The 57,671-nt window shown below is 38.7% G+C and carries 49 protein-coding genes (2 of these 49 cut by a window edge); 33 read left to right on the top strand and 16 right to left on the bottom strand.

From position 1 onward, the window contains the following. Nucleotides 1–459, bottom strand: partial view of an exo-beta-N-acetylmuramidase NamZ family protein gene (locus tag AB6811_RS12060; RefSeq protein ID WP_369490723.1) — the 5' end (the start) only. Its footprint begins 717 nt before the window's first position; 459 of the gene's 1,176 nt are visible here — the first part of the coding sequence; its start codon is at nucleotides 457–459; its stop codon lies off the left edge, out of view. Nucleotides 460–1,058: 599 nt separating this feature from the next. On the opposite strand from AB6811_RS12060, the gene AB6811_RS12055 reads away from it, so the two are divergent. The 3 genes from AB6811_RS12055 to AB6811_RS12045 all read left to right on the top strand — a co-directional run bounded on the left by AB6811_RS12055 (nucleotide 1,059) and on the right by AB6811_RS12045 (nucleotide 5,104). After that, nucleotides 1,059–1,325, top strand: coding sequence for a hypothetical protein (locus tag AB6811_RS12055; RefSeq protein ID WP_369490722.1), 267 nt, complete (start codon nucleotides 1,059–1,061; stop codon nucleotides 1,323–1,325). A gap of 421 nt (nucleotides 1,326–1,746) precedes the next feature. Continuing rightward, complete coding sequence (gene sppA / locus AB6811_RS12050) at nucleotides 1,747–3,516, top strand: signal peptide peptidase SppA (RefSeq protein ID WP_369490721.1); 1,770 nt, start codon at nucleotides 1,747–1,749, stop codon at nucleotides 3,514–3,516. Between the two features lie 250 nt (nucleotides 3,517–3,766). Continuing rightward, nucleotides 3,767–5,104: a cyclic 2,3-diphosphoglycerate synthase gene (locus tag AB6811_RS12045; RefSeq protein ID WP_369490720.1), complete on the top strand. Its 1,338-nt coding sequence runs from the start codon at nucleotides 3,767–3,769 to the stop codon at nucleotides 5,102–5,104. 290 nt (nucleotides 5,105–5,394) lie between these two features. Here AB6811_RS12045 and rlmN read toward each other — a convergent pair whose 3' ends face one another. From rlmN to AB6811_RS12020, 5 genes are read right to left on the bottom strand one after another with little or no spacing between them, the layout of a single operon-like run. Continuing rightward, nucleotides 5,395–6,417: a dual-specificity RNA methyltransferase RlmN gene (gene rlmN / locus AB6811_RS12040; RefSeq protein ID WP_369490719.1), complete on the bottom strand. Its 1,023-nt coding sequence runs from the start codon at nucleotides 6,415–6,417 to the stop codon at nucleotides 5,395–5,397. A 3-nt stretch (nucleotides 6,418–6,420) separates the two neighbouring features. Then, the gene (locus AB6811_RS12035; RefSeq protein ID WP_369490718.1) at nucleotides 6,421–7,086 is read right to left on the bottom strand and encodes a ferredoxin--NADP reductase; all 666 of its coding nucleotides are present in this window, start codon (nucleotides 7,084–7,086) and stop codon (nucleotides 6,421–6,423) included. Nucleotides 7,087–7,144: 58 nt separating this feature from the next. Further along, nucleotides 7,145–7,801, bottom strand: coding sequence for a porin family protein (locus tag AB6811_RS12030; protein ID WP_369490717.1), 657 nt, complete (start codon nucleotides 7,799–7,801; stop codon nucleotides 7,145–7,147). Between the two features lie 13 nt (nucleotides 7,802–7,814). Continuing rightward, nucleotides 7,815–8,117, bottom strand: coding sequence for a thiamine-binding protein (locus AB6811_RS12025; RefSeq protein WP_369490716.1), 303 nt, complete (start codon nucleotides 8,115–8,117; stop codon nucleotides 7,815–7,817). 3 nt (nucleotides 8,118–8,120) lie between these two features. Further along, the gene (locus AB6811_RS12020; RefSeq protein WP_369490715.1) at nucleotides 8,121–9,833 is read right to left on the bottom strand and encodes an Ig-like domain-containing protein; all 1,713 of its coding nucleotides are present in this window, start codon (nucleotides 9,831–9,833) and stop codon (nucleotides 8,121–8,123) included. Nucleotides 9,834–9,964: 131 nt separating this feature from the next. On the opposite strand from AB6811_RS12020, the gene AB6811_RS12015 reads away from it, so the two are divergent. Both AB6811_RS12015 and AB6811_RS12010 read left to right on the top strand, forming a co-directional pair. Then, nucleotides 9,965–10,918, top strand: a complete 954-nt coding sequence (locus AB6811_RS12015) for a calcium/sodium antiporter (protein WP_369490714.1) — start codon at nucleotides 9,965–9,967, stop codon at nucleotides 10,916–10,918. A gap of 6 nt (nucleotides 10,919–10,924) precedes the next feature. Further along, entirely contained in the window at nucleotides 10,925–11,344 is a 420-nt protein-coding gene (locus AB6811_RS12010; RefSeq protein ID WP_369490713.1) for a hypothetical protein, read from the top strand. On the opposite strand, the gene AB6811_RS12005 is transcribed toward AB6811_RS12010, so the two are convergent. Continuing rightward, entirely contained in the window at nucleotides 11,341–12,999 is a 1,659-nt protein-coding gene (locus tag AB6811_RS12005) for an AMP-binding protein (protein ID WP_369490712.1), read from the bottom strand. The two genes, AB6811_RS12010 and AB6811_RS12005, sit on opposite strands and share 4 nt — an antisense overlap. A 464-nt stretch (nucleotides 13,000–13,463) precedes the next feature. On the opposite strand from AB6811_RS12005, the gene AB6811_RS12000 reads away from it, so the two are divergent. The 8 genes from AB6811_RS12000 to AB6811_RS11965 all read left to right on the top strand — a co-directional run bounded on the left by AB6811_RS12000 (nucleotide 13,464) and on the right by AB6811_RS11965 (nucleotide 24,303). Beyond that, the gene (locus AB6811_RS12000; protein WP_369490711.1) at nucleotides 13,464–14,147 is read left to right on the top strand and encodes a 2-C-methyl-D-erythritol 4-phosphate cytidylyltransferase; all 684 of its coding nucleotides are present in this window, start codon (nucleotides 13,464–13,466) and stop codon (nucleotides 14,145–14,147) included. A 5-nt stretch (nucleotides 14,148–14,152) separates the two neighbouring features. Further along, complete coding sequence (locus AB6811_RS11995; protein ID WP_369490710.1) at nucleotides 14,153–15,328, top strand: hypothetical protein; 1,176 nt, start codon at nucleotides 14,153–14,155, stop codon at nucleotides 15,326–15,328. 68 nt (nucleotides 15,329–15,396) lie between these two features. After that, complete coding sequence (locus AB6811_RS11990) at nucleotides 15,397–15,825, top strand: DUF1896 family protein (RefSeq protein WP_369490709.1); 429 nt, start codon at nucleotides 15,397–15,399, stop codon at nucleotides 15,823–15,825. 3 nt (nucleotides 15,826–15,828) lie between these two features. Further along, nucleotides 15,829–15,981 (top strand): hypothetical protein, encoded by a 153-nt coding sequence (locus tag AB6811_RS11985; RefSeq protein WP_369490708.1) that lies wholly within the window; start codon nucleotides 15,829–15,831, stop codon nucleotides 15,979–15,981. 176 nt (nucleotides 15,982–16,157) lie between these two features. Further along, entirely contained in the window at nucleotides 16,158–18,440 is a 2,283-nt protein-coding gene (locus tag AB6811_RS11980) for a hypothetical protein (protein ID WP_369490707.1), read from the top strand. Between the two features lie 1,531 nt (nucleotides 18,441–19,971). Then, nucleotides 19,972–21,153 (top strand): hypothetical protein, encoded by a 1,182-nt coding sequence (locus AB6811_RS11975; protein ID WP_369490706.1) that lies wholly within the window; start codon nucleotides 19,972–19,974, stop codon nucleotides 21,151–21,153. A gap of 6 nt (nucleotides 21,154–21,159) precedes the next feature. Next, nucleotides 21,160–23,028, top strand: a complete 1,869-nt coding sequence (locus AB6811_RS11970) for an ATP-binding protein (protein WP_369490705.1) — start codon at nucleotides 21,160–21,162, stop codon at nucleotides 23,026–23,028. Nucleotides 23,029–23,031: 3 nt separating this feature from the next. Next, nucleotides 23,032–24,303: a DNA methyltransferase family protein gene (locus AB6811_RS11965; protein ID WP_369490704.1), complete on the top strand. Its 1,272-nt coding sequence runs from the start codon at nucleotides 23,032–23,034 to the stop codon at nucleotides 24,301–24,303. 401 nt (nucleotides 24,304–24,704) lie between these two features. Here AB6811_RS11965 and AB6811_RS11960 read toward each other — a convergent pair whose 3' ends face one another. After that, the gene (locus AB6811_RS11960; RefSeq protein ID WP_369490703.1) at nucleotides 24,705–25,922 is read right to left on the bottom strand and encodes a serpin family protein; all 1,218 of its coding nucleotides are present in this window, start codon (nucleotides 25,920–25,922) and stop codon (nucleotides 24,705–24,707) included. Between the two features lie 227 nt (nucleotides 25,923–26,149). Between AB6811_RS11960 and gldA the strand changes: the two genes are divergently transcribed. Both gldA and AB6811_RS11950 read left to right on the top strand, forming a co-directional pair. Continuing rightward, entirely contained in the window at nucleotides 26,150–27,079 is a 930-nt protein-coding gene (gene gldA, locus AB6811_RS11955; RefSeq protein WP_369490702.1) for a gliding motility-associated ABC transporter ATP-binding subunit GldA, read from the top strand. Between the two features lie 30 nt (nucleotides 27,080–27,109). Then, nucleotides 27,110–27,994, top strand: coding sequence for a DUF8429 coiled-coil domain-containing protein (locus AB6811_RS11950; protein ID WP_369490701.1), 885 nt, complete (start codon nucleotides 27,110–27,112; stop codon nucleotides 27,992–27,994). A 62-nt stretch (nucleotides 27,995–28,056) separates the two neighbouring features. Here AB6811_RS11950 and AB6811_RS11945 read toward each other — a convergent pair whose 3' ends face one another. Together AB6811_RS11945 and AB6811_RS11940 are read right to left on the bottom strand one after the other, a co-directional pair. Next, nucleotides 28,057–28,455, bottom strand: a complete 399-nt coding sequence (locus AB6811_RS11945) for a VanZ family protein (protein WP_369490700.1) — start codon at nucleotides 28,453–28,455, stop codon at nucleotides 28,057–28,059. Nucleotides 28,456–28,461: 6 nt separating this feature from the next. After that, nucleotides 28,462–29,190, bottom strand: coding sequence for a sulfotransferase family 2 domain-containing protein (locus AB6811_RS11940; RefSeq protein ID WP_369490699.1), 729 nt, complete (start codon nucleotides 29,188–29,190; stop codon nucleotides 28,462–28,464). A gap of 193 nt (nucleotides 29,191–29,383) precedes the next feature. Here AB6811_RS11940 and AB6811_RS11935 point away from each other — a divergent pair, with 193 nt between their 5' ends. Next, on the top strand, nucleotides 29,384–30,772 hold the full coding sequence (locus tag AB6811_RS11935; RefSeq protein ID WP_369490698.1) for an aminopeptidase P family protein: 1,389 nt from the start codon (nucleotides 29,384–29,386) through the stop codon (nucleotides 30,770–30,772). 54 nt (nucleotides 30,773–30,826) lie between these two features. On the opposite strand, the gene AB6811_RS11930 is transcribed toward AB6811_RS11935, so the two are convergent. Next, a complete protein-coding gene (locus AB6811_RS11930) occupies nucleotides 30,827–31,924 on the bottom strand; it encodes a BamA/TamA family outer membrane protein (protein ID WP_369490697.1) in 1,098 nt (365 codons plus the stop codon). Nucleotides 31,925–32,368: 444 nt separating this feature from the next. Between AB6811_RS11930 and nadA the strand changes: the two genes are divergently transcribed. Further along, on the top strand, nucleotides 32,369–33,352 hold the full coding sequence (nadA, locus tag AB6811_RS11925; protein WP_369490696.1) for a quinolinate synthase NadA: 984 nt from the start codon (nucleotides 32,369–32,371) through the stop codon (nucleotides 33,350–33,352). Then, nucleotides 33,352–34,350 carry a Holliday junction branch migration DNA helicase RuvB gene (gene ruvB / locus AB6811_RS11920; RefSeq protein ID WP_369490695.1) on the top strand — a complete coding sequence of 333 codons (999 nt, stop codon included), beginning with the start codon at nucleotides 33,352–33,354 and terminating at the stop codon, nucleotides 34,348–34,350. The genes nadA and ruvB overlap by 1 nt, the downstream gene beginning before the upstream one ends. Here the strand turns inward: ruvB and AB6811_RS11915 are convergent. From AB6811_RS11915 to AB6811_RS11905, 3 genes are read right to left on the bottom strand one after another with little or no spacing between them, the layout of a single operon-like run. Then, the gene (locus AB6811_RS11915; RefSeq protein ID WP_369490694.1) at nucleotides 34,347–35,045 is read right to left on the bottom strand and encodes a Crp/Fnr family transcriptional regulator; all 699 of its coding nucleotides are present in this window, start codon (nucleotides 35,043–35,045) and stop codon (nucleotides 34,347–34,349) included. The genes ruvB and AB6811_RS11915 overlap by 4 nt on opposite strands. Nucleotides 35,046–35,047: 2 nt before the next feature. Beyond that, complete coding sequence (pheS, locus tag AB6811_RS11910) at nucleotides 35,048–36,067, bottom strand: phenylalanine--tRNA ligase subunit alpha (protein ID WP_369490693.1); 1,020 nt, start codon at nucleotides 36,065–36,067, stop codon at nucleotides 35,048–35,050. Between the two features lie 8 nt (nucleotides 36,068–36,075). Next, complete coding sequence (locus tag AB6811_RS11905; RefSeq protein ID WP_369490692.1) at nucleotides 36,076–36,873, bottom strand: peptidylprolyl isomerase; 798 nt, start codon at nucleotides 36,871–36,873, stop codon at nucleotides 36,076–36,078. A gap of 56 nt (nucleotides 36,874–36,929) precedes the next feature. On the opposite strand from AB6811_RS11905, the gene AB6811_RS11900 reads away from it, so the two are divergent. The 11 genes from AB6811_RS11900 (at nucleotide 36,930) to yidD (ending at nucleotide 48,656) form a co-directional block, all read left to right on the top strand. Continuing rightward, the gene (locus tag AB6811_RS11900; protein ID WP_369490691.1) at nucleotides 36,930–38,402 is read left to right on the top strand and encodes a lipopolysaccharide biosynthesis protein; all 1,473 of its coding nucleotides are present in this window, start codon (nucleotides 36,930–36,932) and stop codon (nucleotides 38,400–38,402) included. After that, nucleotides 38,393–38,830, top strand: a complete 438-nt coding sequence (gene dut / locus AB6811_RS11895) for a dUTP diphosphatase (RefSeq protein ID WP_369490690.1) — start codon at nucleotides 38,393–38,395, stop codon at nucleotides 38,828–38,830. Before AB6811_RS11900 ends, dut begins: the two co-directional genes overlap by 10 nt. After that, the gene (locus AB6811_RS11890) at nucleotides 38,830–40,014 is read left to right on the top strand and encodes a murein hydrolase activator EnvC family protein (protein WP_369490689.1); all 1,185 of its coding nucleotides are present in this window, start codon (nucleotides 38,830–38,832) and stop codon (nucleotides 40,012–40,014) included. The genes dut and AB6811_RS11890 overlap by 1 nt, the downstream gene beginning before the upstream one ends. A gap of 75 nt (nucleotides 40,015–40,089) precedes the next feature. Next, nucleotides 40,090–40,485 (top strand): ATP-binding protein, encoded by a 396-nt coding sequence (locus AB6811_RS11885; RefSeq protein WP_369490688.1) that lies wholly within the window; start codon nucleotides 40,090–40,092, stop codon nucleotides 40,483–40,485. Next, on the top strand, nucleotides 40,485–40,922 hold the full coding sequence (gene ybeY, locus AB6811_RS11880) for an rRNA maturation RNase YbeY (protein ID WP_369490687.1): 438 nt from the start codon (nucleotides 40,485–40,487) through the stop codon (nucleotides 40,920–40,922). The genes AB6811_RS11885 and ybeY overlap by 1 nt, the downstream gene beginning before the upstream one ends. Next, on the top strand, nucleotides 40,913–42,769 hold the full coding sequence (gene mnmG / locus AB6811_RS11875; RefSeq protein ID WP_369490686.1) for a tRNA uridine-5-carboxymethylaminomethyl(34) synthesis enzyme MnmG: 1,857 nt from the start codon (nucleotides 40,913–40,915) through the stop codon (nucleotides 42,767–42,769). Before ybeY ends, mnmG begins: the two co-directional genes overlap by 10 nt. A 147-nt stretch (nucleotides 42,770–42,916) precedes the next feature. Then, a complete protein-coding gene (gene ade, locus AB6811_RS11870; RefSeq protein WP_369490685.1) occupies nucleotides 42,917–44,530 on the top strand; it encodes an adenine deaminase in 1,614 nt (537 codons plus the stop codon). Nucleotides 44,531–44,535: 5 nt separating this feature from the next. Next, a complete protein-coding gene (gene uvrC, locus AB6811_RS11865) occupies nucleotides 44,536–46,332 on the top strand; it encodes an excinuclease ABC subunit UvrC (protein ID WP_369490684.1) in 1,797 nt (598 codons plus the stop codon). An 895-nt stretch (nucleotides 46,333–47,227) separates the two neighbouring features. Continuing rightward, nucleotides 47,228–47,977: a uroporphyrinogen-III synthase gene (locus AB6811_RS11855; RefSeq protein WP_369490682.1), complete on the top strand. Its 750-nt coding sequence runs from the start codon at nucleotides 47,228–47,230 to the stop codon at nucleotides 47,975–47,977. Nucleotides 47,978–48,013: 36 nt separating this feature from the next. After that, nucleotides 48,014–48,394, top strand: coding sequence for a ribonuclease P protein component (locus AB6811_RS11850; RefSeq protein ID WP_369490681.1), 381 nt, complete (start codon nucleotides 48,014–48,016; stop codon nucleotides 48,392–48,394). Nucleotide 48,395: 1 nt separating this feature from the next. Beyond that, on the top strand, nucleotides 48,396–48,656 hold the full coding sequence (gene yidD, locus AB6811_RS11845) for a membrane protein insertion efficiency factor YidD (protein WP_369490680.1): 261 nt from the start codon (nucleotides 48,396–48,398) through the stop codon (nucleotides 48,654–48,656). Here the strand turns inward: yidD and AB6811_RS11840 are convergent. Then, a complete protein-coding gene (locus tag AB6811_RS11840; RefSeq protein WP_369490679.1) occupies nucleotides 48,653–49,801 on the bottom strand; it encodes a sensor histidine kinase in 1,149 nt (382 codons plus the stop codon). The two genes, yidD and AB6811_RS11840, sit on opposite strands and share 4 nt — an antisense overlap. A gap of 4 nt (nucleotides 49,802–49,805) precedes the next feature. After that, on the bottom strand, nucleotides 49,806–52,196 hold the full coding sequence (locus AB6811_RS11835; RefSeq protein WP_369490678.1) for an AsmA-like C-terminal region-containing protein: 2,391 nt from the start codon (nucleotides 52,194–52,196) through the stop codon (nucleotides 49,806–49,808). A gap of 158 nt (nucleotides 52,197–52,354) precedes the next feature. Here AB6811_RS11835 and AB6811_RS11830 point away from each other — a divergent pair, with 158 nt between their 5' ends. The 4 genes in view from AB6811_RS11830 to AB6811_RS11815 are tightly spaced (at most 5 nt apart) and all read left to right on the top strand, a layout consistent with a single transcriptional unit that may run on beyond the window. Continuing rightward, nucleotides 52,355–54,493: a tetratricopeptide repeat protein gene (locus tag AB6811_RS11830; protein ID WP_369490677.1), complete on the top strand. Its 2,139-nt coding sequence runs from the start codon at nucleotides 52,355–52,357 to the stop codon at nucleotides 54,491–54,493. Nucleotides 54,494–54,498: 5 nt separating this feature from the next. After that, on the top strand, nucleotides 54,499–56,136 hold the full coding sequence (locus tag AB6811_RS11825; protein WP_369490676.1) for an ankyrin repeat domain-containing protein: 1,638 nt from the start codon (nucleotides 54,499–54,501) through the stop codon (nucleotides 56,134–56,136). After that, a complete protein-coding gene (locus AB6811_RS11820) occupies nucleotides 56,133–57,152 on the top strand; it encodes a hypothetical protein (protein WP_369490675.1) in 1,020 nt (339 codons plus the stop codon). The genes AB6811_RS11825 and AB6811_RS11820 overlap by 4 nt, the downstream gene beginning before the upstream one ends. Then, a protein-coding gene (locus AB6811_RS11815) for a rhomboid family intramembrane serine protease (RefSeq protein ID WP_369490674.1) crosses the window boundary here: on the top strand, nucleotides 57,145–57,671 show its 5' portion. The gene runs 154 nt beyond the window's last position; the window shows 527 of its 681 coding nt (coding positions 1–527); the start codon lies at nucleotides 57,145–57,147; its stop codon lies off the right edge, out of view. Before AB6811_RS11820 ends, AB6811_RS11815 begins: the two co-directional genes overlap by 8 nt.

Raw genomic sequence — 57,671 nt, 5'->3', positions numbered from 1 at the left:
CGGCTTGTTATTTTCCGCGCAGGCCTCCATTACGTAATGCATGGTTGAGATGTAGGTGTAAAACCTGACTCCAACATCCTGCAAATCAAAAATTACAACATCAACATCGCTCAGGTCAGTTGGTTTGGGTTTTTTACTTCCGCCATACAGCGAAATTACAGGTAAACCCGTAACCTTATCGGTATAGTTTCCAATAAGCTCGCCAGCCTCAATATCGCCCCGAAAGCCATGCTCCGGGCTAAATATTTTTTTTATGGTTACACCAGCTGAAAGCAGAGTATCGACCAGGTGCTTTGAACCAACCAAAGTGGTATGGTTGGCTACAACAGCCACCCGTTTACCCTGAATTAACGGAAGGTAGTTGCTCATCAATCGAGCACCGGGCAAAATTTCCTGTGCCCTTGCGGTTATCAGAAATACAGAAACCGAAAAGGTTAATACTATTTTACCAAACCTCATACCTTCCTTTTGCAAAATATGCGCCAATTATGGTTTTGCTAAGGTAGAAAATAATTTATACAGCAAAAAATAAAGGGGGAGAAGCATGCTCTGCATGAACGACTTTACGAGAGGCTGAGTTTAGTTGAAAAATTAAGAACCGGTAAAGCGGAATTAAGGATAAAGGTTAAAGGATAAAATGGTGAAATATCTCAAAGTGAATTTTTTAGATTTCAATGATTTTTACTCTCGTTTTAATAATGATGAATTATCTATCAATGTTGTTTAGTTAACAAAAATATACATGCCTGTCATCCTGAGCGCAGCGAAGGATCTCTAATCGACCCCATGAGACGTTTCGCTCGCGCTCAACATGACAATAGTTTCACGAACAACGATTCACGAACAACGAACACCGCTTCCAGCCCCATTGTGGCGTAATATTTTTAACACAATGAGTATTCCCACATGTATAGCGATGCAAGCAATACATTTTCTAAAGAGCATAGGTGAAGCTTTGTATAGCAACAGAAAAGTATGGTAAATGGCAGCTTACATGTTCTTTCTTGTCTTGATACAAGAAAGAACCAAAGAAAATCAAGGCTGAAAAGCCCGACCCGATGGGTACCCCGCGGGTGGAACTGCCACGCGATACTATTCGCCACGCCTGCAGCGTGGCTCATATGGTATCGCTTTCTAGACCCACCGCCACGTTCCACCCCCGACCCATTGCCGGGTCAGGCTTTTATGCCACTGCCTGCTTCTTCCGCTCCATTCCCCCAGGGAAAAGTGCTGGGGTTAGGTCATATCCCACGAACAACGAACAACGCTTCCAGCCCCGTAGGGGCGTAATATTTGTAACACCATGGTTATTCCTACATGTATAGCGATGTACGCAATGCATATGCCAAAGAGCAAGTGTGAAACGTTGCATCGCAACAGAAAAGCACCGCAAAGAGCGGTTTCCAAAAAAAACAATAAGAATTAAAGGGTTGAAGGTAAAGCGATGCTTCGGCTAGCTCAGCATGACAAGGAAGCAGAAAGGAAGATAGGGTTTTGTCATCCCGAGCAAAGTCGAGGGATCTCATCAAAGGATTGAAGAAAAAAGAGCAAAGAGATGCTTCGGCGAAGCCTATCCCTATAAATCGGGACTCAGCACAATAGCGTGATGTTTCGCTTGCGCGCAACATGACAAATTCCCTTAACTAAACAACATTAAATTATAATTTAAAAATTCACCCTTTTTTCTGTAACTTTATCAACTTAAAATAGTCTTATTTAATAATGAATCACTAAATCTCAATCACTATGAAACAATTTTTCAAGTATGTACTTGCCACAATAGTGGGCATAGTAATCTCATCAATAGTAATCTTTTTGATGTTCCTTGGGATTGTTGGAGCAATTGTTTCCTCGGCCGATAAAAAAGAGGTTAAGGTAGAGCCCAATTCAATCCTTTACGTCGATCTAAAACAGGAAATAGTTGACCGCGGTAGCGAAGACCCCTTCAAGGGCTTCGATTTTACTTCGTTTCAACCCAATAGCCCAATAGGGTTGAACCAAATCCTAAAAGCAATTGCCAATGCCAAGGAGGATTCCAACATCAAGGGTATTCTGCTTGAACTCGACGCCGTTAATGCAGGCGCAGCCACCACCGAGGAAATCCGTAACGCGCTCATCGATTTTAAATCGTCGGGCAAGTTCATCTATGCATACAGCGATACTTACAGCCAAAAAGCATACTACCTGGCATCGGTAGCTGATAGTGTTTTCCTTAACCCTGAGGGTATGATTGAGTGGCTTGGCTTGCGAAGCGAGGTAATGTTCTTTAAGAAAACCTTGGAAAAGCTGGGTGTTGAGCCACAAATACTCCGCCATGGTAAATTTAAAAGCGCCGTTGAGCCATTTATGCTCGATAAGATGAGCCCCGAAAACCGCGAGCAAACGCTAACCTACGTTTCATCCATTTGGAACCAATGGGTTAAGGGAATTTCCGAAACCCGAGGCATATCTGCCGATAAGCTTAACAGCTTGGCCAACAACATGGAGATATTCAATGCCAAAAAGGCGCTGGTAAATAAGCTGGTCGATGGTCTAATCTATAAGGATGAGCTTATTGCAACCCTAAAAACCAAGCTTGGCATTGAGGAAAAGAAGGATATCAGCAGCATTGAGCTGAAAAAATACTTTAAAGCCCCCGAGGTTGCCAAACGCAAATTCTCAAAGAATAAAATTGCCGTTATTTATGCAAGCGGCGAGATTGGAATGGGTGAAGGTGACGATGATAATATCGGTTCCGAGGGTCTTTCACGAACCATTCGCAAGGCACGGCGCGATAGCTCGATTAAAGCCATAGTTTTCCGTATCAACTCTCCCGGCGGAAGTGCGTTAGCCTCAGAGGTTATATGGCGTGAGGTTGATTTAGCCGCAAAGGTTAAGCCTGTTATTGTTTCCATGGGCGATGTGGCTGCATCGGGTGGATACTACATTGCAGCCCCTGCTACAACCATTATGGCCAACCCAACCACTATCACGGGTTCAATTGGCGTATTCGGCTTGTTCTTCAACCTGCAAAAAGCGCTCGACAATAAATTGGGCATTACCGTTGATGTTGTTAAAACCAACGACCATGCCGATTTCTTTAGTGTGTTCCGCCCAATGACCGCTGAAGAAAAGGCCGTAGGCCAGATGTTCATTGAGCAAACCTATCAAACCTTTATTGGTCATGTATCCGCAGGCCGTGGTATTCCTGTTGAACAGGTCGATGCCATTGGACAAGGCAGGGTGTGGAGCGGCGTTAACGCCAAGGACATAAAGCTTGTTGATGAGTTTGGTGGCCTAACCGATGCCATTAAGCTTGCCGCCGAAAAGGCTGGGTTAGAAAACTACCGCCTTGTTGAGCTACCAAAGCAGAAAAAGCTGTTTGAGCAGCTTATGGAAGATATGTCGGCCGAAGCAAAGGCTTGGATGCTAAAGGACGAACTCGGTTTGTCGTTCAAAGCATACAATCGCATTAAGAGTATGCTTAACAATCAGGGCGTTCAGGCTCGTATTCCTTACGATATCGAGGTTTACTAATTCATTCCCATTACAACATTTTGCCCCGATTCTAAAAAATCGGGGCATTTTTTTCCCTTAATACCAAAAATATGTTTCTTAACATATTTTACAAAATATTTGCCTAACAATCTAATAGTCTGTCTTTTATATAAATCAATTCAAGATCGAGAGAAACGTAAAATTTTTGAGGGGAACATTTTGAATTTTAAAAAATTATTTTTGAGAATTGTAAAACCTAAATCTAAACAAAATATCAAAGGAGGTCCTTATGAGACGTAATGTAGTTATTATCGGAGCAGCCGGAAGAGATTTTCACAACTTCAACACTTTCTTCCGTGATAAAGAGGAGTACAACGTTGTTGCCTTTACCGCTGCTCAAATTCCCGATATCGATGGTCGTAAATACCCTGCTGAGCTGGCCGGGAAACTTTACCCCAATGGAATTCCCATTGAGGCTGAAGAAAATCTTGCTAAGATTATCAAGGAAAAAAACGTTCACGACTGCGTATTCTCCTACAGCGATGTGAACTATCAGCATGTAATGCGCCTTAGCTCAATAGTTAACGCTGCCGGCGCTAACTTCATGTTACTTGGCCCCAATGAAACCATGCTAAAGAGCACCAAGCCGGTTATTGCCGTTGTGGCTACCCGTACTGGTTGCGGCAAGTCGCAAACCTCGCGCAAGGTTATTGAGTACCTTATGGGGCTTGGTCTTAAGGTGGTTGCAGTTCGTCACCCTATGCCTTACGGCGATTTGGTTGCCCAAAAGGTACAGCGCTTTGCTACCGTTGACGACCTAAAGAAACACAAATGTACAGTTGAGGAAATGGAGGAGTATGAACCACACGTAGTGCGCGGTAACGTTATCTACGCTGGTGTTGATTACGAGGCCATTCTCCGCGAAGCTGAAAAAGACCCCAGCGGTTGCGATGTTATCCTTTGGGATGGCGGTAACAACGACTTTGCTTTCTTCAAACCCGACCTTACCATCACCGTGGTTGACCCACACCGTGCCGGTAATGAGGTTAGCTACTATCCCGGTGAGGTTAACCTTCGCCTGGCCGATGTTGTTGTTATCAACAAGATGGATTCAGCTTCGCCCGAGGGTATTCAGATTGTTCGTGAGAACATTCGCAAAACCAACCCCAAAGCCATTGTGGTTGACGGCGCTTCGCCCATCAAGGTTGACAAGCCCGAACTTATCGATGGTAAGCGTTGCCTAATTGTTGAGGACGGCCCAACCTTAACCCACGGTGAAATGAAGATTGGTGCTGGTACCATTGCTGCCCGCAAGTTTGGTGCAAGCGAAGAGGTTGATGCTCGTCCTTACCTTGTTGGTAAGCTACAGGAAACCTACCGTATTTACCCCAACATTGGCCGTGTTCTTCCTGCCATGGGCTACGGTGAGCAACAGCTCAAGGACCTTGAAGCCACCATCAACAACACCGATTGCGATACCGTTATTATTGGTACCCCAATTGACCTCAGCCGTATTATCAACATCAAGAAACCTACCACCCGTGTATTCTACGATTTGGCTGAGATAGGCTTACCCGACCTTAAGGGTGTTCTTGAGAAATTTGTTAAAACCCACAACCTGAAATAATTCAGGATAACAAGATAGAAAGGGCGCCTTGCGGTGCCCTTTTTTTTGAGTTGAAAGTTGTTCGTGAGGGTATTGTCATGTTGAGCGTTAGCGAAACATCTCCTTTACCATAAAGGGGAGATCCTTCGACAGGCTCAGGATGACAGGCGTTGTAGTTGCTGTTCTACTTCGCTTAACAGCTCACGCTTTAAATCGTAATAAAGATTCCTCTGCATAGTCTATCCCGATATATCGGGACTCGGAATGACAAATTAGATTCCGTTTAACGGTTCACGGCTCACGGTTAACGGTTAACGTTTTTCCTGTAGCGCCTTGGTTGATAACAATCCACATGCAGCCTGAATGTCCTGCCCACGCGAGGCACGGATTGTGGTAAATATGCCCTTGGCGGTTAGCGAATCGCGAAACTGTATAATGCGCTCGTCGGGTGAGGTACGGAGCGGTGAATCGGGGATAGGATGGAATCGGATTAGATTTATCCGGCAGTTTATCCCATTAAGCAGCTTCACCAGTTCCTTTACGTGGCGCGGGGTATCGTTTAGCCCATCAAACATTATATACTCAAACGACACCCTGTGGTGGTCGCTAAATCGGTACTTTTTGAGCTCATCAACCACATCGGCTATTGGGTAAACATTCTGGATAGGCATAAGCATCCGGCGCTCATCATCAAACGGAGTGTGAAGGCTAATGGCTAAGTGGCAGTTTGACTTTTCAAGGAACTGGTTCATGGCAGGGATAAGACCAATGGTTGAAACCGTAATGCGCTTGGTGCTCCAGCCCATTCCCCACTTTGAGGTAAGAATTTCAAGGCTTTTAAGAACATTCTCGAGGTTATCGAATGGTTCGCCCATCCCCATGTACACAATGTTTGTCACATTTTTAAACTCAGGGACGCTGCGCAGCTGGTTCAGTATTTCACCAGCCGAAAGATTTCCCTGAAATCCCTGCTTTGCAGTCATGCAAAACAGGCAACCCATCTTACAGCCCGATTGCGAAGAAACGCAAAGGGTTGCCCGGTCATCATCAGGAATATAGGCAGCCTCAACGAAACGGTTATTGGCTACAGGAAACAGATACTTTTTGGTACCATCGGCCGATTCCGAAACCCTTTCGGGTTTGGATAACCCTACGGTATACTTTGCTGAAAGCATCTCCCTGGCCTTTTTCGATAGATTGGTCATCTCATCGATACTTTCGGCATGGTGATGGTAAAGCCAATCGGCTATTTGGGATGCCGTAAACGACGGAAGCCCTTCGGCTGTTACTATCGATTTAAGCTCATCGAGCGTTTTTCCGTAAAGTGGAACCATCAGCTAAAAGTATATCTCCGAATTTATATTGCTCACAGGAACGCCTCTCGATATCAGTATATCGCGGGTTTCCACAACCATCTCGGCACTACCGCAAAGGTAGTATGGCCTATTGACATCCAGGTCGTTCCACTGTTTCACAAAGTCAGTTACGCGCCCCACAAACAGGCATCCGGGCTGGCAACGTGAGCAGCATCGGATGTAGTTTTCGCCAAGCCTACCTATTAGAGTATCGGAGTAGTAAAAGTATTCGGGGTAGGGCGCACCATGTATGAGGGTAACTCCGCTTGCCTTACCCGTAAGCAACATCGACATGAATGGGGCAATTCCTGTTCCTGCAGCAATGAATACGGGCGAAGGCTTGATATGAGTAAAGGTTCCAAATGGTTTGGAAACCATTATGTTTTCGCCTAGATTTAAGAGCGACAGCATGGGTGTTAGTTTCCCTTCAACCCTTTCAGTATAAAGTATCGATATCAGCTCGTCGTTTTCGGCCGAGGCAATGCTATAATACCGTGGTTCTATTTCCTTGGAAACACCCAAGGCAAGCACTTGGCCTGCAATAAAGGGGTTATTTTTTTTAAACTTCAGAATATATGCGCCGGGGGCTACTGCGGTATTCGAAATTACACGCTGTATATCGTAAGGTATTTCGTTCCAGCTTTTCATCAAAATAACTTTTGAACCTAAACATGCTGAGGGCAAAAAAGGTTCGCCTGTTTTATCCTTATTTTAAGTTATTTCCAAAATGATACAGGTAGCCTACGTTTACGCTTTGAAATACAGCTTTTGACTGCTTTGGCATTCCTGTGTAGGTATGCTTTTGCATATCGCCATAACCATATCCAACTCGCCCCTCTGCAAAAAAAGTTCCCCACTTAAAATCGCGGCTTAAGCCAATACCACCAAGTACACCAAAATCTATACGATTATCGCGAAGTATGTTAATGGAGATATTGCTCATCTGGTATTCACCCGATGAGTTATCGCCTTCGCGCGCCTGAACCAGGTATGCAATATAGGGTCCGGCATTGAAATGAATCATGAAAAGCTTAAGGTTAAACCTAACCTGCATGAAGATGGGGAGTTCAATGTATGTGTTTACGCGTTTGTAAAGTGTATCGCCCAGCTCAGCCAAATCAATAGGCTTACGGTAACCCCTGTTTACCATGTAAAGCTCAGCCTGGAAACCAAAGTATTTCAGGTTAAAGTACTTAAAAACCAGTCCGTAATCGAATCCATCGGCAAAAAGCATACGGGTATTCTGAACGGGCGAGAAAGCAATATCGCTCATGGTGTATCCCCCCTTTACCCCAACATAGGTTTGACTATATGCCGATAGGGCAAAAATGGTAAGTAATACTGTCAGACTTTTTTTTATCATGCTATGCTACTGGTTACTTTTTTAATTTTTCTGTTACCGATTTAACTTTCCCATCAATCCGGCCTAAATCACTTTTTCTGATATCGAGGTTGATGCTCACATAAACCCTTTCACAATCGGGCTCAAGTAGCTTATAAGCTTTATCAACCACATCGAGGGCCTGCTGAAGGGTGGGGGTTTCAACTATGGTTCCCATGGCCGTTAGCCTGAATTCATAACCCAACCCGCCTATCAGCTCAATAATTTTAGCCACGTAGGGGCTAACACTTGCCCCTTTATCGGTTGGGAACATGGCAAAATTCATTAGTACCGACATTGCTTATTCCTGTTTTAATGAGAACTGTAACTCGCTATCCCAGTTTGCCCTGATATTTATAACTCCCTTTGTTTTTTCATCGGTAAAGTAAATGACCCTTTCGGGCTGAATTCGCTTCATGTAGCAACCCGAATCCCATTTCCCGTTACTGTTAGAGTCATCAATAAACCGTAACCTATATTTTCCCGGCTTAACAAAGCTGAATTCTACAATTCCATTCCCCTGAATGGTTCTTGCATCAACAGGTATGCCTTTTTCGCTCAGCAATTCAACCACAACTGACTTACTAACGCCAGTTAGGTTGATTCTTAGGATACCATACTTTTCAGGGTCGGCACCAATCATTTCCAACATTAGGGTATCGTTGGTTTGACCTGTATAGTCTTCAAAAGCTCCAGGTAAAATGGTGAGCTTGTACGAAGTATTGGGTTTCCAGTCCTTTTCAAATCTGAAAATCCTTGGGTTCAGGCTATCTACCTTCAATTTAATCTGCTCATCAGCTATACTGTCGGTGGTGTTGAAAATCGATATCTTGGTGTTGTCTGCCTTCCGAATGGGCATGGGAAGCGTGAATTCAAATGGTACATTCGGTATTACCATCCTATCGGAGGGCAAAGAGGTGCTAACCGTAAAACCTTTCTTAACCTGGGCGGTTTCATCTTTCTTACCTTTACGCTTTGACTGTTGAACCTCTTCCTTGTAGTAAAGGAATCGTAATGTATCGGTTTGTGGTTTTAGCCTGTATAACGAGTCTGTTTTTTGGTATTCAAGTATAGCCATAAGGGTATCACGATTGGCTATCTCATCATTTACTATCCAAAGTTTAAGCGTATCGCCATTGTTATCGGGTTCAACCACATACCAGTTCGTTAATTTAAGCCTATCAATAGGTTTCAGGCTAAACCCACCAACAGGTTTTCGAGAAAAGCTCAAGGATAGTATGTTGCGTTCAGGACGATCGTACCCTGTAACTATTTGGTTGGGGAGTTCCTCCCTGAACAGTCTTATACTGATACTTTTGGGGGTTTTATCGGATGGGTTTACCTCATTAGAAATAAAACCAATACTCTCCGAACCCTGGTTATATAGGTAATTGCCGTTTTTATCGTCAACAACTACAAGCTTGTACTTTATGGGCTTTAGGTTTACCAGTGTGAATTTCCCGTCCTTATCGGTTTTTGTAATATGATTGGGCAGAGTAATGTAGGGTAGGGTATCGGTAAATGAATCGTAAAGCATTACAAGGGCGTTTTCAACGGGCTCATTAGTAATTGCGTTCAACACACGTCCTGAAAGGGTAAGGGTATCGATTGTTTGCCCGGTTGAGAATGAGAATATGAAATTTTTAATCGGGTTGCCTTCATTGTTGTCCCTTACTGCATCGGAAAAGTAAAAGGTATATGTGGTATTGGGTTTTAGGGTGTCGGTAAGCTCAAGCTCTAGTTTCTTACCTTTCTGCTTGGGTTGGGGTTTACTTTTTAGAGGTGGCGATACCAACAGTTTTTGGTGTAGCTCCTTGAGCTGAATAAACTCATCAAATTCCAGAACAATTTTTTGTCCGCTAAATCCGGTTGCGTTTGGTTTTGGATTACTATTGACTAAAACCGGGGGAATAGTATCCTTTGGCCCTCCGGTTGGCGAAACCACCTTGGCACACCGTGGAAACATAAGTAAAACCAAAACCGAAGCGCCAACTGTAATTAATATCCTTTTCAAGGCTATACTATTATAGGTTAAACTTCGAGCAAAGTTAACCTAATCTATTGTATCTTTGCGCTGATTAACCTTATTTTTATATTGTTATTGGGTTTAAATCAACCTGTCTGTTTACTTCAAACTCAAAACTGATGAATCTTTTATTTATTATTCTTGGGGTAGTAATCCTTGTATTAGGTGCAACATGGCTTGTTGAGGGCGCATCGAGTATAGCAAAGCGTTTAGGTATATCAGCATTAACCATTGGCCTAACAGTGGTTGCTTTCGGTACCTCGGCTCCGGAATTGTCAGTTAACCTTATTTCGGCTATAGGGGGTAGTTCCGATATTGCCCTTGGCAATGTTTTGGGAAGTAACATTTTCAATACTTTTATGATTCTGGGTTTAGCAGCCCTGGTTAAACCGGTTGGTGTACAGCATAGTACTGTGAAGGTTGAAATTCCTTTCTTTTTACTCTCGGCTTTAGTGTTATGGGTGCTCTCAAATGAGGTTTTCCTCGATTCAGCAGAGCTAAATGTAATATCGCGGTCGGCAGGCTTGGTTTTACTTTTACTTTTTTGTGTTTTCATGTACTACAATTTCCTGGTTGGAAAGGAGGATCCAGCCTCAGCCTCGCCCGAAATTGAAACCCGAAAGCTTTGGATGTCGGTGCTGATGGTTATTGGGGGGTTAGCATTTCTGGTAGGAGGCGGTAAGCTTATTGTGCTTGGGGCTGTTAATATGGCCACAAAACTTGGGGTAAGCCAGTCAATTATAGGTTTAACCATTGTAGCCGCGGGAACATCGCTACCTGAGCTGGCCACCTCGGTTGTGGCTGCATACCGCAACAAACCCGATATTGCCATTGGCAATGTGGTAGGTTCAAACATTTTCAATATATTGCTAATATTGGGCCTTACTGCCGGACTAAAACCCATTAAGCTATACAGTGGTGCAAACCTCGATTTAGCCCTAAACATAGCTGCTGGAATTCTAATGTTAGTCTTTGCCGTTAGTGGCCCAGGTCGTAAGTTCGACCGACGCGAAGGGATGATTCTAGTAATGGTTTATATGGCGTATCTTGCTTATCAAATTATCAATGCCTAACTCATTATGAATCAGCAAGCCAAAGAACATATACTGCATTTCTGGACCCGCAACCTGGTGGAAAAGCCTGGTGCGTTTTCGTTCAATCTTTTTCTCTTTTTATCTTTTGGTATTCTATACTCATTCAGGGTTTTACAATCGCCTTTTATTCTTTTGGTTTTCGGAATTATTACCCCTGTTATTCTTACCATTTGTCTCTACCACATGTCCGGGGTTAGCCTACAGCACTTGCTGCCAAAAGTTGTTCATAAAAAAACAAGCAGGGTTTTCCTGGCCCTGCTCGATTGTTCTATTATTACCCTTCTAGGTATTCTTATTTACCGCGATATACTCAACTTTTTTTTCTTTAGGTTTTTACAAACCGTTATGCTTCCAATACTTTACCTAATAATGCTCCGGGTTTTACTACTATCGGAAAACCACTAGTTATCGGAGTACTGGTATTTGAACCGTTTAATGCTCTTTTTGGGAGTTTTCTCAAACTCCTGGTTGTAAACCACAAGCTTGGCTATTTGGCTATACTGGGGTAGATGCTTGTTTACCTCAAGGCGATGGTGTTCAAGAACCGGCTCCAACTTATCGGGGTCAATACCTTGCTGCTGAACCGACTCGTAATCGGGGTAAATCAACCCAATAAGTTTACCCTTTTGCTCTATCACAAGCGATTCCTGAACAAAAGGAATATTATTAAGCCGTGCCTCAATCTCCTCGGGGTAAATGTTTTGACCACTTGGACCAAGTATCATGCTTTTACTTCGGCCTTTTATGTATATAAATCCTTTACTATCGTATACCCCAAAATCGCCAGTGTGTAACCAGCCATTGTCCAATGCCTTTTGGGTGGCTTCGGGGTTTTTGTAGTAGCCCATCATTACGTTCTCACCCCTTACCAGTATTTCGCCAACCTCGCTGTATGGGTCCGATGAATCTATTTTCATCTCAAGGTAGTTTATCACCTTGCCGCACGAGCCCATGGGATTGGTACGCCACCCCGAATACGAAATAAGCGGGCCGCATTCTGTCATCCCATACCCAACGGTATACTTGAATTTAATACGACGTAGGAAGCGTTCTACATCGGGGTTTAGCGCTGCACCACCTATTACTATCTCATGAAAATTGCCACCAAATGCATTTGATAGTTTCTCGTTAATCTTCTTAAATATTACCTTATTTAGCAACGGAATGTTGAGTAAAACCTTCATGGCGGGCGTTTCAATCTTAGGCTGTACCTGTTTCTTGAAAATCTTTTCTATTACCAGGGGCACAGTCAGCACTAAGCGTGGGCGAACCTTGGCAAATGCCTCAAGAATTATAGGGGGCGACGGGATTTTGGTTAAAAAAGTAATATGACATCCCATGGCAAATGGGAATAGAAATTCAAAAGCACATCCAAATGCGTGTGCCAGCGGTAAAAACGATACAATTTGATCGCCCTTTACCAGGTGCATGTTATTTCGGGCATAATCGGTATTGGCGGCAAGACTGTTGAGTGGCAGCATTACTCCCTTTGAGAACCCTGTTGTGCCCGATGTGTAACTGATAACCCCAAGCTCGCTGTTTGGTACTTCGGGATAGTTAACCTTGTCGGGGGTGAGACTTTTCATCTCATCGGTAATAGCGGATTTTGCCGCCTCAAATAGCCTTCGGCTTTCCTCATCATTTGAAACAAGGAGGTTAAACCCTGAAATGCTGAATATTGCTTTTAGATTGGGCATTTCGGCTTGGTTCAGGCCACCCCAAACCATATCGCCTGCAAAAAGAAGCACGGAATCGGAATGGTTTACAATGTTGTGTATCTCGGTTGGCGAAAAATCCGGTAGTATTGGCACAATAACAGCCCCATACGATATTACGGAAAGATACACTATGCCCCACTCAGCATTATTCCTTCCCACAAGGGCAACCTTATCGCCAGTTTTTACACCCCACATTTGATATAGTTTATGGAGATAGTGTATTTTTCGGGCCACATCGGCATAGGTAAAGGTTTCCCCTTTAAAATCCGATAGCGAGTTGAGTTCCCAGTGTGTCCTAATGGGTTTCTCAACAAACTCCTTTACATAGTTGTACTTAACCATATATGTTGTTTTTACCATGCATCCCCGCAAATATCAGCATTCAATTGTTGAAAATCAACATTTTGCCATTGTTTTACGGTTTAATGAACCCGCAAACGTTTTCGGAAAGATAGTTTTTTTATTATCTCTACATTTACTTCCCTCACATTCTACCATTCCAACTCATTCCGACTTTTATTCACGCTTTTACTTTTAACGGTTCACTTTTAACGGTTACGTTTAACGATTCATGATTCGTCTTCCTCAAACTTCCTCTAACTTCTTCTAACTCCATCATATTCCAACTTTTATTCATGCATTTTACGATTCACGGTTTACGATTAGCGGTTCACGATTAACGGTTCACGTTTTACTGACTAAAACTCCCTCATATTCCTTCCACTCCTACACATCCCGAATTAACCCCTTAAGTCATTGCACTTGGGATAATTTTTGATAACTTTCGGAGCCGATAATCTTACTTTATGAGCACTAATCGTTTTGCGGTTATTGTTGCCGGTGGCTCGGGTCAACGAATGGGTTCCGAAGCCCCCAAGCAGTTCCTGATCCTGAACGGTAAACCCATTCTAATGCATACCATTGAGCTTTTTTTGTCCCTTTCCCAAAAACCCGGTATTGTGCTTGTTCTCCCAAAAAACCAGATGGAGCGATGGAAAAACCTTTGCGTTGAGTATAGTTTTACCGCAAATTTAACCCTTACTGCCGGGGGTGAAACTCGCTTTCAGTCGGTTAAAAATGGTCTTTCCCTAATCCCTTTAAACAACTCCCTTGTCGCCATTCACGATGGCGTTCGGCCACTTGTTTCAAAACAGGTTATTGAGGAGTGCTATGCAACTGCAGCCCAAAAAGGTATTGCAATTCCCGTAATCAAACCTGTTGAATCGGTGCGCCTGGTTGAGGGCAGTACCTCTAAAGCATTTGACCGCAACAGTGTTTTACTTGTGCAAACCCCTCAGGTTTTTAAATCGGAACTGATTAAGGAATGCTATAACGTTCCTGAGCAACCCTACTTTACCGACGATGCCTCAGTAGTAGAATCGCAGGGATACACCATACATACCGTTGAGGGTAACCGGGAAAACATTAAAATTACAACTCCTTTCGATTTACAGATTGCTGAAATGCTGATACGTAGTAAACAAATTTAACTGTCATGGCTAATTTCAAACTTGTAGAGGTAAATAGTAAACACACCCGTAACGATTTTCTTGAACTACCGCTCTCGCTTTACAGCGATTATCCAAACTGGATTCGCCCGCTTGACGTGGATATTGAGAATGTTTTCAACCCCGAGGTTAACAAGCATTTCCGCCATGGCAAGGCTATCCGCTGGGTTTTATACGATAACGGCAAACCAGTTGGCCGAATTGCTGCTTTCTACGATAAAGAGATTGCCAAAAACTCTGAGCAGCCAACGGGTGGCATTGGATTTTTTGAGTGCATCAATAGCCAGGAGGCGGCTAACCTGATGTTCGATACTGCCCGGGAGTGGCTCAAATCAAAGGGCATGGAGGCCATGGATGGCCCCATCAACTTTGGCGACCGCGATCGCTGGTGGGGCCTGCTGGTTGATGGCGATTTCCCGCCCAACTACTGCATGGATTACCACTTGCCATACTACCGCAACCTCTTCGAAAACTATGGATTTAAGGTTTACTTCCACCAGTACACCTACCACCGGTTGGTTAACTCTGAAAATGTTGACCCCGTTGTTTGGGAAAAGGCTGAGCGTATTGCTCGTAACCCTTCGTACACCATTACAACAATATCGAAAAAGAATTTAAAGAAGTTTGCCGAGGATTTCCGCACCATTTATAACAACGCTTGGGGCCGATACACCGGAGTTAAGAAAATTAGTGAGGCTCACGCCATGGCTCTAATGAAAACCATGAAGCCTATTATTGACCCCGAGCTCATGTACTTTGCTTATTACGAGGGCGAACCCATTGGATTTTTTATCATGGTACCCGACCTTAATCAGGTTGTAAGGCACCTGAACGGTAAGTTCGATATCCTTTCCAAGTTGTACTTTTTGTACTTGCTTAAAGTTAAAAAGGTTTGCACCAAGGCCATTGGCCTGATTTTTGGTATTGTTCCAAAGCACCAGGGAAAGGGAGTTGAGGGTGCGCTGGTAAATGAATTCGCTAAGCGGGCTTTAGCCCCTGGGTTCCGCTACACCGAGCTGGAGCTGAACTGGATTGGCGATTTTAACCCCACCATGCGACGCGTAGCCGAACAAATTGGTGCTCGTGTGCGTAAAACACACATAACCTACCGCTACATGTTCGACCCCTCCAAGGAGGTTGTCCCTCCCCGTAGGGTCAGCTAGGTAGGTTTGGTTGATGGTTGTTAGTAGATAGTAAAAGTTTAAATTTGTTCAACAAGAAAGTAGAAAAAATGGAAACGAAAGAAAATTTTAGGAAATACCTTGATGGGTACATGGATGATTTTTTCCCAGAAATAAAGGAAAATATGGGAATAGAGTATGAAGACTTTTTGAGGGCCAAAACGGAAATGGCATTTAGATTATATAATGATATGATTGAAAGGGGAGAAATGCCATTAATGGCAGAACTCGGAGCAATAGAGGTTTTAAAAGAGGGATATACTAATTCAAAATACTCATACATTGAGGAAAGGATAAGAGAAATGGATGAAGATTATTATGAAAGATTGGAAAGTGAAGGAACGTTAAAGAAAAAAATAATTGAAATAGTGAAAGCAGGAGAGGGAATATTTGAGAAGTACGGGTTTGAAAAGATTGATTTTGCATATACCGATGAGTTTGAAGATGAAATGATGGAAGTAATTAAATTAAAATTATAGTGTATGAGTTACAATAAAAGACAAGTGTTTGAGGATAACCTTGAAGCAATAAGAACTTACTATGATATTACAAGTAAGGAAAGAGAAATAACGAAAGAAGATATTGAAAAAATTAGTAAATACAAAGGATTTGGAGGTTTAAAGGTTGTGCTATGAATCCAAATGAAATTACATGTTGGTACTTTGAGTATCTTCAACTAAAACCAAAAGTGGAAGAACTAAATGAGTTAGTAAAAAATATAGAGAGAAAGAATTGATTTTGTGAATATATCTTTTAACCCTTTATCCTTTATCCTTATAACCTTTATCCTTTTCAATTTGGAATCTTAAGTATGAACACCAAATCTATCGCTCTAATCGGTTTGCTTTGGCTATCGGCATTACTTGCCTTTGGCCAGCGCGATATTGAACCAAGGCTGCTTTTCTCCGATACGGCAAGCTTCAACTTCACAGGCGAGTGGCAGTACCTCACAACTGATATCTTTCTGCTAAACGGCGATAAGTTCAGTACGCTCATCAATGAGCTCGATTTTGCAAGGGTTGAACCCAAGAAAAAAAGGCGGAAAAAGTTGGGCGTGGAGGAGGAGCAACTTGAGTACCTCTTTATTACCGCAAGCCTTAAGAACGTAAAGTTTTTTGGCGATAATGATATAAGCTACCCCCTCTATAACTTCCAGATTTCACGCGATAAGGATAGCAAGTACCAAACCTTTGTAAGCGATAATATTGATTATGTCCGCATTATCGATAACCTGCCATTATACTCGGCCCGCGATTACATCGATGCGGAAATACGTGTTCGCGCCATCACCAATAACGACCGCGACCAGATGCTTGCGCTTGTTGCCTCGCAGCTGAAAAACCTTTCAAAGATTACCACTCCAACCGATGCCGTTATGAGCATTATAGGCGAGTTTGGCAATTTTATTGAGGCTAACACTAAGAAAAAGGAGTACCGGTTTAGCTCTACCATTAGGTTGTTTGAGCAAAAGAATTTCGATACCCGTCTACACTCCATAAGGCTTTACTTGCTTACAACCGCCAACACGCCTGCAGTTGAGTTTTCTGGTGTACCACTTCGTCAATTCCTCGATACCGTTACAAATGGGCGGGTTAACCGTAACCAGCTGCGGGAACTGATTGGCATCCGGAGCTACCCTGTAATTGTAGTGGCAAACTACAAATCGTTATACCGCACCGAACAAATTTCGGGCGATGAGGTAACCTTTGCCAATATCGAAAAGCGTAAGCTTAAGGTTGAAAACGACTTCCGACAGGGACTTATCAATGCCGAAACTTACCGCCAGGAAAAGGATTTACTCAATTTCCTCAACATCTTTGCCCAGCTTAAAAATCACCTCGACATTTACAGCCTCAACTACCGAACCGGGAATAACGATGCCATTTCGGTCAGCCTTTTCCGGGTTATGCAGTACTACCGTCAGCTACAAAAAGCCTACGAGGAGATGAAGTATAAGTATCGGGGCAATAATACATTTTCAACCGTTTTCAACCGGGAGTATGAATCAATCCTGGGCTTTGCCTCGCTTTATATGGATAACGACCACAACCTAAAATCGACCAAGAACCTTGTTAACACCCTTGTTCGCCTCGAGGCCGATCCCAAAGTCCTCAATGCCGACCTGGAAAAATACATTGCCGACCTAAGGTTCTCCGATATCTTTAAGCCGGAGCTGATGAGCCAAAACCTCGAGGGTCAAATCATCGCGAACCACCTCTCAAGGCTGGAGGAGCAACTTTTCAAGGGAACCTTTGAGGCCGAAATTGAAAGGGTTCGGAAAGCCGAGGCAAATCCCAAAAACAAAACCATTACCGATAACCTACTCCGGCTTGCCAAGTCAACCTCTTGCTCGCTTTGCCGCGAGCGCTCCCTTGGCGCAGTAACGGAGTTTACCCAAAGGCTCGATGCATACTACCTTAAAGTTGAACTCCAACGCTACGACAGCATTGCTACGGCTCTTCAACCATGGGTTTTTAATCGCATTGAGCTCATTCAGCTCATGCAGCAAAACTTTAAGCATTTGTACCCCGATAACGCAAACCTTGAAAGCGCACGTTTCCTGAACGGGAAAATTAGCGAGATTGAACGCGACGTGTTCAACATACGTGATTTTCTAAAAATCGATTTAAGCGGTAAAGACCTGTCCATGGTGAAGAACTTCAACGAGAAGCTACTTGCCATTCAGCGCCAGGCCGATGCAAACATCGATTTGATTTGCAAACTGCGTCCGGAGCTCTGCTCCAGGCAGCAAGTAGCCGCTCAAGGCATGAAATACACTGAGCTATCGAATCTTTTTACCCGCTCCGATTCCGTAGCGCGCCAAACCGAGGTTTTTTACTCCATATTCCTGTTCCAGCTCAATAGGTTAGCGCGGGTACCTGAAACATCAAAAAACGACGAGCTCCGGATTGAAACCGAAAGGCTGGCCCACCAGCTCGATGAGCTTAAGGTAGCCATCAGCCTGCTCGATGGCAAAAACATAACCCAGGAAACCTACTCCAAGCTTGTAAAGCAGGTAAACCAACAGGTTAAGGATATTAGCGACAAGCTCGTAGCTCTTAACGAGAAGGTAAGCCTTAGCAGTAACCCCTAGCCTGGGCGCAATAAATTAGCCTCAAGAACCAAGTTGCCCCAGAACTGTTTTTAGTGTTTGGTTTTTAGTGTTTAGTATTTTTACTATCAACTAACAACTGTCAACTGCCAACTCCGCTTGTCATCCTGAGCGCAACGAAGGGTCTTTGACCACCCAAATGAGATGTTTCGCTAACGCTCAACATGACATTACCCTCACTAACAACCATCAACTGTCAACTACATTTGTCATCCCGAGCGTAGTTGAGGGATCTATTGAATAGTGTGCAGTGTACAGTGTGCAGTGTACAGGGAAGATGGAAAGAAGTGTTTGGTTTTTAGTGTTTAGTATTTTCACTATCAACTAACAACTTTCAACTGTCAACTACTCTTGTCATCCCGAGCGCAGCGAAGGATCACTGATCGCCCAAATGAGATGTTTCGCTAACGCTCAACATGACATTACCCTCACTAACAAACACCAACCGTCAACCATCAACTAAATAAGCCTCACAGGGTTTCACAGTGTAACACGGTGTTACACAGAATAGCATTTACGAACAACGAACACCGTTTCCAGCCCCGTAGGGGCGAAACATTTGTAACTAAAGAGCTACCCCCACTAGTCTTGCGATGCACGCAATGCATAAGCAAAAAGCTACACTGAAACTTTGCATCGCAACAGAAGAGCATGTCAAAGAACGATAAAAGGTATTAAGGGAATAAAGGTACAATGTGATGCTTCGGCTAGCTCAGCATGACAAAGTGAGTGAGGGAGCCAATTGTGATGTCATTCCGAGGTAGTCGAGGAATCCCATTAAAGGGGATGAAAGGGAAAAGCGATGCTTCTACAGCTCTCAGCATAGCAATCACAACATAAACCAAGCAACAGCAAGTATCACAGCTTTTCACAATGTAACACGCTGTTAAACAAAGATATTCACGAACAACGATTCACGAACAACGAACAACGCTTCTAGCCCCGTAGGGGCGAAACATTTGTAACACCAAGCCTACTCCCACCAGTATGGCGATGCACGCAATACTTTTTCCAAAGAGCGACACTGAAACGTTGCATCGCAACATAAAGTATTGCAAAGAGCTATTCACACTTTCTTTCTTGTCTTAATACAAGAAAGAGCCAAAGAAAATAAAGGCATAAAAGCCCGACCCATTGTCGGGTCAGGCTTTTATGCCACTGCCTGCTTCTTCTGCTCCATTCCCTCTCAGAGGAAAGGGCTGGGTTAAGGACGTTACCCATATTCAACTTAGATGACCCCTCAAAATCTCCCCTGAGAGGGGAGACTTTAGCCCTGCAGAAAACTTCAAATTGCTACCCCCTCTCCTTTCAGGAGAGAGGTGGGGTGAGGTCGCTTTTACCATCAACAAACAACCTAAACTGTTAGTCATAATAACTTGCAAAAGCCAAATTTCCGTTTGATGATTTGTAATAATTTTTATTTTTGTTGTAGAAATGCTAAACAGATACTAGTACGAAATATTGTACGATTTTATCCCTCGTATACAATTGTTTTAGGTGATTTGGAATAATAATGTCATACGATAAACAATTTACCGGCAAGTTTAAAGAAAGAGAAAGACAAAATATGAATCAACATATAGAGTACACAAGACCTACAATAAGACAGGTTCTTCATGATTCACCATGGACTAATTTCGAAGAACATCTAAACGACCTTAAAGAACGGGTTGACAACTCGGTTAAGAAAACCAATGAACTCAGAATTAGATACAGGGAGGAATTGATAAAAACTAACCCCGATCTAGTAAATAAAATATCTAGACCATCATCATACAAATTAGAAGAAGCCAAAAATCTTTTGTTGACAGGTACTGTGGCAGCATCTGATGGAACTATATCTCATGTCCCGTTACTTGGTGGTTCAAAAATCCAAGTTGGTGTGGTAATTGTATTTAACAAAGGGGAGGTTGTTGATTACATAACAAAAATTTTTGAAGCAGAAATTACACAGGATACAGGTAATGCCATAGATTATTTTCAGAAATTAAGAGGAACTAGAAAAATTTCAAATCTTTTGGCTCGTGCTATAATGCTTTATGGCGAGAGAAGATTATTACTTGACCACCGGGCTGATTGGAGAATGATGCATGGTGAAATTTTACCCCATGAATTAAGAACAGGAGCAGGTCGACCACAAGATAATCTTCAACCCGCTTTTGATTTAGTTTACGAACTTTTGGAAAAGAAAAACTTTATTGCAGCAAGCGAGGCATCTGATGATATTGATATATTAAATGCGGCCATTCTTCTGGAGCCCGGAGAGTTTATTGTAATTAAAGACCTCACTAATGTTCTTACTCTGTTTTTAGATGGTGATGAAATACAAGCTGGAGCCAATTTTAATCAACAGGATAAGCAACGTTTCAGAGAATTTATTCAAAGAGTAGGTCCGCAAATATCAATTGTATTAGTAAAAGCCGGAAATAAACCATTCATATTAGAATGCCATAAAGAACAAGTTGAAGAAGCGGTTTCACTTTTCCTTGCTGATTCACTTTGGACAAGAGGTTTTGAAATCGAGGGTTCGCCTTTTACTGTTAGAGGCTTCCCGTACCATATAGATTTGGCGGACCAGATTGCCAGAACCTTAATAAAAGGATCTGAATTTCAAACTTTTGTTGAAAGTCGTTTATTTGACATTGGTATTGAAAGCGGATTTTTTGACATTGACCCAAGACTAACAAGAATATAATTAATTATGAATAAAGAAAACATTCAAAATCAAGAAGGCGAACAAATGGAAAACCAACAGCCAACTAACATGCCTGAAAATATTCAAGAGCCTATAATTGATTCGTCTCGCGAGGAGCAAATTATAAATAGTACGCTCTTAGATGGTGTAATTGGTTTTATAAACTTTGACAATGGAAGTGTCGACAATACTACCTCTGGTGCAATGGTTACAGCAGAGAGAAGGAGACTTTTTAGGCGAGACGTATATGTTGGAATAAAGGATAATGAACAAAATTTAGAATTTCTTGGACGAATTGTAGAAGGTCCTTTTCATAGTCCTCATGAAATCGGTGCTGACTCAGCAATAACTCGAACTACTGTATTACACCCTGAACGGACTAAATTTAGACCTTCTTATTTTGTTTACGGTACAATTGAAGTTCTTGGGCAATTGGTAAATGGGGAAAGACTTATCCCAACGCCAACAAGACCAAGACCTTATAGTGAAATTTTCATTTTCCCACCTGACAGACTAAAAAGTTTATTGGAAATCGATGGCGACATTCTTATTGGTCATCTAATGGGCTACGAAGAAAAAAAAATAGAAGTAAAATCTAATTCTAATAATAAAAATTTTCTTCCGAGAAATGTAGGAATTTTTGGTACAGTTGGTTCAGGAAAGTCAAACACAACACAAGTTTTAATTGAAGAAGCAATTCAGGCAGGATGGGCGGTTGTCGTTATTGACGTAGAGGGTGAATATGTAAGAATGAATGAGCCCAACGATAGAGTTGATATGATTTCAATTCTAAGGTCAAATTTTAACCTTAATCCCATTGGAATAACAGATTTCCAAACATTCGTGCCAAGCTCAGGTGATTCAGAAGCGGAGAATCCAATTAGATTTAAAGTACCAATTTCTGGATTAAATAATGACGTGATTTTTGATATTCAAGAATTCTCGGAACCACAACAGAGAATGTACGAAAGAGTTGTATCGTTTGCTATTCAAAGAAGAAGGCAGACTCGACAAAATTCAAATCTTGGTGCACTTGCTCCAAATACTAACAAGCCTTTCATATCAGCACTAAATCAAGTCAAGCAAAATTTTCCACAGGAAGTTGAGTTACATGAAGATTTGGATAACATTATTGCTAAGCATAGTTCAAATACCACACAAACGTACACACTACAAGAATTGATTGATATTTTAGGTCATGAGGATTTCTTGCGAACAATTCAAGCATTCGAAAGAAATACAGCCTCTGCTTTGCGAAGCAAACTATTTAGCATCGCAAGCTCAGGAATGTTGGATTGGAACCAAAATGCTAGAATTTCTTATTTACCAGTTGATTCTTTTTTAGTAGGCGGCAGGCTTTCAGTAGTCGATGTATCAGAAACAGATGATAGAAGTCGAAACATCGCAATTGCATATATTCTACAATGTTTGTTTGATAAAGTAATAGAAACACCTTTTGGCGAAAATATTCCAGGTACTTCTACCCCGAGACCAAAAGTATTAGTAGTCATAGAAGAAGTTCACACATTTGTTTCGAGACAATCCGTAAGCAAAATGAGAGCTGTCCTTGACAATTTACAAACAATAAGCAGAAGAGGTAGAAAAAGATGGATGTCTTTAGCTTTGGTTTCGCAACAACCCGGACATGTTCCTGATGAGCTTTTTGAACTTGCGAACACACGTTTCATACATCAACTCAAGTCTGCTACGAATCTTGCTCCAGTCAAACAGACAACTGGTGGAGTTCATGAAGCACTTTGGACTAATGTGCCAGCACTTGGGCCAGGACAATGTTTGTTGACAGGTTCAGTATTTAAAAATCCCATTTTTGTTAATGTACGACCAGCAAGATCTAAAAGACTTCTTACAAGTTGATTTATGCTGAGAATAAAAAGCTTATCACAATTCAACGGTAATATTGAAGTCAACGATTCTTGGAATTTTCCAGAATCGAAAGAATTACTTATGCATAAGATTCATACATATCCTGCAAAATTTCCTGCATTTTTAACTCCTAAAATTGTTTCATACTTAAAAGACAATGGTGCCCAAATTAAATCAATTGGGGATATTTTTTGTGGTTGTGGGACCTCTGCTCTTGAATCAAGGTTACTAGGAATTGACTACTTAGGATATGATATAAATCCAGTTGCAACAATGATTGCCAAAGCCAAAAGCAACCTATACTTAACGGAAAAGATTATTGAATTATTTGAAGATATTATTAAAGAATACAATAACGGGAAATTCTTAACCCCAAATAAATTTCTTTTTCATGAAAGAATAAGATATTGGTTTGATGAAGACAATATCATTAAGTTATATCGTTTACAGAAAAGCATTTATAATGTTTGTCCAGATGGAAAGTATAGAATACTTTTTTTAACTGCCTTTTCAAACATATTAAAATCTTGTTCCAAATGGCTTACCAAGTCTATCAAGCCCCAAATAGACCCAAACAAGATACCATCTGACCCATATGTTGCTTTTAAGAAACAGATTAGTTTCATAATTGCAGCAAATGAAGAAATAAAAAATATAAGCCCAAGGAACTCAAGAATTGAAATCAAAACGCAAAATATTCTAAATATCAAACCAAGAGAAAATAAAGTAGATTTAATAATCACAAGCCCACCTTATGTTACTTCTTATGAATATGCTGATTTGCATCAACTTTCAACTTTATGGCTTGGATTTGTTAACGACTATAAGGAATTAAGAAAAGGAACGATTGGTAGCGAATATGCAAGAACTGAACAGGAATCTTTTCATATTAAGAATAAAACAGGCCAGTCTATTGTGAAAGAATTATTCAAAGTTGACAAAGGGAAAAGTAAATCTGTTGCAAAGTATTTTTATGACCTTGACAAATCAGTTGATAAAACTTACTCTCTCCTTAATGATAATGGTCATATAGCATTCGTTATCGGGAACACATGTTATAAAGGTGTTTACATTGATAATGCAAAAGTTCTAATTGAATCATTAATAAATAAAGGTTTCAAGAATATTGAAGTAACGAAGAGAAAAATAAGTTCAAAAATTCTGACTCCATACCGGAATCAAGATGGAAAATTTTCATCCAATAAAAATGGAAAAAAGGTTTATAGTCACGAGTTTATAATAATGGCCAAAAAGCCCAGCCGTTAATAGCGTGTATGTGGCATTAGTAGAGGAATTGGTAAAGCAAAGGTCATTGCTTCTAAGAAACTTTTCACTAAATGGACAGGAAAGTGATTCTAATTCGTTACTGCACATACACGCAATTCATTAATATCTCAAAAGTATTATTATTTTTTTTTTGCATTCTAAAAACAAAACCCATAAAAAACTTAGCATTACCAAACGCGACATCGCATTCTTCATTATCGGCGTAATTGTGACGCTTTTTCTTAATGTGTTGATAAATTGGGAAAAGAGCAAAACAAGCATGTTAAAGGGCTATAACGATGGGGTTAATGCCGCAGCAACTACTGAGGTAAACCGCTAAAAACATTTCGCACTTGTCTTATTTTTGACAAGTGCGAACTTCTCAAAATATTCAGCTAGCACTATGGTTTTGCCACCCTTCCAATAAACAGAATGGTATTGGTAGGTTTATGCCTTAAAATAAACATGAATGGCCTGTTGGCATCAAAAACGTTGAAGTTGGGCATCGATTTCATGGCCACCACTACGGCAGTAGCCGCTGCTGCGGTTGTTCCTTCTTCCGATACCTCTATAAAGGCTTTATGGTAAGCATCGCTTATCTTTAAATCCTTATTCCCCGATATTCCGGAAAAATCGGCCTCGTCGCTAAAGGGTATGGTTAAACCCATCTCGCCAAGTACTTTCTTCATTGTGAAGCCGCTCTCAACGGTGAACCGCGGTATAAACACCAGGGTTTTTTGGGGTTCTATTGCCTTTACTATCTCGTTATACTTTTCAACGGTAAATGCTTTCTCAAATTCACTCAGCGATTTTCCCTCGTTGGGTAGTATAACCAGCATCGATAGCTCCTCGCCCTTATAGTCCATTTCCAGGGCAGCAAAGTCGGTTCCTTTGAGGTAACCAAAGGTTTTGTCGGCGCTCATAAACTGATGCTTGGTTTTTGAGCCATCGGCCAGGGTAAAGTCGCGCTCCTTGGTCTTTTCAGGTTCAAAGGGTTCCTTCCACTTACCCTTAAAGTAAACCGCATTGGTAAGCACAAGTCGGGTTAAATTGCTAATGCTACCTTGTGGTAGCAAATCCTTGATATGCTGCTTGGTATCGTACTCCACGGCCAGGTTGATAGTTTTACGGGCAGCCTCGGGGTCATTAATAAAATCAACATTGTACAAGCTTGTTTTATAGTTGCCCTTCAGGTTGCACCTATACCTTTTAAGTATCTTGTAATCGGTTTGCAACCATGCCTTATTGGCAACATTTATGGTAATGTCAGCCGACGACGACTTAATTACACTTTGCTGAAGCTTACCAACCGCCTGATGAAACTTTGGGCTATTGCCAAAATGAAAGGTAGCGTTCAGCTGGTTAAGTGTTTCACCCCTGGCTCCAAGGGTAACCATTCCAAATGCGGGTGTAATGCTGAACGGTGAGTAAACCAGATTTTCGTTTCCTCCAACCTTTAGGCCCCTGTACAGGTCAAACGCAAAAGTATTTATTGATTCTGATGCACTTTGTGCATGGGTTACAGTGCCTGCTAGCACTGCGAGTATGAACGACGAAAACTTTTTCATATCGATAGTTTTAGGGTTAACCATGGCTAAAGCGTAAGGTTCAAATATCATGCTAAGTTCATAATTTTAAACTTTTTTTACAATTTTCTTTTCCTGCAATTTTACTATGTTTGTATTCAATAAGGTAAGATGGCTTGGTTAACAGCACTCTTTTAACCTAATTGCGTCGTGAGTAATGCGAAGGATATTGTTTTTATTACCATGAACATGATATTCGCTGCGCTCAACATGGCCAAAAACCTTATGGAAACAACATTGAGTAAAAATCATCATTGCTGATGTCAATTACAGTAAACAGTATCACCAAGCAGTTTGGCAAGCAGGTGGCTTTAAACAGCGTTACCTTTCAGGTTCCACAGGGGCAGGTTGTTGGCCTTTTGGGGCCAAATGGTGCTGGCAAATCAACCTTAATGAAAATTATCACCGGCTACCTTACACCCGATAGCGGCTCTGCACTTGTTAACGGTGTTGACATCAACTCGCCTGCCTACGATTTCCGCCGCGATATTGGTTACCTTCCGGAACACAACCCGCTCTATACCGATATGTACGTTAAGGAATACCTTTTGTGGGTTGCTGGAATTTACCGTTTGGGTAAAAATGCCCGAAAACGTGTTTTGGAGATTATTGATATTACCGGTATAGGACACGAGCAAAATAAAAAGATTGGCAGCCTTTCAAAGGGTTACCGTCAGAGGGTCGGCCTGGCCCAGGCCCTTATTCACAACCCATCGGTTTTAATCCTCGATGAACCCACCAGCGGCCTTGACCCCAACCAGATTGTTGAAATTCGAAATCTGATTGCAGCGGTGGGTCAAAATAAAACCGTAATCCTTTCAACCCATATCATGCAGGAGGTGGAGGCTATATGCGGGCGAATAATCATTATCAACAAGGGTAGCATTGTTGCCGATGGACCCGCTACGGAGATTAAAGCGCTTACCTCATCGTCGGTTCAAAACGTTGTTGTGGAATTCCTGGAAACACCCTCCGTTGAACTTCTTCAGAGTATCGAGAATGTTTCAAACGTAAATCAACTCACTGCAACCACTTTTCTGGTATCATCGTCATCAAATACAGATATTAGGCCAACAATATTTAACTTTGCCAAGAACAACAATCTTACCCTGTTAACACTTCAGCAAAAAGTGCTTAACTTGGAGGATGTTTTTCAAAGCCTTACACTAACCGAGCCTAATAACCGTTAACAATAGTAACCCAAACGTAAAAAACAAGATATGGAAAGCACAAAATCATCAAAAGCAGTATCGTTCCTATCGGTACTTATTGTCATTCTGCTAGTTGTAATTGCCGGCCTTTCGTACGTTTACTACCAGCAAAAAAAGGAGGCAAAGGAAACCGAAACCATGTTGCTTGCCGAAAAGGATTCGCTCAGCAACAACCTGCTTAACCTGATGAACGACTACAAGGATTTGGAAACCGACAACGATTCATTGAACCGCAAGCTTCAAATGGAGCAGGAGAGGGCCCAAAAGCTTTACTCGGAACTTCAAAACCTCAAGCGCGTGAGCTACGCTAAAATCAAGGAGTACCAAAAGGAGCTCGGAACGCTTAGGGCTATCATGAAGAACATGGTTCGCGAAATAGACTCATTGAATACCCTTAACCAGCAACTTATTGCTGAGAACATTAAGGTGAAGGAAGAGGCAGCCACGGCTAAAAAAACCGTTAAGGAGCTTGAGCAGCGCACCGAGGAACTAAATACCCAAGTGGCAAAGGGTTCTGTAGTTAAAGCACGCAATGTTACAGCAGTTGCTCTCAATAGAAGGGGAAGCGAAACTTCCCGCGCTAGCCGTACGGCAAAGATTAAAACCTGCTTTACTCTTAATGAGAATGCTATTGCCAAACCAGGCTCACGCTATGTTTACATGCGCGTTGTAGGCCCCGACGATTTTGTCCTTGCAAAATCGGAAACCGACCTTTTCGATTTTGAGGGTGAAAAAATTGTGTTCTCGGCTAACCGTGAGGTTGATTACCAGAATAAGGATGTTGATATGTGTATTTTCTTCGACAGTAGCGGCGAGCTGGTTAAGGGCACCTACAAAATCACCCTTTACATGGATGGCTACATGATTGGTTATACTGAATTGCTTCTAAAGTAATGGCATAGCGTCCAATAGATACTAAAAGCGCCCTAAAGGGCGCTTTTTTCGTTTACCTATTTCTAAATATATCCCTTTAGGGTCTTATTGATATAAGGATAAACCAGAACCGCAACTGCAGCACCAAGTATATCGGCAAAAAAATCGGCCCACTCCGCACCGCGCGACGTAAAAAGGTATAGCTGTGTCAACTCTATCAAACCACCGTAAATCGAGGCTACAATAAAACCCACCCATTTATGCCGATTTTTAACCGTGAGCTGAAACCTCTGGTAGTTCATCTCTGAGATAAGCAAAAGCGCAAATACGGCAAATAATCCAAAATGAACCATTTTATCAATGCCGGGTATTTTAATGGTGGGCAAACCGCTTGGTGGCATTCCGCATAGGATAAGAATTACCAGCGCCCACATCAATGAATTCTTATACTTTACTATGAGCCGATAGGTTTTTGCTAACATTTTGCTCTAATGGTTTACTTGCTCAAAGGTATAACCAAAAACTTCAATTTCGTGTTTAAAGAGTTTTTCAACTCTTTCCTTTTGTTGTTGGTTAAAGTACTGGCTATAGTGTTTTTTGCCTTTTCGGGGCTTACTCTTTAGGCGTGGCAGGTCTCCCAGCTGTATCCCTAGCATTTTTTCGAGGTCATTTATGCCTTTGTTAAGATTTTCGAACCTAAGGTAAACATCGCAAATTGGCTTCCCTTCCTCATCAAAGTAAAACCTTGAGTTGGCCCAGGTTTTATCAAAATATCGTATGAAATTGCTAAACGATGATAGCACAAAAATCAATTTTATCCTGTGTAGTAACCTTTTATACCTTACTATGACAAAGGGTTCTCTTAAAATGTTAGCAACATTTTTCCCGATACTGGGCCATAGTCGAGCCTTTTCCCAGTAATAACGCGAAACAACCATATCCCAAGGATTTCGGACAATGGTAATCTTAAGGTATTGGTTCCAAACCTCTTCGCCAACCTTTTTTTTAATTGCAATTGCCGACATATGGTTCTGAAATCCCTCGCAATTCCTGGGTTGGTATTCATAGTAATCGGCGTCGAATCGCTCATCAAATGGGGCCAGGGGCGTTAAAACATCATCGGGGCCACATATTTTGCTTAGCATTAGCTCAACGCTTGTACTGGCAGTTTTGGCCGATTTAATGAAAATAAACCTATGCCTATGCGAAACTATCATTTATCTTACTCTTCTTATCAGCAGGCAGTTATGATTGTTGGTTAAACTACAATTTCCGAATATACTGTTTTTTGCTTTTACTTTATGTAGATTTGCAATATACGCCAAACCCTTTAACACTATATTGATTTTTTCTCTTGTTAAATAGGGTTTTGGTGCTTACATTTACAGCAACCATAAAAAATCAACAGCTATGTTTGAAAAGCAAGTTTACGTAGAACGCAGATTAAAGCTACGGAAAAAGATTAAATCGGGTCTGGTGATTATTCTTGGGAACACCGAAAGCCCAATGAATTATAAGTCAAACACCTACCGTTTCCGTCAGGATAGTAATTTTCTCTATTTCTTTGGCCTCGACATTCCGGGTTTAGTGGGTGTTATTGATATTGAAGACGGAAAAGATTGTTTATACGGCAACGATTTTGACATCGATGATATTATTTGGATGGGCCCCCAGCCAACCCTGAAGGAGCTGGGTGAAAAGGTTGGTATCCTTTCAACTCACCCTTTCAAGGAGCTTTACTCTACTTTAAGCCGCGCCATTAAACACGGACGCCGAATCCATTTCCTTCCCCCTTACCGCGCCGATAATGTTTTACTGCTTGAACAGTTGCTAGGAATCAACCAATCGGTAATTAAAAACTATTCATCCGTTGAACTGATTAAAGCCATTGTAAGCCTTCGTTCAGTTAAGGAAGATGTTGAAATTGCCGAGATTGAAAAAGCATGCGAGGTGGGTTACCAGATGCACGTAACCGCCATGCGTATGGCCAAGCCCGGAATCAGCGAACAGGCAATTACTGGGGCTATTGAGGGTGTTGCAATTGGTCAAGGATACATGCCTTCGTTCCCAATTATCCTGTCACAGAATGGCGAAACCCTTCATAACCACGACCATTCTCAAATGCTTACTTCGGGTCGCCTGTTATTAATCGATAGCGGAGCGGAAATTAGCAGCCACTACGCTTCCGATTTTACCAGAACCATACCGGTTGATGGTAAATTCACCGAAAAACAGAAAGAGATATACAACATCGTTCTTGGTGCAAATAACAAGGCCATCGAAATTTCAAAGCCCGGAATCCCCTATATGGATGTTCATAAGGCTGCAGCGCGTGTAATTGCCGAAGGGCTTACTAGACTCGGCTTAATGAAAGGTAATCCCGATGATGCAGTTGCCAACGGTGCTCACGCCCTCTTCTTTCCTCATGGCCTTGGGCACATGATGGGCCTCGATGTTCACGATATGGAGGATCTTGGCGAAAACTTCGTTGGCTACGACGATGAAATCACCCGTGCCGACCAGTTTGGTATAGCCTACCTCAGGTTGGGCCGTCGCTTGCAAAAAGGATTTGTTTTAACGGTTGAGCCCGGTATCTACTTTATTCCTGCCCTAATCCAAAAATGGAAGTCGGAAAAAATTAATGAATCATTTATAAACTATGCCAAGGTTGAGGAATATATTGGTTTTGGTGGCATAAGAATAGAGGACGATATTCTTATTACCGATAGTGGCTCCCGGATTCTTGGAAAACGCATTCCGGTTACAGTTGAAGAAATTGAAGCATTGATGAAGCATTGATTCTGACCTTTGTAACCACTAGCCCATCGAACCAAACCCGATGGGTTTTTTTCACTAAAATGCCTCAGTTACCGTAAAGTAGAAGGCCATTTCTTTCCTATCGCTATAGGCTGCATCAAACCTGAGGTTTACCTTAATAGGGTTTACCCTAACTCTTATTCCAGCTCCGTAAGCTAACTTGCTTTTGCTTATATCTAACTTGTCAAAGTAAGGCGCAACATCGCCTATGCCACCAAAAATAGTCCCTTTAAGCCATTTATATATCGGAAATCTGTATTCACCCTGTAGGCAAGCCATTGAGTTGTCGCGGTATCGGCCCTGGTAGTAACCTCGCATTACATCAGCCCCCCCAATCATTGGCATTAGCTGAAAAGGAACTTTCCCCCAGGCCATATCGGCTAGGAATTGAAGGGCAAATACATGGTCGTCGTAAATATTGTAGTAATTTCTTAAATCGATGGTTAGCTTTGTAAAGTTCAACTCGCTGCCAAATATCTTACTGTAAACCATTAGCGAAGCTTTATAGAACTCACCAAACGATGGGTAGTAAAGATTCTCCCTGTTTTCCCAGGTCAAAAGGACACCCAAACCCGTTGTTAACCTTTCGTTTACTCCAGCTATGCCGGTTGCCAGCAAGCGGTCGCTGGGGTAGTCTCCGGTCCTGTAGTAATTAAGTTGACCTTGAACACCAGCCATTATTACACCAAAAAGTATTCTTTGATGTTGGATAAGAACCGAGTAATCATCGGAAACATACTTTTCTTCCAGGGTGTCGGGTGTGTTCCTTCCAACTCCCCAAAATTTGTTTGGGAAATGGTTTGCCTTTATATGTCCCGAATAGTAGTGTTCTCTATCAGTGGTATATATTTTAGGCGATATCCATAAACTTGCCTGATTCTTAAGGGTATAAACAGTTGTCCCCTGAACGCTCGATACCTTATTATCCTTACATCTAAAGTAGTATCCACCCGATAGCCCTCCGCCCCAGTTTGTCTCTTCTCCATAAAATGCAACGGGTACTACTACAAAGTAATTACTATCGTTACTTTTCTTGTCTACGCATAGCGTATCCGTGTTGCTACCCCAACCAGAATGTCCGCAAATAAGGCCAATAGCCATAAATACAAACATGCCCAGGCGAATTGATTTCATTACAAACCTTTTTGATTCCACTTCAAATATAAACAAAACCAACCATGCATATTTAGCTTGATGTGAGTATTTGGTTCAATACCTGTTAATATTTTTTTAAACTTAACCCTTGACTTGTTTCACTAAACCTACATATAATATTTTTTTCCAACCAACCATAGGTTACTATGAATTTGTTTAACCAAATTATTAAAGCATTTTCAACCTCAGCTAACAGATTCCCTTCCCCTAATTTTATTAACATATAACCTTGATAACACCTGTTAATAAGTATAAATTTATCCTGTATTACAATGACTTATAAATTTTATGATGTTAATAGTTTGTTTTAATCCATTTAATAACCAATTTTGCAACACCCTTTTCAATAAAATTATGAACCGAGCTAACAGCTTAATATCATCATCTTTTTTTTTAATCTTTTAAATTTTTAAAAAAGAATTAATGATAAATAAAGAATCTGTTGATAAGTTGGGATATATCGATGAACCCATCGATTCGGGTATCAATCTTGTAAATGAAATCAACCGTTTAAAGGTAGAGAAAAATGCAGTGATTCTTGCTCATTACTACCAAAGCCCCGAAATTCAGGATATTGCTGATTTTGTTGGCGACAGTCTTGCTTTAGCTGTAAAGGCCACTACCTTGAAGTCAAAACTAATAATTTTTGCTGGTGTCAAATTTATGGGTGAAACCACCAAAATTTTGTTACCTGATGCAAAAATTGTTTTACCCGATATGAATGCAGGCTGCAGCCTTGCAGATTCTTGTAATTATCATGATTTCAAGGCATTCAAAGAAAAATATCCTGATCACATAGTTATAACCTATGTTAATACGAATGCCGATATTAAAACACTTTCCGATATATGTTGTACTTCTTCAAATGCCGAGAAAGTTATTGAATCTATTCCGATGGATAAACCTATAATATTCGCACCCGACAGAAATCTAGGTAACTACTTAAAAAATAAGTTGAAGCGTGAAAATATGCTTATTTGGGATGGTTTTTGCCATGTTCACCAGAGGTTTTCATTGGAGAGACTAATTGAACTAAAGAAAAAGTATACCACTGCAAAGATAATTGCACATCCGGAATGTCAGAAAACTATTCTAATAATGGCCGATTATATTGGTTCAACTTCACAACTTATTGATTTTACTATTAATGATCCTTCAACTTCATATCTAGTCGCAACTGAGTATGGTGTAATACACCAAATGAAAAAGTTTTCCCCCGAAAAAGATTTTATTCCTGTACCTCCTGACGATTCTACATGTGCATGTAACGATTGTATTTATATGAAGATGATAACCTTAAAAAAGCTATATTTAAGTCTTAAATATGAGTATCCGGTTGTTGAGTTAAGTCCTGATATTATTGAAAAAGCAAAGTTACCAATTGAAAGAATGATTGCTATAAGGTAATGGACAGTAAAATTATTATTGATAAGGAATTTGAAAAGCAAATACGGCCTGTTGAGTTTAATCAATTCAACGGACAGAATGATATTGTAAAAAACCTTAAAATCTTTGTAAAAGCTGCTAAATTAAGAAATGAAGCACTAGATCATGTTCTATTGCATGGTCCTCCCGGATTAGGAAAAACTACTTTAGCAAACATAATTGCCAATGAGTTAGGTGTTTCAATTAAAACTACTTCAGGACCAGTACTCGAAAAACCTGGCGATTTAGCTGGCTTACTTACTAACCTTGAGCCACACGATATTCTCTTTATTGATGAAATACATAGGTTAAGTCCTGTTGTTGAAGAATACCTATATTCAGCAATGGAAGATTACAAGATTGATATTATAATTGATAAGGGTCCAAGCGCACGGTCAATTCAAATAGAATTAAATCCATTCACTTTAATAGGAGCAACAACCCGTAGTGGATTGCTAACAAGTCCATTAAGGGCTCGTTTTGGAATAAAATTTCTTCTTGAGTACTATACAGTAGATATTTTAGCAGGAATAGTAAAGAGATCATCATCTATTCTAAAAATTGATATCAGAGATGACGCAGCCATTGAAATAGCAATGCGGAGTAGGGGAACACCAAGAATTGCAAATGCACTATTGCGCAGAGTACGTGATTTTGCTCAGGTGGTAGGCGATGGTTACATAGATATTCAAATAGCTAAGGAAGCATTAAATGCATTAAAAATCGATTCCAGAGGGCTCGATGAGATGGACAATAAAATATTACTAACAATTATTGAAAAATTTAAGGGAGGTCCGGTTGGATTAAATACCATTGCAACTGCAGTTGGTGAAGATGCTGGAACCATTGAAGAGGTTTATGAACCATTCCTGATACAGGAAGGATTTTTAAAAAGAACACCACGTGGACGCGAAGTTACCGATTTAGCTTATAAACATTTAAATAAATTAAGATTCCCAGAACAAGGTAAGCTCTTCTAAAAAATAGAATCCGATATCAGATTCATCTTTTTCTTATCATTTATCTTAATTTTTTTCCCTTTAATTGCTATCAAACCTTCATTCTTAAATTCGCCTAAGATACGAATTACCGATTCGGTTGCTGTACCTACAATACTCGATAAATCTTCTCTAGTTAGATTTACTGCTATATAGCCCTCTTCATCTAATTTGAAAGTATTTTCCAGCATCAGTAAAATTTCGGCAAGACGCTGTTTAACAGTTTTTTGTGCTATATCTTTTATAAATATATTTGCCTGATCTAATTCCCTACACGTAAGCTGTATTAAAGAGAGAGCAAAATCGCTATTTGTTTTAATTAGGCTAAAGATAATATCCGATGGTATAAAACAAATTTCTGCTTCTTCAATAATTTCTGCTGTTGTACAAGCCATTTCGTTGCTCAAAACCGATCTGTAACCTGTAATATCACCCTTTATTGCAAATGCAACAATTTGTGGCTTAGAATCAATTCCTGTTTTGTAAATTTTTAAAATACCCTTTTTAACGCAGTATATACCAGTAATCCAGCTACCTTCTCTGTAAATTATTTCACCTTTACGGTAGGTGTTACATTTTAAATTTGCATTCAATAGTTCAAGTTCATCGCTATTAAGCGATTTAAAAATTGAAAAACTTGAACTGATACAAGTATTTGAATTTTCGTCTTTTAGCATTCTCAGTAATTCTTGAACTGTTTTAAGAAACGAACATCATTCTCAAAGTAAAGACGCAAATCGCGAACCTGATATTTAAGCATAGCAATACGTTCAAGCCCCATTCCAAATGCGAAACCTGAATAAATTTTACTATCTATACCGTTAAGTTCTAGTACATTTGGGTCAACCATTCCACATCCTAAAACCTCTAACCAGCCAGTATATTTACAAACCGAACAACCTTTTCCACCACAAAGTTTACAGCTAACATCCATTTCAGCCGAGGGTTCTGTAAAAGGAAAGTATGAAGGTCTAAGCCTGATTTTTGTTTCCGAACCAAACATCTCTTTTGCAAAATAAAGAAGTGTTTGCTTCAAATCAGCAAATGAAACATCTTTATCAATGTAAAGCCCTTCAATTTGATGAAAAATACAGTGAGCTCTTGCTGAAATTGCTTCATTTCTGAATACTCTGCCTGGACAAATTACCCTGATTGGTAACTTTTCCTTTTCCATGCTTCTAACCTGAACCGATGATGTATGTGTTCGAAGAAGGATATCTGGCTTTTTTTCAATAAAGAAAGTATCCTGCATGTCCCTGGCAGGATGTTCCTCGGGAAAGTTTAAGGCCGAAAATACGTGCCAATCATCCTCAATTTCAGGACCCTCGTAAACAGTAAAACCCAAATATTTAAAAATTTCAACTAGTTCATTCTTAACTAGTGAAATTGGATGTCGGGTTCCAAATTCAAATGGATACTCCTCAAGCGAAAGATCTAAATTAGTTCCTTTTGGTTTTGTTGATTCGGAAAATACATTTTTCCAGGTTTCAATCTTATCGGTTATTTCAGATTTGAGTTGGTTTAGTATTTTGCCAACTTCCTTCTTCTTTTCGTTTGGAATATTTTTAAAGTCATCAAATAGTTTTGTCAGATAACCATTTCTACCAAGATACTCAACTCTAATTTTTTCAACACTTTGTAGGTCTTTAGGATCTAATGTCGAAAATGTTTCCCTTATCTGTTTAATTCTTTCCTCCATTTTACCAACTATTTTACAATGCGAACTTTGAACTTAATATCTTTTAAAGGTCTATCGTTGGAATCGGTTTGAACCTGCGAAATTTTATCAACCACATCATACCCTTCCACAATTTCACCAAAAACTGTATAGTTTCCATCTAAGTGTGGTATGCCTCCTACAGTAGTATAAATTTTACGCTGATTTTCATTAAACTTGATGTGTTTAACATTCATAATTGAGTCAGCTAAGATAGAAACCTTTTGTGTTACTTGATTAAGAAATTTTGGGTTTAAGTTGCTTTGGCTACCTAACAGACTATCGTAAAGCTTCTTTTCTGTTTTCTCCCTCAATTTTTTGTTTAGCTTGTCTTCAAGCTTATTAAGTTCTTCGTCTGTAAATACCTTTCCTACAACAAGGTAGAACTGTGATGATGAAGATTTTTTTTCTGGGTTTACATCATCGCCTTCCCTTGCCATTGCAATTACACCACGCTTATGGTAAATTGTATCAACAATTTCTGCATCAATTAAATAACCGGCATCCATTTCGCCATATAGTTTTCCGGGCTCTGCATTCTTAGTTTCAGGATCACCGCCCTGAACCACAAAGTCTTTTATTAATCTGTGGAAAATAAGACCATCGAAAAAATTCTCTTCGGTCAATTTGATAAAATTTTCTGTATGCTTAGGCGTTTCATTATATAGTTTAACAACTATATCACCTTCATCAGTTGAAATTTTAACATATCTATTGTTATCGTTGTACTTCGTAGTGCACGATAGCATTGATACTAGACCGAGTAAAACTAAAGTTCTAATTTTCATTGCTTTAACTTTTATCTTTCATAGTTACTTGTGCAAAAATACCAAAAATTATACTTTTGACATTCATACTTGGAAAAATGTCATCCGTAAAACAACTTTATTCACAGTCAATTATCTATGGATTAAGTACCATTGTTCCTCGTTTACTAAACTACCTGCTTGTTCCAATACACACTAACGTTTTAACAGACCCTAGGCAGTATGGAGTAATTACTGAGTTTTACGCTTACCTTAGTTTTTTACTAATATTCTTGACCTTTGGTTTGGAAACTGGCTATTTCCGGTTTGTCAATAAGTATGAGAATGATGAGCGGGTTTATTCTAATTCATATACTTTTGTTCTAACACTTTCATCCGTTTTTTTCATTGCTGCTTACCTTTTTTCAGGTTCAATTTCAAGTTTATTAGGCTCTGGGTATTTACCAATTTACATTATAACTACTGCAGCAATCGTATCACTCGATTCCATTACCGCTTTGCCTTTTGCCAAACTTCGAAACCAGAATAGACCACTTGTATTTTCGTTTATTAAAATTACCGGTGTTGCCATAAATGTATTGTTAAATATTATTTTTTACCTAGTACTTAAACCCTCATACTTAAAAAATTTATTCCCTGATATCGATCCTTTGTTTTATGTGTTCCTATCTAACTTTATTCAAAACATTGTTGTTTTTGTATTGGTTACCTATTTTACTGGTTTCCCAAAAATTAGAATCGATAAAAGTTTGATGAAAGAACTTATTTGGTATTCTTTCCCTATTTTATTAGCAGGTTTATCCGGTACTACCAACGAGGCTTTCGATAGACTTTTTATCAAGTACTTATTACCTAAAAGTGTCGACTCGCTTTACCAATTAGGAATATATGGTGCCTGTGTTAAACTGGCTGTACTTTTAGTACTTTTCATACAAATGTATCGTTTTGCTGCTGAACCTTTTTTCTTTAAATCTTCCGGAAGTCAAGACCACAATAAGCTTTTTGCAAAGTCATTTAAGTATTTTCTAATCTTTTCAATTGTTATATCCCTCCTAATAACCTTCAATTTACCAATACTAAAGTTTTTTATTGGCAAAAATTATCGAGAGTCGCTGTATATAGTACCAATATTACTTTTAGCAAATATTTTTTATGGTTTATTCTTCAACCTCTCCTTTTGGTATAAGCTATCTGATAAAACCATTTATGGTTTAAAGTACACTGTTATTGGTTCAGTTATAACTATAATTTCTAATATCATTCTTATTCCAATAATTGGCATTTATGGAGCAGCTCTTAGCCGTTTAATCACATATGTAACTATGACTCTTATGAGTTATAGTGATGGTAGAACATCTGGATTTGTTTCGTTCGAAACTAAAAACATAAAATTTTATTTTATTTTTATATTATTCATTTCTTTATCTGGAACTTTATTATTAGTATTCTTAAAACCCTATTATTCACTAATAGCTACAAATATTTTAATTGGATTATTTATTTACGAATTCATTAAGAAAGAAAACATAAATATTACTTTATGGAGATAGTTAAAATTCTTAACAAATCAACGTTCGATAACCCTACATATGCTACTGAGCATTCCAGCGGTGTCGATTTAAAGGCATTTATCGATGAGCCAATAAATTTAAAGCCATTAGAAAGAAAATTGATACCTACAGGGCTTTTTATTGAATTACCCATTGGTATTGAAGCGCAGATTCGGCCTAGGAGTGGTATGGCTTTAAAAAAAGGTTTATCTATACTAAACACTCCTGGCACTATCGATTCAGATTACCGTGGCGAAATTGGGGTAATTGTTGTAAATTTAAGCAATGATATTGTAACCATTGAACCAGGTGAAAGGATTTGTCAGATGGTTTTTACAAGGTATGAAAAAGTATCTTTTGAAAACGTAAATAAAATTTCTGAAACCGACAGAGGTGCAGGAGGTTTTGGATCAACTGGTCATAAATAATGAAAATTATAATAAATATAGCATTGGTTTTTCTTTTTTCTGTGAATTTTATCTTTTCACAGAATAAAATTGATATTTTGAATAATCAAAAAAAGGAAATACTAAAAGAAATTGACGATAACAATAAACAAATAGATATAATTAATAAATCAAAAAAAGCTACAATTAATAAATTAACTTTAAAATTAAAATCTATTGAGTTACAAAACAGGTTACTTATAAATATTAAAAATCAAATAACAGAAATTTCAAAAAACCTAACTGAGACTACCTCACAAGTTGACAGTTTATCTTCTCTTATTGATAGTCGAAGAACTGAATTAATTAGAATTTATAAATCATACTTTAAAAAGTTAAAGCGTAAAAATGATTTATTAATACTTCTACTTTCATCGAATAGTATCAATCAAGCCTATACACGACTTAAAATGTATAAAAATCTTATTAATTATTTCAATCAACAAATTTCATTACTTAACGAAAATAAAGTTGAATTAGAACAAAAGAGGTCAAACTATGTGCTCTTTTTAAAAGAGTTAAAACTAAAAGAGAATGAATACCAAAAAACGATAACTACTCTTAATAAAGAGAAAAATGAGTTAGAGGCAACAAAGAGGGATTTAGAAAAAAAGAAAATAGAATTAACAAAAGAAATTTCAAATAAGAAAAAATCATTAGCATTAATTGATAATGAAATCAAAAGAATAATTGAAGAGAATGCAAAAACTCTAAAATCTATGAATAAAGAAAATACTAAGAGATATAATGAGTTAAGTAATATTTTCAAAGAAAACAAAGGTAAATTACCACCACCTGCTATAAACAGTAATGTTTTAAACTACTTTGGTGAAAGCAATCACCCCATCCTTAAAAATGTAAAAGTAAAGAATAACGGAATCGATTTAATACTTAACAATTCTTCAGATGTAAAAGCAATTCACAAAGGAGAGGTAAAAAAAATATTTAATGTTCCGTATGGGGGTAGGGCTATTATTATCAGACATGGTGAGTATTTAAGTGTTTACTCTAATCTTAGTGAAGTAAATGTAAAAGTAGGACAGCTTGTGAATGCTGGCGATAATTTGGGAAGTGTAATGAAACAAACCGATAATACACTTGTTTTACACTTTGAGATATGGAATGAGAAGGAACCTGAAAATCCGTTAGATTGGTTGAAATTTTAGTAAAATCATTTTTTTCATAATTTTGCGTAACCTTTACTAAAAAAAAAAGTATAAAAAAATTACAACCTAAAAGCCATGGAACGAACAATTACAATTCCAAGCAAGCTAGAGCAAATTAGTTTAATCGAAAAAACTATTGATGAAATAACAGAAAAACTTACTTTAACACCCGATGTGTATGGAAAAATATTAATTGCTGCTATCGAGGGTGTAAATAATGCTATTGTTCATGGCAATAAACTTGACGAGAAAAAAGTTGTTAAGGTCAATATAAAAATATGCGATACTAAAGTATGCATAACAATTTCTGACCAAGGAAAAGGTTTCGATCCAAATACAATTCCAGATCCAACAATTCCGGAAAACATTGAAAACATTTCGGGCCGAGGTGTGTTTCTTATGAAAAAGTTGTCTGATGAAATTGAATTTGAGAACAACGGAACAACAGTAAAAATGACTTTTAACATTTAATGGCTATTTTTTTTTCATATAAAACACCATACATCTCAAAAAGGATATCCAATAAAAACAATTTAAAAAAGTGGATAACTTATATTATTGAAAAAGAGTTTAAGAAATCAGTTGGCGATATTAACTTCTATTTTACTGACGATTCTGAAATACTTGAAATCAATAAAAAGTATTTAGCTCATAACTATTATACTGATATAATTACTTTCAACTACTGTACAGAAAATTCAATTTCTGGAGATATTGTAATTTCAGTCGATACCGTAAAGTCTAATGCAAAAGACTACAATCTTATCTTCGAAAATGAATTACACAGGGTAATTATTCACGGAATATTACATCTGCTAGGATTTGACGATTCTACAGAGGAGCAAAAGAAAGAAATTAGAGAAAAGGAGAACTGGGCTTTAAAAATTTTCTACTCAAAATGGAATTAGCCTTTGATGTTGTTGTTGTTGGAGGAGGGCATGCAGGGTGTGAAGCAGCTGCTATTGCTGCAAAAATGGGCTCACGGGCACTTTTAGTTTCAATGGATCTTACTAAGTTAGCCCAAATGAGCTGTAATCCTGCTATTGGTGGAATTGCAAAAGGTCAGATTGTTAGAGAAATTGATGCACTTGGTGGGTATACAGCAAAAGTGACTGACCTTACAACCCTACATTTCAGAATGCTTAACCAGAGCAAAGGACCAGCCATGTGGAGTCCACGCGCTCAAGCTGACAGAATGCTCTTTTCAATTGAATGGCGAAAATATCTTGAATCGCTACCTAATCTCTATTTATGGCAGGATGAAGTAATTGATTTAATTGTAAAGGAAAACCGAGTTGAAGGAATAATAACTAAGACAAATCAAACAGTTAAATGTAAAGCTGTTGTTTTAACAAATGGAACCTTCTTAAACGGTAAGATACACATTGGAAACGTCAATTTTACCGGTGGACGTATAGGTGAATTGAACTCACATGGCTTAACAGAGCGTCTTGTACAACTTGGTTTCACAACTGGGAGAATGAAAACAGGTACACCTGTAAGAATTGATGGTAGAACCGTTAATTATAGTAAACTGACTATACAAGAATCGCAGGAAATATCCAAATTTTCATTCAACCCCGATTATTATTCAAAACTACCACGTAAGCATTGCTACATAGTTAACACAAATCAAGTTGTTCATAGTATTTTACGAGAAGGGTTTGATCAATCACCATTATTTACTGGTAAAATAAAAGGCATAGGACCTCGTTACTGCCCAAGTATTGAGGACAAAGTACACACCTTTGCCGAAAAAACATCACATCAACTATTTTTGGAACCCGAAGGTGTTTTTACCTATGAGATGTACTTAAATGGTTTTTCGTCATCACTGCCAGTTGATATCCAGTACAAAGCTTTAAAATCAATTCCCGGTTTTGAGAATGTTCATATTCTTCGACCCGGCTATGCAATTGAATACGATTATTTTGATCCAACACAGCTAAAACATACATTGGAAACTAAAATAGTTCAGAACTTGTTTTTCTCTGGACAAATTAATGGTACAACAGGATACGAGGAAGCAGCAGGTCAGGGTATAGTTGCAGGAGCTAATGCACACTTAAGGGCAAATGACATCCAGGAAAACTTTCAGCTAAACCGAGACGAAGCTTACATCGGAGTGTTAATTGATGATTTAGTAACAAAAGGTGTTGATGAACCCTACAGAATGTTTACAAGCCGAGCCGAATACCGCATACTTATTCGCCAGGATAATGCCGATGAAAGGTTAACACCTATTGCAGCAAAGTATAATATGGTAGACGAAAATGATGTTAAACGACTAGAAAATAAGATTAAAAGCATCGAGGAGCTGAATCAACTCGTTAAAGAATATTCTGTATCGCCTAGCGAAATAAACGAATACCTTACCTTAAATAATTCTGCAAAAATTACACAAAAAAGAAAACTCTACGATATCGTTTTACGTCCCGAAATATCCCTTAAACCAACACTTGAACACCTCAAAATAAATATCGACTCATACGATTATGAAGCCATAAACGGCGCAGAAATAAAAATTAAGTATAGTGGCTACATTGAAAAAGAAAAACTAATTGCAGAAAAAATAAGTCGACTGGAACATATAAAAATACCCGACGATTTTGATTTTAATCGGCTTAATTCATTAAGCACCGAAGCCAGGATAAAGTTAACACGCATAAAACCCAAAACTATCGCTCAGGCAAAACGAATACCCGGAATTTCTCCTAGTGATATTAATGTTTTATTGGTATACTTTGGAAGGTGATGTTCCACGTGGAACAATATTTTATTTTAACATAAATATTTCAAAAACCATAAGTAGATAACTATTAGTGCATTATGATAATTCATTAAAGTGTTCCACGTGGAACAATTTAACAAAAAGTTTAAGTTAAAAATTAATTGGATGTTTATGAAGAGTTCGAATTCAATTTCGGGGAAATTGGTTGACCCTATCGGTCGTAGAATTGTAAACGCTAAAATATACTTTCAGGATGGTGTAATTACCCAAATTGATGAATCCTTGGACGCTGAAAATGTTTATATAATTCCTGGATTTGTCGATTCGCATGTGCATATTGAAAGTTCATTGCTTGTGCCTACTAGGTTTGCCCAGGCTGCAATTAAAAATGGAACTGTGGCCGTGGTTGCCGATCCTCATGAAGTGGCAAATGTAGCAGGGATTGAAGGAGTGCGCTTTATGATAGAGAATGCAAGGCAATCCAAGTTGAAATTCTTTTATGGAGCGCCATCGTGTGTGCCTGCATCGCCCGTGGATGAGTGTTTTGAACCCTTTACTTCTAAAGAAGTTGCAAAACTGTTAGACTTACCTGAGGTTACCCACCTTGCCGAAATGATGAATTTTCCCGGAGTTATTAATGGTAATACAGAAGTTCATTCAATACTAAGCGAAGCCAAAGCAAGGAATAAACCCATTGACGGTCATGCTCCGGGATTGAGCGGTGAAAATCTTACCAAATATGTTTCAGCCGGTATTACTACCGACCACGAATGCTTTACCCTTGATGAGGCTAAGAAAAAAATTGAACTTGGGATGAAGGTTCTGATTCGTGAGGGTAGCGCCGCTAAAAATTTTGATGCCCTACATCCAATAATTGGACAAAACCCAAGCATGGCTATGTTCTGCACTGACGATTGTCACCCCGATGAGTTAATGGGCGGGCATATAAATAAGCATGTGCGTAAAGCAATTGCGCTAGGTTATGATATTTTTGATGTGCTGCAGGTTGCTTCGGTTAACCCCGTTAACCACTATAGGTTAAATGTTGGATTGTTGCAGGTGGGCCAACCGGCCGATTTTATAGTTGTTGACAACCTAAAGGACTTTAATGTATTATCTACCTATATTAAAGGTGTTAATGTAACCAATATTGAGGAAGATTATGCCGCTGAACCCCCGTTGTTTAGCTTTCCAAATCACTTTGATCATCATAAAATCAAGCTAGATTTTCCTTCTGGCAAACCGGTAAAGGTTATTAAGGTGATTGAAGGCGAGTTGATCACCGAAACCTTAAAAACATCTGTACCCGTTTCAGGCTACGATTTTGATAAAGATATTCTAAAAATTGTTGTGCTTAGTCGATACAACCCAAACAATATAGGGGTTGGGCTTATCCATGGTTTTGGAATGCGGAAAGGAGCCATTGCATCAAGTATTGCCCACGATAGCCATCATATTGTCGCCATAGGCGCAAACGACGACAGCATATTGCGAGCCATTGACTATATAATTGAAAGTAGGGGTGGAATATGCTACTTTGATGGAAATGAGACAATGGGTTTGGCCTTGCCATTTTTTGGTTTAATGACCAATGTTGATGTAAGCGATGCTGCTAAGGAGTACTCACTGATTAACAAAAAACTAAAGGCCGATGGATGTAAGCTCCATGCGCCATTTATGACCATGGCATTTATGTCGCTATCGGTAATACCGCATTTAAAGTTAACCCCAGCTGGACTATTTGATGTTGATAGGTTTAGCCTAACCTCCATTTTTGCGGAATGATGTAAATGGAAAACCTTTCGAGCATATCCTTTTTATCATCTTTACCCGATCTGCCTGGGGTTTACCAATTTTTCGACTCAACAGGCAAAATAATTTATATTGGCAAGGCCAAAAACCTTCGAAAGCGAGTATCGTCATATTTTAACCGCTCCCAGTACGACTCAGCAAAGGTAAGGGCGTTGGTTTCAAGGGTGGCCGATTTAAAGTATATTGTAGTAAACTCGGAATCCGATGCGCTCATACTCGAGAATATACTTATTAAAAAACATCAGCCCAAGTATAACATTCTTTTGCGCGACGATAAAACCTACCCATGGATAGTAATTAAAAACGAGCCTTTTCCACGTGTAACAACCACGCGTCGATACGAGAACGATGGATCAATATATTATGGACCTTATACATCGGGTCGTTTACTTAAAGCATTGCTTGATTTAATTAGGCAGCTTTTTCCCATTCGTACCTGTGAGCTAAACTTAACTCAAAGTAATATTGCCTCTGGTAAATTTAAAGCTTGCTTAGAGTATCAGATTGGAAATTGTTTAGCGCCTTGTATCGGAAATCAAAAGGAAAATGATTATTTAAGCAACGTTAATGCTATAAAAAAAATTCTTGAAGGTGACCTTAACGAGGTGCTCCGCCTAATTACAGCCGAAATGACCAAGGCCGCTCAGGAGTTAAAATTTGAGCAGGCTGCATTGCTTAAGGAACGGCTTAGACTGTTACAAAATTTCCAGGCCAAAAGTTCTGTTATATCAAAGGGAATAAACACTGCTGATATTTTTACAATTCACGAGAGCGAAGGTTTTGCTGTTGTTAACTACTTAAAGGTAAACAGTGGCGTGGTAGTTCAATCGTATAATTTACAAATCAAAAATATTGTTGATGAGCCTATTGACGATATCTTTTCACAGGCAATTCTAGAGATTAAGGAGAGGCTTAACCTAAAATCTACTACTTTTCTTGTAAATATTAACCCTGCATACCAGCTGTCCAATATAAAGTATCACATTCCAAGACAGGGAGAAAAGCTTAAGCTTTTGAAACTTAGCTTGCGTAATGCTGAAGCATACATTAAAGAACTAATAAAGAATGAAGAACGGGCAAACCCTCAAACCCGTGCCCTAAAATACTTAGAGCAGCTAAAGAAGGATTTACAACTGCCGGAACTTCCAATAGTTATTGAATGTTTCGATAATTCGAACCTGCAAGGTACTAATCCGGTTTCGGCTTGTGTTGTGTTTAAGAATGGAAAACCCGCTAAAAGTGAGTATAGGCATTTTAATGTAAAAACAGTTACAGGCCCTGATGATTTTGCTTCAATGCGCGAGGTTGTTTACCGTAGGTATAAAAGATTAATTGAAGAGAATAAAAATTTGCCAAATTTAATTGTCATTGATGGTGGTAAGGGACAGCTAAGTTCTGCCTATGAAACCCTTAAAGATTTGCATATCGAGCATATTCCCATAATTGGTATAGCAAAGCGACTTGAAGAAATTTACCGACCCGGCGACTCGACTCCCTTGTACCTCGATAAACGTTCAATGTCCCTTAAGCTTATTCAGAATATTCGCGATGAAGCGCATAGGTTTGGAATAACATTTCACAGAAAGAAAAGAGAAAAAAAGAACGAAGCATCGATACTGGAATCAGTTCCTGGTGTAGGAAAGAAAAGCGTTATAAAGCTTTACACACGCTTTAAGTCATTAGAAAATATAAAAAAGGCATCCCTTGAAGAGCTTTCGGAAGAGGTTGGGGCAAAAACTGCCAGCAATATCGTGTCGTTCTTTAAAAAAATATAGGTAGTTTTGCAAAAATATTCTGTATTTATGTCAGCCTTTCCATCGAGCCAGAATACTAATAATTTATACAACAACTTTTTGGATTTAACCCAGAAGTGCGATTCCGTAAAGCTTTATACTATCCACGATAATTTTCCTTTAACTTCCGATTCTTGTTCAAATGTTTTTAAGTCAAGTTCATTTAAATCAAACATCACCATTGAACCTAAACCCCTTAACCAAAATCATTTAATTCAGAATGCTTATTTTATTAGCATGGTTGTTTCAATGCTGATAATATCTTCAATAATAATAGGTTATGTAAAATATCTTAGAGTTTTTATTCAATCACTATTCTACGATTTTATTGCTGAAAAAGTCCTTAACGATTTTAGCGTGCCCTTTGTTAAGCTTTCTCGTTTACTGGATTTCCTATCTATAATATCAATAACATTTGTGGTTAAAATTTTAATCGAGCAATTTTTAGAATCAATGCAGGTATCCTTACTCATTTTAGCTTATCCTGCTCTTGCTCTTATAATTTACAGAATTTGGATTTGGATACTACATAAAATTTTATTGCTGGCTACTAATAATGCAAGCCAGGTTAACTATCTCTATTTTCACAATACTTTGAATTTGAGAATATTGATGCTCTTTCTTTTACCTACATCGCTTGCAGCAAGCTATACCATGTCGCCCTTACGAATAGTATTTATCTATATATCTATCGCGTTGATTATTATCGCCTTACTATATCGATATTTTTACTTTGTAAAAATCTTTATAAAGCATAGGGTTTCATTATTGTATTACATTTTGTACCTTTGTGCCCTTGAATTGCCTATAATATTAGGGGTAACTTATTTACTGAGAGTTAGTTAAGTTTTTGTTGATTTTTTTAAAACATAGGGCCTTGAAAATCAAAAAGATTGTTATTTCGCAACCCGAACCCCAGAACGAGAAATCACCGTATAATGAATTGTCGGAGAAATATGGGGTTCATCTTGATTTCCGCCCTTTTATTCAAGTTGAGGGGGTAACTTCCAGGGAGTTTCGTCAGCAGAAAATCAATATCCTAGATCATTCTGCTGTAATTTTTACCAGTAAAACTGGCATTGATCATTTTTTCAGGATATGTGAAGAGCTTCGCATAACAGTTCCTGAAACCATGAAGTATTTCTGTATAACCGAATCAATTGCTCATTACCTGCAGAAATACATAGTTTACAGGAAGCGGAAAATCTTTTTTGGCGATAATACTTTCAAAGATCTACTGGATATAATCCTTAAGCATAAGGACGAAAAATTTTTATTACCACTTTCCGATCCACATAAACCGGAAATACCCAAGGCATTAACAAAGGCCAAGGTAAATTATACCAAAGGGATATTCTATAAAACTGTAAGCAGCGATCTGTCGGACCTTAAGCCATTCCCTTACGATATGATTGTATTCTATAGCCCTAATGGAATTAAATCGCTTTTCGATAATTTCCCCGATTTTCAGCAGAACGATATAGCAATTGGCGCCTTTGGCGATACAACTGCAAAAGCTGTGAAAGATGCGGGTTTAAGGCTCGATGTTAAAGCCCCAACCGATGCGTTTAAAAGCATGACCCAAGCCTTAGATCACTTTTTGAAAGAGCAATCAAAGAAAAAGTAAAATAATAGAGGGGGGAATGCTAACCCCCTTTTTTGTATGCCTCAAAAACTTAGGAAAAAGAATATAATCCATTTGGAAAACGAGGTTAACTCGCTGTTAAAATCGGAGTTATCACGTTTCCATTATCCAATCAAGTTAATATACCAAGTAGATGAAAGGATACCAGATGGCATTGAGGAAAACCCCCACTACAAAGTAATATTTATAATTCCTAAGAGGTATTTAAAAAAAGCCTATAAAAGAAATCTTGCAAAACGAAGGCTTAGAGAGGCTTTTCGCATTAATCAAAACTTACTTGACCATTTCAGGGAAAGCGGAAAAAGGATTTACCTGGCTTTTATTTATGTTTCGGCCGAGGTAGTTCCTTTTAAACAAATGGAAACGGCAGTTGTTAAACTGATTACTGATCTTAAGTAAAATGAATTTGGTTAAAACCCTTAAAATATTATGGAAATATGCGGTTAGGCTTTTGGCCTACATTCCTATTCTATTAATAAAGATTTACCAAATATTTTTATCGCCATACCTACCTAACAGCTGCAGGTTTACCCCTACCTGTTCCGCTTACAGTGTTGAAGCGCTAAAAAAACATGGTTTTTTTAAAGGGTTATGGCTATCGGTTAGGAGAATTTCACGATGCCACCCCTGGGGTGGTCATGGGTATGATCCTGTACCCTAGGCTTTTTTGAGTATAATCCTAAAGGTTGAACCAACCCCAAGTTCCGAACGAAAAACAAAAATTTTTCCTGAGTGGTACTGTTCAACGATACGTTTTGCTAAACTTAGTCCAAGTCCCCAACCACGTTCCTTTGTGGTGTAGCCAGCCCGGAATATTTCTTTTTGCTTCCTCTTTTCAATCCCCTTACCTTGGTCCTGAATGTCAATAATAACATTATTTTTTTCAACAGTTGTTTCTACGCTAATAACTCCTTTCCCTTGCATAGCATCCACAGCATTTTTAAGAATATTTTCCAAAACCCAACCTAGAAGTATATGGTTTGCTTTAGCATATATAGGATTGCCGGGGCTGAAGTTGAAAGCAATTGTCCTTGGGCATCTTTTGCTCTGGTAGTTAAGGGATTCGATAATTAAATTAGTTACATCAATGCTATCGAGACTTGGTGAGGAGCCAATCTTTGAGAATCGGTCAGTTATGGTTTCAATTCTTTTTACATCTTTTTCAAGTTCAGTCACCACTTCGTCGTTGGGGTATTTCTCGGAAAGTAGCGATGAGCAAGCCATTAGGGATGAAGTAGGAGTTCCAAGTTGGTGTGCTGTTTCCTTTGCCATCCCGAGCCAAATTAAATTCTGTTCCGATTTGCGGGCCTGACCATAGGAGTAAAACGCTATTCCTATAAAGAATGCAATTATAATAAGTTGAATATAAGGATAGTAATTAAGTTTTTTTAAGGTAATACTATCAAAGTAGTACACATAGTTTTTTGATCCATCGGGCAGTTCAATTGTTATTGGATCGTGTTCAGCCCTCATTTTGTTCAGAAGATTCGAAACATAAACAGTATCCTGGATGTCAGGTAATTCAATATTGCGGAAACCAATCACTTTCCCATTTTCGTCGGTGAGTATTACGGGTACAGTCCGGTTGTTTTGAACTATCTCAAAAATCAGTGAAAAATCCTCACACGAACCCATTTCGTTTGAGATGTATTTAACGGCATTTGCCCATAGGTCAATTTTTTGCCGCTCCTCCTGCTTAAGTTCCGATACAAAACGATTTGTAAAGTAGATTGTAATAAACGAAACGGTAACCGCTGCGATTATTAGTGTTAACAGAAACTTATTTCGTGGACTAAGAATTTTCATTTTACTAGTTTTTTAGGGTGTCAATTTGCTCATCCCACTCCAGCATGTAACCCACACCTACATTACCATCAGTTTTTTCCTTAGGTTTTATTTGAGGACTATTTTGTATAGAAACGCTATCGGTTTGAACGGTATTGTGTATTCCGGATTCAAAACCTTTCTTGTTTATCCATTCAACCTTATAGCTATCGTTTTGGCCAAATAGTTTCAAGTATAAATTTATAGATCCATCGGTAGAGGAATGAAAATCAATCTGATCGGATTTCACAAACTTTCGTTTTAACAAATTACTTATGTTAATCCTAGCAATATACTCGTATCTGTTGTCAAAATCGTGAACCCCCGAAACATTCATTAGCAAGACATTGGATTTTATATCCATATTAGGAATAATAATCTTACGATTTTCAATAGTTATCTTATTTTTCAAGGTATCAAAAGCAATAACCTTTACCTGGTCCAGGTTTAGCCATTTGGACAATTCCTTAATTCTGTCCATCCCTTTCAGTTTTCCTTGAACCACTTGAACATCAGAGAATAGTTTAAGGGAACCCATTTCAACATCGCCTTTCTCATTTCTTTTGAATTGTATATTCATAATGCCCTTAAACCGTCCCGAAAGATTATCGGCTGTAATGTAGCTTTGACCCCAGTTATCAAAGTTTTTGAAAACATTTTCAATTGAAACATTGCTAACCCAAAGGTATGTGTGAACTGAATTGCTATGTGATTTAAATCTACCAGAAACGTTGCCATCAAAGCAATCGGCAGTAAAGTAATCTGCTGAAATTGTGTCGCCATTAATTATTCCGTTGGCTTTTAGGCTATTAAGTTTTAAACGATTGTATGTAGCTCTTTTAAAATTGAGCATAAATGACATTTTTGGTAGGTCAACCCCTTGGGTAGATGTGTTGCTAGTTCTATCAGTAATTAGATGAACTATATCGTTGTAATCTATATGGTTACCGTAAAGATATATGTTTGGTGAATACCTTTTTTGGGTATAGGATTCCAGGAAATTGGCTTGATTAATATTAAAGTTTACATCGGTTGAATCGGATTTAAAGTGGCCAGCAATGTTTAAATCGTTATTAATCGCTATAGTTCCTTTAACCAAAGGCTGATTAAATGAAATGTTTTTCTTGTTTTCGAAAACTAGATCGGATTTAAGAAGTAGAGGAGTAATACTTTCCGTTTTTGGGGCATACGATATTAATGCTTTAAATAGACCTGTTGTTTCAATATCAATTTCAGGGTTTTGTATTCTTAAATTGTGGCTAACATAACCCTTAGCTAAAATTACCAAGTTATTGAACCCTTTTATTTTGGCGTTAAAGCTAATTTTGGAGTTAGTACTTTCAATAGATGCTTTAGGAATATAGCTGAAGTGCTTTGAAAAATTGTTAGTTAGTAAAGTATAACCCTCTAAATTGGTTATGGTTGTCTCTTCGTTTTTAGCTATCCATTTCAATTTATTGCTATTATAGTTAACCTGAAAGGTATCAACTTTTTCAAAACCCGATGATAGCCTAAGGTATGCATCTGCTGTAATTAATCCCTTTATTTGGTCAAAACTTTCAAGATACGGCAAGTACGAAAGATCTTGTGCTTGAAACCGGTTTGATTTAATCCTGAATGCGGCTAACTCACTGTTTAAATCATAAATTCCCGAACCGTTTATACGTAACGATTTAATTGATGATTCTAAATTATAGATATACAATTTAATATCACTTTTTTCTATATCAAAATTTAGCTGATGCTGATTGGTAATTTTAAAATATTCACCTACGGTAGTTTTACTCAGCTCGCTTTGAATGGATAATAGCAACTTTGTATGCTCCGTTTTGAACTTGATGTTTAAGTTTTTCCCTGAGCAGTTTAGCACTGTTTTACTTACGCTATCTAACAATTCAAAATAAAAATTTTTGAGACTAATCCCCGAAATCAGAACGGCAACAGAGCTTTCAGAACTACTATCATTGCTACCGAAAAATTCTTCAGGGTAATTGGTTTGCCATTTTATTCTTGCATTGCTTACGCTTATGTTCTTAATATCAATTTTACCTCTTAGTAATTTAAAAGGGGAGATGCTAATCTGAAAATCATCTGTTTTTAAAACAGTGTCGGATTTAGAGTTTAGGTTAATTACTAATACAAAATCGGTAAATGAGTATGAAAACCTTGGAAATGTTTTAAGGGTATTAACCGAAACGGAACTATAGGTTAAGGATAGGTCGGGATACTTGTTAAGATTTTCCCTAAGGGTGTTTATAATGTATTCTTGCTTGAAAAACAAAATTCCTGCACCTGTGAGCACCAGAATAAGCATCAGTAGCAGGAGCAAAATAATGATTCTAAAAATTCGGCGATATATTTTTACCAATATTGCCATATATTTGTTATTAGTTGGGTGTAATTTTATTTGTTGCGAAATTATGCTATCTTTCCAAATGAAGGAATTTTTTTGCCATGATGTTTAAAAAGATATTATTGCCTGTTTGTGCCATTCTGTGTTTGCATTTGGTTGCACAGCCGCAGAATGCAGATTCCATGCTGCTTCAATTATACCAAGAATCGAACGACAGCTTACGTGTACTTATTCTGCAAAAAATAGCCAGGGTTTATGAAGTAAATGAGAACAACCCTGTTCTAGCAGAAAATTACCTACTTGAGGCTAAGCGTTTGGCGGAATCAATCAAAAGCAATTACCTCCGAATGGAGGTATATACCTCGCTTGGTGTGCTATACCGAAACATTTCAAACTACGCTAATGCATTAAAGTTTCATAACGATGCGTTAGATCTTGCAAAATCAATCGACGATAAACATCAACAGGCAAAATCGCTCAATAACCTTGGAGTGGTTTATCGCCGGCTCGATAACCACGCTTACGCCTCTGAGTATCATCTAAAGGCCTTAAAGTTGGCCGAAGAGATAAAGGACACATTCAATATTTCAGTGGCCTGCAATAGCCTTGGCAACATTTTTTCGCTAAACGGACGCTACGATGAAGCCTTAGAATACTTTCAGAGAGCCCTCTACCTCTCCCAGCAAACAAAAAACCTGCTTGGCCAAGCTATGAACTTTAATAATATTGGCGAGGTTTACGAATTTAAAGGTGATTTTATTAAGGCAAAGGATTACTACTCAAAATCGCTTGATATCAATTACCAAATCAACAGTCAAAAAGGTATAGCTATCAACTTTAATGCATTAGGCAAAATCGAACTTTACTTAGGAAATCCATTAAAGGCTCAAGATTATTTTACTAAGGCGCTTGTAATAGATAAAAAGCTCAACGATAAAAAGTTTATAGCCGATAGCTACATTAACTTAGCGCGGGCCCAGTTACGGTTAAACAATGAAAGGAGTGCCTACGAAAATGTTTTTGCATGCCTCAGTATTGCCAAGGAAATAAAAAGTTTAATTCATTTTCAGCAAGCGTATGAGGTTTTATCGGATTACTACCAAAAGCAAAATGAATATAGCAAAGCGCTCGAGTACTTTAAACTATCATCAAGCTACAAGGATAGCGTTTTAAACGAAAAGAATAGCAGGCACATATCTACCATCCAAACACTATACGAGACAGAAAAGAAAGAGAATGAAATTAAGCTATTACTTCAGCAGCAAGAGTTAAAGCAACGGGAAATTACTAGAACTAAAATTCAAACCTATGTCCTATTGATTGGGCTTTTGCTTAGCGGGGCCATGTTGCTGGTTATTTACTTTGCCTTGAGGGATAAGCGAAGAACTGCCGAAAAGCTTGCAAGGCAACTTGAGGAAATTGAGCTAAAAAATGTGTTGCTCGAAGAGAAAAATCAGGAGATTGAGCAGCAAAAGCAAGAAATTGAAAAAAATAAGGATTTCATTGAACAAAAGAATAAAAACCTGGAAGAAGCCTATAATATTATTGAAAGTTACATTCAGAAAATTACCGATAGTATCAGATACGCCGAGCGAATTCAAGAATCTATTCAGCCTCCAATAAGTTTTGTGAAAAAACAGTTTTCCGATACTTTTATTTTTAGCCGTCCAAAAGATATTGTTAGCGGCGATTTTTACTGGATGCTTCCCAAGGGAAATAAAGTATTCTTTGCCTTAGCCGATTGCACAGGGCATGGCGTTCCGGGTGCTTTTATGAGTATAATTGGTATCGATTTAATAAATCAGGCAGTAAACCAACACATGCTTTACAAAACTGACGATATACTTTCATTCATTGACGATCAGCTAATTAAACGACTTAGTAAGTCCAAAAATGAAATGATTCTTAAAGATAGCATGGATATTGCTGTATGTGTGTTTGATAAGGAAACCTATCTACTTGAGTATACCAGCGCATTAATTCCTTTATTCCTGCAACGAAATGGCGATGTTCAAGAGCTTAAACCCGATTTTGTAACACTTGGAGCCAAATTGGCTGGTGCAAGCAGCAAAAATTTTACTGTTAAATCCATTAAACTTACTCCTGGCGATTGGTTATACCTCACATCCGATGGGTATTTTGATCAGCTTGGTGGCGATAACCATAAAAAGTTCATGCGATCAAGATTTAAGGAACAACTCGTATTGACCTCAGGTATGGATGGTGTTTCCAAATGCACTCATTTTGAGAAGACCTTTTTGTCATGGATGAAACGAAATGAGCAAATAGACGATGTATTGCTTTGGGGAATAAAATTTTAAATAAGATGAAATTTAAATTAGCATTACATCTTCTTGCATTTACCCCCTTTTTATTTGTTCATGGTTTTGCTCAGGACAACACAAGTAATGATTCCTTGGTTGTAAGTTTTATTAATGAAAACAACATTACTAAGATAGATAGTTTAATTAAAGTAAATGGTATTAATAAAACCTATTTTAATAATTCGCACACACTTTTAACCCTCGCAATTTCTAACTCAAATTTAAATCTTGTAAAGTATTTAGTTGATAGAGGCGCCAATGTAAATATTGTGTTAAACACACTGTCACCGTTAATTCAGTGTGCAATATACGATAAGGATACTATTGCTGAATACCTGCTTACCCACGGAGCAATAGTTGATGTCTATAACATTCAACGCAATACTCCATTACTTTATGCAGCAAGGGTTGGCTCTGTAAACACCCTTAAAGTATTGATGCATTTTAGGGCAAATCCCTTTTTCCAAAACTTTCAGAACTACAACTCTCTTGAGTACGCCCTATCATTTGGCAAAACCGAGGCGGCTAACCTTCTTCGTGATTACATGGTGGCATACTCCAAAGGAATTTACCCATCCTGTTTCGATGGGCCACATGTTGAGAGAATTAGTAAACGCCGAGCCAGGGTCTTTTACCTGGTTAATGACAGTATAAATTCAAAGGTTTATGTCGAATCAAAAACCTTTAGGATCACTAATGGTGTTATTTCCTTTAAGGGTTTTTATGCTACTGATTCAATTAATTACACTGTTAACTTCAATAAACCAAGTAAGTATTCCGAAAAAGAGACGGTAATAAATTCAAAAGCTAAAATATTTGCAGTTGGCGATGTTCATGGTGAATATGACAGTTTAGCAAAGTTGCTGGTTAATAACTCAATAGTTGATAAAAATCTAAACTGGATTTTTGGCGATGGGCATTTAGTTTTTATTGGCGATTTGGTTGATAGGGGCGAACGCGTTACTAACGTTCTTTGGTTTGTTTATCGACTAACAGAGCAAGCTGAACTATCGGGTGGGCGGGTTTACACATTGATGGGAAACCACGAGGCAATTATATTGAACAGCGACAATCGCTATGTCCATGAAAAATATCAAATATTAACACGTGGAAATAAAATATCCTATTCTGATCTTTTTTCCAATAACGTTTGGCCCGGTGCTATGGTCCGAAACTTTAAGGCTGGAATAGTAATTGATAGCATCCTCTTTGTTCATGCTGGAATATCGTACCAGCTTGCGCAAAAAAATATCCCATTGGTACGAATGAACCAGCTACTTGATAAATTGTATAACCCCGACAATTCTTTTTTAATTGACCCCGATGTTTTTCTTAATGAGCTCAACCTCATTTTTTCTGAATATGGTTTACTTTGGTACAGGGGTTACTTGCTACAAACTCCCACAATACCTAAAGCAACTCTAAGTGAAATTAGCTATGTGTTAAAAACATATGGGGCAAACCAAATGGTTATAGGTCATACTGAAGTTGATAGTATTGCTCCGCTTTATAGTGGAATGTTATTTCCAATCAATGTTCCTTTTGCCCGCAGGGGTATTTCACCCCAAGGGTTACTCATTGATGAAACCCGAAAGTTTTGGAGTTGTTCAATAAATGGTCAATGCACCTTAATTAAATGAGTTGGATTAGGAAAATAATACAAATATTTATTTTGTGCATCGTAACTTTAAGTTCATATGCACAAGGGAATCTATTTGAAGAACAATCAATTCTGGAAATTGAAATAATTGGCGATTTAAAAGAACTATTCAACGACGTTAACCCCCACAACGCTCGTTATCACAACATTATTATTTACTATCTCTATGCTGATACCTCTGTATCGCTTCCAGCCAAAGCCATGACGCGAGGAATCTTTCGACGCGATAAATCAAACTGCAAAATACCTCCCCTTGCTATTAAACCGCAAAAGATTAACGATCCAATATTTAACACATCGCAAAGGATAAAGCTTGTTAATCCCTGTATGAACACCCAACGTGCCCAGCAACATATAATAAAGGAGTACTACGCATACCGTATCTATAACATACTTTCGGACTATAGCTTTAAGGTACGATTAGTTAGGCTAATATATCTTGATAGGTTTGGCAAGTACAAGAATTTCATCACCTATGGAATTTTGATTGAACCTGTAAAATGGCTGGCAAAGCGAACAAACACTAAAGAGATAGAGACACAAGGGATTATTCAAAATGCCACCTATAGACCGGTTCTTGACGTAATGACGATGTTCCAGTACCTTATTGGCAATACCGATTGGTCAGTTCCTAAACTACATAACATAAAATTATTTTACCACGATTCTTTAACCTCAGTTATACCAGTTCCGTACGATTTTGATTTTTGCGGATTTGTGACCCCCCCCTATACAAAACCTCCCGAAATTATTCCAATTACCAATGTTAGAGAACGCTACTATCGAGGCAATTGTCGCCAAATGCTTGAATTGAATTTTACCATTGACTTTTTTATAAGGAAGAAACCTGAAATAATGAATCTCATAACTGCCGATTCGCTTTTAACAGTTCGGAATAAGAATGAAATTTTAGAGTACATCGATATGTTTTACAATACCCTGTCGGATCCTAAGCTTGTCAAAAGAGAATTTATTGATAACTGTAGAAATGAGTGATGCTATCCTAAAAATTGAACGAACTCGATTCAAGATAAGCCTCCAAATTGCTTTTCTGTTTATCCTTTTGATATGGCTAGTCAAATTGGTAGAGATAATTGAAGGCACATCGTTATATCGGCTAGGCCTTCAACCCCGAAGTTTTTCAGGCTTAATTGGAATATTCACCGCTCCTTTAATTCACTCTGACTTTAATCATCTAATAAATAACACAATAACAATATTTATTTTAATTGCAGGTTTAGTTTATTTTTACAGAGATTTATGGTATAAAATACTTTCACTAAGCTGGTTGTTAAGCGGAATGATGGTTTGGATTGCTGCTCGCACTAGTTACCATATTGGTTCCAGCGGTATTATATATGCTATTGCATCGTTTATCTTTTTTAGTGGAGTTTTTCGCAAGAACATAAACCTGATGGCAATATCGCTTTTGGTTGTTTTTCTTTATGGAGGCTTGGTTTGGGGCGTACTACCAATATTCCCTCAAATTTCGTGGGAATACCATTTATTTGGAGG

The organism is Tenuifilum sp. 4138str, from assembly GCF_041102575.1.
Lineage (GTDB): Bacteria > Bacteroidota > Bacteroidia > Bacteroidales > Tenuifilaceae > Tenuifilum > Tenuifilum osseticum.
The sequence above is the reverse complement of the archived record's forward strand: the minus strand, read 5'-3'. Positions and strand labels throughout refer to the sequence as shown.

What these genes read in the sequence shown, in the direction of transcription:
- AB6811_RS12055 (WP_369490722.1), top strand. Translation starts at nt 1,059, where the DNA reads ATGGGTACCCCGCGGGTGGAACTGCCACGCGATACTATTCGCCACGCC.
- sppA (WP_369490721.1), top strand. Translation starts at nt 1,747, where the DNA reads ATGAAACAATTTTTCAAGTATGTACTTGCCACAATAGTGGGCATAGTA.
- AB6811_RS12045 (WP_369490720.1), top strand. Translation starts at nt 3,767, where the DNA reads ATGAGACGTAATGTAGTTATTATCGGAGCAGCCGGAAGAGATTTTCAC.
- rlmN (WP_369490719.1), bottom strand. Translation starts at nt 6,417, where the DNA reads ATGGTTCCACTTTACGGAAAAACGCTCGATGAGCTTAAATCGATAGTA.
- AB6811_RS12035 (WP_369490718.1), bottom strand. Translation starts at nt 7,086, where the DNA reads ATGAAAAGCTGGAACGAAATACCTTACGATATACAGCGTGTAATTTCG.
- AB6811_RS12030 (WP_369490717.1), bottom strand. Translation starts at nt 7,801, where the DNA reads ATGATAAAAAAAAGTCTGACAGTATTACTTACCATTTTTGCCCTATCG.
- AB6811_RS12025 (WP_369490716.1), bottom strand. Translation starts at nt 8,117, where the DNA reads ATGTCGGTACTAATGAATTTTGCCATGTTCCCAACCGATAAAGGGGCA.
- AB6811_RS12015 (WP_369490714.1), top strand. Translation starts at nt 9,965, where the DNA reads ATGAATCTTTTATTTATTATTCTTGGGGTAGTAATCCTTGTATTAGGT.
- AB6811_RS12010 (WP_369490713.1), top strand. Translation starts at nt 10,925, where the DNA reads ATGAATCAGCAAGCCAAAGAACATATACTGCATTTCTGGACCCGCAAC.
- AB6811_RS12005 (WP_369490712.1), bottom strand. Translation starts at nt 12,999, where the DNA reads ATGGTTAAGTACAACTATGTAAAGGAGTTTGTTGAGAAACCCATTAGG.
- AB6811_RS12000 (WP_369490711.1), top strand. Translation starts at nt 13,464, where the DNA reads ATGAGCACTAATCGTTTTGCGGTTATTGTTGCCGGTGGCTCGGGTCAA.
- AB6811_RS11995 (WP_369490710.1), top strand. Translation starts at nt 14,153, where the DNA reads ATGGCTAATTTCAAACTTGTAGAGGTAAATAGTAAACACACCCGTAAC.
- AB6811_RS11990 (WP_369490709.1), top strand. Translation starts at nt 15,397, where the DNA reads ATGGAAACGAAAGAAAATTTTAGGAAATACCTTGATGGGTACATGGAT.
- AB6811_RS11985 (WP_369490708.1), top strand. Translation starts at nt 15,829, where the DNA reads ATGAGTTACAATAAAAGACAAGTGTTTGAGGATAACCTTGAAGCAATA.
- AB6811_RS11980 (WP_369490707.1), top strand. Translation starts at nt 16,158, where the DNA reads ATGAACACCAAATCTATCGCTCTAATCGGTTTGCTTTGGCTATCGGCA.
- AB6811_RS11975 (WP_369490706.1), top strand. Translation starts at nt 19,972, where the DNA reads ATGTCATACGATAAACAATTTACCGGCAAGTTTAAAGAAAGAGAAAGA.
- AB6811_RS11970 (WP_369490705.1), top strand. Translation starts at nt 21,160, where the DNA reads ATGAATAAAGAAAACATTCAAAATCAAGAAGGCGAACAAATGGAAAAC.
- AB6811_RS11965 (WP_369490704.1), top strand. Translation starts at nt 23,032, where the DNA reads ATGCTGAGAATAAAAAGCTTATCACAATTCAACGGTAATATTGAAGTC.
- AB6811_RS11960 (WP_369490703.1), bottom strand. Translation starts at nt 25,922, where the DNA reads ATGATATTTGAACCTTACGCTTTAGCCATGGTTAACCCTAAAACTATC.
- gldA (WP_369490702.1), top strand. Translation starts at nt 26,150, where the DNA reads ATGTCAATTACAGTAAACAGTATCACCAAGCAGTTTGGCAAGCAGGTG.
- AB6811_RS11950 (WP_369490701.1), top strand. Translation starts at nt 27,110, where the DNA reads ATGGAAAGCACAAAATCATCAAAAGCAGTATCGTTCCTATCGGTACTT.
- AB6811_RS11945 (WP_369490700.1), bottom strand. Translation starts at nt 28,455, where the DNA reads ATGTTAGCAAAAACCTATCGGCTCATAGTAAAGTATAAGAATTCATTG.
- AB6811_RS11940 (WP_369490699.1), bottom strand. Translation starts at nt 29,190, where the DNA reads ATGATAGTTTCGCATAGGCATAGGTTTATTTTCATTAAATCGGCCAAA.
- AB6811_RS11935 (WP_369490698.1), top strand. Translation starts at nt 29,384, where the DNA reads ATGTTTGAAAAGCAAGTTTACGTAGAACGCAGATTAAAGCTACGGAAA.
- AB6811_RS11930 (WP_369490697.1), bottom strand. Translation starts at nt 31,924, where the DNA reads ATGAAATCAATTCGCCTGGGCATGTTTGTATTTATGGCTATTGGCCTT.
- nadA (WP_369490696.1), top strand. Translation starts at nt 32,369, where the DNA reads ATGATAAATAAAGAATCTGTTGATAAGTTGGGATATATCGATGAACCC.
- ruvB (WP_369490695.1), top strand. Translation starts at nt 33,352, where the DNA reads ATGGACAGTAAAATTATTATTGATAAGGAATTTGAAAAGCAAATACGG.
- AB6811_RS11915 (WP_369490694.1), bottom strand. Translation starts at nt 35,045, where the DNA reads ATGCTAAAAGACGAAAATTCAAATACTTGTATCAGTTCAAGTTTTTCA.
- pheS (WP_369490693.1), bottom strand. Translation starts at nt 36,067, where the DNA reads ATGGAGGAAAGAATTAAACAGATAAGGGAAACATTTTCGACATTAGAT.
- AB6811_RS11905 (WP_369490692.1), bottom strand. Translation starts at nt 36,873, where the DNA reads ATGAAAATTAGAACTTTAGTTTTACTCGGTCTAGTATCAATGCTATCG.
- dut (WP_369490690.1), top strand. Translation starts at nt 38,393, where the DNA reads ATGGAGATAGTTAAAATTCTTAACAAATCAACGTTCGATAACCCTACA.
- AB6811_RS11890 (WP_369490689.1), top strand. Translation starts at nt 38,830, where the DNA reads ATGAAAATTATAATAAATATAGCATTGGTTTTTCTTTTTTCTGTGAAT.
- AB6811_RS11885 (WP_369490688.1), top strand. Translation starts at nt 40,090, where the DNA reads ATGGAACGAACAATTACAATTCCAAGCAAGCTAGAGCAAATTAGTTTA.
- ybeY (WP_369490687.1), top strand. Translation starts at nt 40,485, where the DNA reads ATGGCTATTTTTTTTTCATATAAAACACCATACATCTCAAAAAGGATA.
- mnmG (WP_369490686.1), top strand. Translation starts at nt 40,913, where the DNA reads ATGGAATTAGCCTTTGATGTTGTTGTTGTTGGAGGAGGGCATGCAGGG.
- ade (WP_369490685.1), top strand. Translation starts at nt 42,917, where the DNA reads ATGAAGAGTTCGAATTCAATTTCGGGGAAATTGGTTGACCCTATCGGT.
- uvrC (WP_369490684.1), top strand. Translation starts at nt 44,536, where the DNA reads ATGGAAAACCTTTCGAGCATATCCTTTTTATCATCTTTACCCGATCTG.
- AB6811_RS11850 (WP_369490681.1), top strand. Translation starts at nt 48,014, where the DNA reads ATGCCTCAAAAACTTAGGAAAAAGAATATAATCCATTTGGAAAACGAG.
- yidD (WP_369490680.1), top strand. Translation starts at nt 48,396, where the DNA reads ATGAATTTGGTTAAAACCCTTAAAATATTATGGAAATATGCGGTTAGG.
- AB6811_RS11840 (WP_369490679.1), bottom strand. Translation starts at nt 49,801, where the DNA reads ATGAAAATTCTTAGTCCACGAAATAAGTTTCTGTTAACACTAATAATC.
- AB6811_RS11835 (WP_369490678.1), bottom strand. Translation starts at nt 52,196, where the DNA reads ATGGCAATATTGGTAAAAATATATCGCCGAATTTTTAGAATCATTATT.
- AB6811_RS11830 (WP_369490677.1), top strand. Translation starts at nt 52,355, where the DNA reads ATGCTGCTTCAATTATACCAAGAATCGAACGACAGCTTACGTGTACTT.
- AB6811_RS11825 (WP_369490676.1), top strand. Translation starts at nt 54,499, where the DNA reads ATGAAATTTAAATTAGCATTACATCTTCTTGCATTTACCCCCTTTTTA.
- AB6811_RS11820 (WP_369490675.1), top strand. Translation starts at nt 56,133, where the DNA reads ATGAGTTGGATTAGGAAAATAATACAAATATTTATTTTGTGCATCGTA.